General features: G+C 61.9%; 51 protein-coding genes and 1 tRNA gene (1 of these 52 only partly in view). 36 read left to right on the top strand and 16 right to left on the bottom strand.

The annotated features are described in order from the left end of the window. The 6 genes from lepA to pdxJ form a co-directional block, all read left to right on the top strand. Nucleotides 1-1588 carry the 3' portion of a translation elongation factor 4 gene (gene lepA, locus BN1132_RS09980; protein ID WP_042077214.1) on the top strand. The gene continues 206 nt to the left of window position 1, outside the view, so only the last 1588 of its 1794 coding nucleotides appear in the window; the start codon falls outside the window, past its left edge; the stop codon is at nucleotides 1586-1588. 3 nt (nucleotides 1589-1591) lie between these two features. Further along, nucleotides 1592-2530, top strand: coding sequence for a signal peptidase I (gene lepB / locus BN1132_RS09975; RefSeq protein WP_042077213.1), 939 nt, complete (start codon nucleotides 1592-1594; stop codon nucleotides 2528-2530). Continuing rightward, nucleotides 2531-3202, top strand: a complete 672-nt coding sequence (gene rnc / locus BN1132_RS09970; protein ID WP_042077212.1) for a ribonuclease III — start codon at nucleotides 2531-2533, stop codon at nucleotides 3200-3202. After that, on the top strand, nucleotides 3199-4104 hold the full coding sequence (gene era / locus BN1132_RS09965) for a GTPase Era (RefSeq protein ID WP_042077211.1): 906 nt from the start codon (nucleotides 3199-3201) through the stop codon (nucleotides 4102-4104). Before rnc ends, era begins: the two co-directional genes overlap by 4 nt. Then, complete coding sequence (gene recO / locus BN1132_RS09960; RefSeq protein ID WP_042077210.1) at nucleotides 4105-4812, top strand: DNA repair protein RecO; 708 nt, start codon at nucleotides 4105-4107, stop codon at nucleotides 4810-4812. A 72-nt stretch (nucleotides 4813-4884) separates the two neighbouring features. After that, complete coding sequence (pdxJ, locus tag BN1132_RS09955) at nucleotides 4885-5622, top strand: pyridoxine 5'-phosphate synthase (protein ID WP_042077208.1); 738 nt, start codon at nucleotides 4885-4887, stop codon at nucleotides 5620-5622. Nucleotides 5623-5774: 152 nt separating this feature from the next. Here the strand turns inward: pdxJ and BN1132_RS09950 are convergent, their stop codons facing one another. From BN1132_RS09950 to barA, 3 genes are all read right to left on the bottom strand, one after another. After that, nucleotides 5775-6671, bottom strand: coding sequence for an N-acetylmuramoyl-L-alanine amidase (locus BN1132_RS09950; protein ID WP_084202781.1), 897 nt, complete (start codon nucleotides 6669-6671; stop codon nucleotides 5775-5777). 32 nt (nucleotides 6672-6703) lie between these two features. Further along, nucleotides 6704-7189 (bottom strand): YehS family protein, encoded by a 486-nt coding sequence (locus BN1132_RS09945; protein ID WP_042077205.1) that lies wholly within the window; start codon nucleotides 7187-7189, stop codon nucleotides 6704-6706. A 63-nt stretch (nucleotides 7190-7252) separates the two neighbouring features. After that, nucleotides 7253-9988 (bottom strand): two-component sensor histidine kinase BarA, encoded by a 2736-nt coding sequence (gene barA, locus BN1132_RS09940; RefSeq protein ID WP_042077204.1) that lies wholly within the window; start codon nucleotides 9986-9988, stop codon nucleotides 7253-7255. 272 nt (nucleotides 9989-10260) lie between these two features. On the opposite strand from barA, the gene rlmD reads away from it, so the two are divergent. From rlmD to rpoS, 14 genes are all read left to right on the top strand, one after another. Further along, nucleotides 10261-11583 carry a 23S rRNA (uracil(1939)-C(5))-methyltransferase RlmD gene (rlmD, locus tag BN1132_RS09935; RefSeq protein ID WP_042077203.1) on the top strand — a complete coding sequence of 441 codons (1323 nt, stop codon included), beginning with the start codon at nucleotides 10261-10263 and terminating at the stop codon, nucleotides 11581-11583. Nucleotides 11584-11960: 377 nt separating this feature from the next. Further along, nucleotides 11961-14171 (top strand): GTP diphosphokinase, encoded by a 2211-nt coding sequence (gene relA / locus BN1132_RS09930; RefSeq protein WP_042077201.1) that lies wholly within the window; start codon nucleotides 11961-11963, stop codon nucleotides 14169-14171. Between the two features lie 171 nt (nucleotides 14172-14342). Continuing rightward, the gene (gene mazG, locus BN1132_RS09925) at nucleotides 14343-15140 is read left to right on the top strand and encodes a nucleoside triphosphate pyrophosphohydrolase (protein ID WP_042077199.1); all 798 of its coding nucleotides are present in this window, start codon (nucleotides 14343-14345) and stop codon (nucleotides 15138-15140) included. Between the two features lie 218 nt (nucleotides 15141-15358). Then, complete coding sequence (gene pyrG, locus BN1132_RS09920) at nucleotides 15359-16996, top strand: glutamine hydrolyzing CTP synthase (RefSeq protein ID WP_041211063.1); 1638 nt, start codon at nucleotides 15359-15361, stop codon at nucleotides 16994-16996. Between the two features lie 89 nt (nucleotides 16997-17085). Next, nucleotides 17086-18387, top strand: coding sequence for a phosphopyruvate hydratase (eno, locus tag BN1132_RS09915; protein WP_041211064.1), 1302 nt, complete (start codon nucleotides 17086-17088; stop codon nucleotides 18385-18387). 177 nt (nucleotides 18388-18564) lie between these two features. Beyond that, complete coding sequence (ftsB, locus tag BN1132_RS09910; protein ID WP_041211065.1) at nucleotides 18565-18882, top strand: cell division protein FtsB; 318 nt, start codon at nucleotides 18565-18567, stop codon at nucleotides 18880-18882. Then, a complete protein-coding gene (ispD, locus tag BN1132_RS09905) occupies nucleotides 18875-19606 on the top strand; it encodes a 2-C-methyl-D-erythritol 4-phosphate cytidylyltransferase (protein WP_042077197.1) in 732 nt (243 codons plus the stop codon). Before ftsB ends, ispD begins: the two co-directional genes overlap by 8 nt. A 73-nt stretch (nucleotides 19607-19679) precedes the next feature. Beyond that, entirely contained in the window at nucleotides 19680-20156 is a 477-nt protein-coding gene (gene ispF, locus BN1132_RS09900) for a 2-C-methyl-D-erythritol 2,4-cyclodiphosphate synthase (RefSeq protein ID WP_042077195.1), read from the top strand. Further along, a complete protein-coding gene (gene truD / locus BN1132_RS09895) occupies nucleotides 20156-21214 on the top strand; it encodes a tRNA pseudouridine(13) synthase TruD (RefSeq protein WP_042077253.1) in 1059 nt (352 codons plus the stop codon). The genes ispF and truD overlap by 1 nt, the downstream gene beginning before the upstream one ends. Next, entirely contained in the window at nucleotides 21195-21941 is a 747-nt protein-coding gene (surE, locus tag BN1132_RS09890) for a 5'/3'-nucleotidase SurE (protein WP_042077193.1), read from the top strand. Before truD ends, surE begins: the two co-directional genes overlap by 20 nt. A gap of 4 nt (nucleotides 21942-21945) precedes the next feature. Continuing rightward, the gene (locus BN1132_RS09885) at nucleotides 21946-22563 is read left to right on the top strand and encodes a protein-L-isoaspartate(D-aspartate) O-methyltransferase (RefSeq protein ID WP_042077192.1); all 618 of its coding nucleotides are present in this window, start codon (nucleotides 21946-21948) and stop codon (nucleotides 22561-22563) included. Continuing rightward, a complete protein-coding gene (locus BN1132_RS09880; RefSeq protein WP_042077190.1) occupies nucleotides 22560-23141 on the top strand; it encodes a YqaA family protein in 582 nt (193 codons plus the stop codon). The genes BN1132_RS09885 and BN1132_RS09880 overlap by 4 nt, the downstream gene beginning before the upstream one ends. 9 nt (nucleotides 23142-23150) lie before the next feature. Next, nucleotides 23151-24218, top strand: a complete 1068-nt coding sequence (locus tag BN1132_RS09875) for a LysM peptidoglycan-binding domain-containing protein (RefSeq protein ID WP_042077189.1) — start codon at nucleotides 23151-23153, stop codon at nucleotides 24216-24218. 46 nt (nucleotides 24219-24264) lie between these two features. Then, nucleotides 24265-25248, top strand: coding sequence for an RNA polymerase sigma factor RpoS (gene rpoS, locus BN1132_RS09870; protein WP_042077188.1), 984 nt, complete (start codon nucleotides 24265-24267; stop codon nucleotides 25246-25248). Nucleotides 25249-25327: 79 nt separating this feature from the next. On the opposite strand, the gene tsaD is transcribed toward rpoS, so the two are convergent. Beyond that, entirely contained in the window at nucleotides 25328-26341 is a 1014-nt protein-coding gene (tsaD, locus tag BN1132_RS09865) for a tRNA (adenosine(37)-N6)-threonylcarbamoyltransferase complex transferase subunit TsaD (RefSeq protein WP_042077186.1), read from the bottom strand. Between the two features lie 179 nt (nucleotides 26342-26520). Between tsaD and rpsU the strand changes: the two genes are divergently transcribed. The 5 genes from rpsU to BN1132_RS09840 all read left to right on the top strand — a co-directional run bounded on the left by rpsU (nucleotide 26521) and on the right by BN1132_RS09840 (nucleotide 31418). Then, on the top strand, nucleotides 26521-26736 hold the full coding sequence (gene rpsU, locus BN1132_RS09860; RefSeq protein WP_005309452.1) for a 30S ribosomal protein S21: 216 nt from the start codon (nucleotides 26521-26523) through the stop codon (nucleotides 26734-26736). 15 nt (nucleotides 26737-26751) lie between these two features. Further along, on the top strand, nucleotides 26752-27195 hold the full coding sequence (locus BN1132_RS09855; protein WP_042077185.1) for a GatB/YqeY domain-containing protein: 444 nt from the start codon (nucleotides 26752-26754) through the stop codon (nucleotides 27193-27195). 88 nt (nucleotides 27196-27283) lie between these two features. Further along, on the top strand, nucleotides 27284-29071 hold the full coding sequence (dnaG, locus tag BN1132_RS09850) for a DNA primase (protein WP_042077183.1): 1788 nt from the start codon (nucleotides 27284-27286) through the stop codon (nucleotides 29069-29071). 183 nt (nucleotides 29072-29254) lie between these two features. After that, a complete protein-coding gene (rpoD, locus tag BN1132_RS09845) occupies nucleotides 29255-31150 on the top strand; it encodes an RNA polymerase sigma factor RpoD (RefSeq protein WP_318163315.1) in 1896 nt (631 codons plus the stop codon). Between the two features lie 191 nt (nucleotides 31151-31341). Continuing rightward, nucleotides 31342-31418: transfer RNA gene (locus tag BN1132_RS09840), tRNA-Ile, on the top strand. 246 nt (nucleotides 31419-31664) lie between these two features. Here the strand turns inward: BN1132_RS09840 and BN1132_RS09835 are convergent. The 5 genes from BN1132_RS09835 to purH all read right to left on the bottom strand — a co-directional run bounded on the left by BN1132_RS09835 (nucleotide 31665) and on the right by purH (nucleotide 38662). Beyond that, nucleotides 31665-34241 (bottom strand): alpha amylase C-terminal domain-containing protein, encoded by a 2577-nt coding sequence (locus BN1132_RS09835; protein WP_042077179.1) that lies wholly within the window; start codon nucleotides 34239-34241, stop codon nucleotides 31665-31667. Between the two features lie 266 nt (nucleotides 34242-34507). Then, nucleotides 34508-35062 (bottom strand): cytochrome b/b6 domain-containing protein, encoded by a 555-nt coding sequence (locus BN1132_RS09830; RefSeq protein WP_042077178.1) that lies wholly within the window; start codon nucleotides 35060-35062, stop codon nucleotides 34508-34510. Next, complete coding sequence (locus BN1132_RS09825) at nucleotides 35043-35417, bottom strand: cytochrome b562 (RefSeq protein WP_042077177.1); 375 nt, start codon at nucleotides 35415-35417, stop codon at nucleotides 35043-35045. The genes BN1132_RS09830 and BN1132_RS09825 overlap by 20 nt, the downstream gene beginning before the upstream one ends. 254 nt (nucleotides 35418-35671) lie before the next feature. Continuing rightward, nucleotides 35672-36961, bottom strand: coding sequence for a phosphoribosylamine--glycine ligase (gene purD / locus BN1132_RS09820; protein ID WP_042077251.1), 1290 nt, complete (start codon nucleotides 36959-36961; stop codon nucleotides 35672-35674). A 108-nt stretch (nucleotides 36962-37069) separates the two neighbouring features. Continuing rightward, on the bottom strand, nucleotides 37070-38662 hold the full coding sequence (gene purH, locus BN1132_RS09815) for a bifunctional phosphoribosylaminoimidazolecarboxamide formyltransferase/IMP cyclohydrolase (protein ID WP_042077175.1): 1593 nt from the start codon (nucleotides 38660-38662) through the stop codon (nucleotides 37070-37072). Between the two features lie 432 nt (nucleotides 38663-39094). On the opposite strand from purH, the gene zntR reads away from it, so the two are divergent. From zntR to BN1132_RS09800, 3 genes are all read left to right on the top strand, one after another. After that, nucleotides 39095-39532, top strand: a complete 438-nt coding sequence (gene zntR, locus BN1132_RS09810; RefSeq protein ID WP_042077173.1) for a Zn(2+)-responsive transcriptional regulator — start codon at nucleotides 39095-39097, stop codon at nucleotides 39530-39532. Further along, complete coding sequence (locus BN1132_RS09805) at nucleotides 39522-40058, top strand: dihydrofolate reductase family protein (protein WP_042077171.1); 537 nt, start codon at nucleotides 39522-39524, stop codon at nucleotides 40056-40058. Before zntR ends, BN1132_RS09805 begins: the two co-directional genes overlap by 11 nt. 117 nt (nucleotides 40059-40175) lie before the next feature. After that, nucleotides 40176-40394 carry an alternative ribosome-rescue factor A gene (locus BN1132_RS09800; RefSeq protein WP_042077169.1) on the top strand — a complete coding sequence of 73 codons (219 nt, stop codon included), beginning with the start codon at nucleotides 40176-40178 and terminating at the stop codon, nucleotides 40392-40394. Nucleotides 40395-40619: 225 nt separating this feature from the next. On the opposite strand, the gene hemW is transcribed toward BN1132_RS09800, so the two are convergent. Continuing rightward, nucleotides 40620-41765, bottom strand: coding sequence for a radical SAM family heme chaperone HemW (hemW, locus tag BN1132_RS09795; RefSeq protein WP_042077167.1), 1146 nt, complete (start codon nucleotides 41763-41765; stop codon nucleotides 40620-40622). 133 nt (nucleotides 41766-41898) lie between these two features. Then, nucleotides 41899-42495 carry an RdgB/HAM1 family non-canonical purine NTP pyrophosphatase gene (gene rdgB, locus BN1132_RS09790; protein WP_042077165.1) on the bottom strand — a complete coding sequence of 199 codons (597 nt, stop codon included), beginning with the start codon at nucleotides 42493-42495 and terminating at the stop codon, nucleotides 41899-41901. A 233-nt stretch (nucleotides 42496-42728) separates the two neighbouring features. Between rdgB and BN1132_RS09785 the strand changes: the two genes are divergently transcribed. From BN1132_RS09785 to BN1132_RS09775, 3 genes are all read left to right on the top strand, one after another. Then, nucleotides 42729-43892 (top strand): multidrug effflux MFS transporter, encoded by a 1164-nt coding sequence (locus BN1132_RS09785; RefSeq protein ID WP_042077163.1) that lies wholly within the window; start codon nucleotides 42729-42731, stop codon nucleotides 43890-43892. Nucleotides 43893-44006: 114 nt separating this feature from the next. Further along, nucleotides 44007-45056: an oxidoreductase gene (locus BN1132_RS09780; RefSeq protein WP_042077161.1), complete on the top strand. Its 1050-nt coding sequence runs from the start codon at nucleotides 44007-44009 to the stop codon at nucleotides 45054-45056. Nucleotides 45057-45356: 300 nt separating this feature from the next. Next, a complete protein-coding gene (locus tag BN1132_RS09775) occupies nucleotides 45357-45590 on the top strand; it encodes a hypothetical protein (protein WP_033128959.1) in 234 nt (77 codons plus the stop codon). 79 nt (nucleotides 45591-45669) lie between these two features. Here BN1132_RS09775 and BN1132_RS09770 read toward each other — a convergent pair whose 3' ends face one another. Further along, complete coding sequence (locus tag BN1132_RS09770; protein ID WP_042077159.1) at nucleotides 45670-46125, bottom strand: NfeD family protein; 456 nt, start codon at nucleotides 46123-46125, stop codon at nucleotides 45670-45672. Then, entirely contained in the window at nucleotides 46122-47042 is a 921-nt protein-coding gene (locus tag BN1132_RS09765; protein ID WP_042077157.1) for an SPFH domain-containing protein, read from the bottom strand. Before BN1132_RS09765 ends, BN1132_RS09770 begins: the two co-directional genes overlap by 4 nt. Before the next feature lie 196 nt (nucleotides 47043-47238). On the opposite strand from BN1132_RS09765, the gene cysG reads away from it, so the two are divergent. The 5 genes from cysG (at nucleotide 47239) to cysC (ending at nucleotide 53555) form a co-directional block, all read left to right on the top strand. After that, complete coding sequence (gene cysG / locus BN1132_RS09760) at nucleotides 47239-48663, top strand: siroheme synthase CysG (RefSeq protein WP_042077155.1); 1425 nt, start codon at nucleotides 47239-47241, stop codon at nucleotides 48661-48663. Nucleotides 48664-48769: 106 nt separating this feature from the next. Further along, nucleotides 48770-49678 carry a sulfate adenylyltransferase subunit CysD gene (gene cysD / locus BN1132_RS09755; protein WP_042077153.1) on the top strand — a complete coding sequence of 303 codons (909 nt, stop codon included), beginning with the start codon at nucleotides 48770-48772 and terminating at the stop codon, nucleotides 49676-49678. A gap of 24 nt (nucleotides 49679-49702) precedes the next feature. Next, nucleotides 49703-51130: a sulfate adenylyltransferase subunit CysN gene (gene cysN, locus BN1132_RS09750; protein ID WP_042077151.1), complete on the top strand. Its 1428-nt coding sequence runs from the start codon at nucleotides 49703-49705 to the stop codon at nucleotides 51128-51130. A 4-nt stretch (nucleotides 51131-51134) separates the two neighbouring features. Continuing rightward, entirely contained in the window at nucleotides 51135-52859 is a 1725-nt protein-coding gene (locus BN1132_RS09745) for an SLC13 family permease (RefSeq protein WP_042077150.1), read from the top strand. A 102-nt stretch (nucleotides 52860-52961) separates the two neighbouring features. After that, nucleotides 52962-53555, top strand: a complete 594-nt coding sequence (gene cysC / locus BN1132_RS09740) for an adenylyl-sulfate kinase (RefSeq protein ID WP_042077148.1) — start codon at nucleotides 52962-52964, stop codon at nucleotides 53553-53555. A 288-nt stretch (nucleotides 53556-53843) separates the two neighbouring features. Here cysC and BN1132_RS19970 read toward each other — a convergent pair whose 3' ends face one another. The 3 genes from BN1132_RS19970 to BN1132_RS19565 form a co-directional block, all read right to left on the bottom strand. Then, nucleotides 53844-54455, bottom strand: coding sequence for a hypothetical protein (locus BN1132_RS19970; RefSeq protein WP_157005398.1), 612 nt, complete (start codon nucleotides 54453-54455; stop codon nucleotides 53844-53846). Nucleotides 54456-54574: 119 nt separating this feature from the next. Continuing rightward, on the bottom strand, nucleotides 54575-55147 hold the full coding sequence (locus BN1132_RS19570) for a YkgJ family cysteine cluster protein (RefSeq protein WP_157005395.1): 573 nt from the start codon (nucleotides 55145-55147) through the stop codon (nucleotides 54575-54577). 74 nt (nucleotides 55148-55221) lie between these two features. Then, complete coding sequence (locus BN1132_RS19565; protein WP_084202787.1) at nucleotides 55222-55899, bottom strand: hypothetical protein; 678 nt, start codon at nucleotides 55897-55899, stop codon at nucleotides 55222-55224. Between the last annotated feature and the right edge of the window lie 696 nt (nucleotides 55900-56595).

The following is a 56595-nucleotide window of genomic DNA, read 5'->3' as shown; positions in this document are numbered from 1 at the left end:
CACCTATCAGCTGAACTTTATCGACACCCCGGGCCACGTGGATTTCTCCTACGAGGTTTCTCGCTCCCTGGCTGCCTGTGAAGGGGCTCTGCTGGTGGTGGATGCCGGTCAGGGGGTTGAGGCACAGACTCTGGCCAACTGCTACACCGCCATGGAAATGGATCTGGAAGTGGTGCCGGTGCTGAACAAGATCGACCTGCCGGCCGCCGAGCCCGAACGGGTGGCCGAGGAGATCGAGGATATCGTCGGCATCGACGCGATCGACGCGGTGCGCTGCTCCGCCAAGACGGGCCTGGGGGTGGACCTGGTACTCGAAGAGATCGTCGCCCGCATCCCGGCCCCGGAGGGGGACCCCGATGCGCCGCTGCAGGCGCTGATCATCGACTCCTGGTTCGACTCCTACCTGGGGGTCGTGTCGCTCGTGCGGATCAAGAACGGTTCCCTCAAGAAGAATGACAAGATCAAGGTGATGAGCACAGGCCAGACCTGGGGGGTGGATCGCATCGGCATCTTCACGCCCAAGCAGGTGGATACCGACGGCCTGGGCTGTGGCGAGGTGGGTTGGGTCGTCTGCGGCATCAAGGACATACACGGCGCCCCTGTGGGCGATACCCTGACCCTGGCCAAGCACGGCGCCGACAAGCCGCTGGCGGGTTTCAAGAAGGTCAAGCCACAAGTCTACGCGGGCCTGTTCCCCATCTCCAGCGATGACTATGAAGCGTTCCGCGATGCGCTGGAGAAGCTCTCCCTCAACGACGCCTCCCTGTTCTACGAGCCGGAGAGTTCCACCGCCCTGGGCTTCGGCTTCCGCTGCGGCTTCCTCGGCATGCTGCACATGGAGATCATCCAGGAGCGTCTGGAGCGTGAGTACGATCTGGATCTGATCACCACGGCGCCGACCGTGGTCTACGAGATAGAGCAGACCGACGGCACCACCATCCACATCGACAGCCCGGCCCAGATGCCCGCCATCAACAGCATCAAGGAGATGCGCGAGCCCATCGCCGAGTGTCACATCCTGCTGCCGCAGGAGTACATGGGCAACGTCATCACCCTGTGCATCGAGAAGCGCGGCGTGCAGACCAACATGGTCTACCACGGCAACCAGGTGGCGCTGACCTACGAGATCCCCATGGCGGAAGTGGTGCTCGACTTCTTCGACCGCCTGAAGTCCACCAGCCGCGGCTACGCCTCCCTGGACTACGGCTTCAAGCGCTTCGAGACCTCCGACATGGTGCGTCTCGACATCATGATCAACGGCGAGCGGGTCGACGCCCTGGCCATCATCACCCACAAGGAGAACGCCCAGTATCGCGGTCGCCAGGTGGTGGAGAAGATGCGCGAGCTGATCCCGCGCCAGATGTTCGACATCGCCATCCAGGCCGCCATCGGCAACCAGATCATCGCCCGCAGCACGGTCAAGGCCCTGCGCAAGGACGTGACCGCCAAGTGCTACGGTGGCGACGTGAGCCGTAAGAAGAAGCTGCTGAACAAGCAGAAAGAAGGCAAGAAGCGGATGAAGTCCCTCGGCCGTGTCGACGTGCCGCAGGAAGCCTTCCTCGCGATCCTCCATGTCGGAAAGGACTAATCGATGGCAAGCACCTTTTCCCTGATCCTCGTCGTCGTCACCGTACTGACCGGCATCATCTGGACCGTGGACAAGCTGGTCTGGGCCAAGCAGCGGGCGGCAAAGATCGCGGCCGCCCGTGCCAGCGCCGGCCCGGGCGTGGACGAGAAGACCCTGGCCAAGGTGGCCCCCATGCCGGTCTGGATCGAACAGACCGGCGGGGTCTTCCCTGTCATCGCCCTGGTGCTGATCCTGCGCTCCTTCATCTTCGAGCCGTTCCAGATCCCGTCCGGCTCCATGATGCCCACCCTGCTGGTGGGCGACTTCATCCTGGTGGAGAAGTTCGCCTACGGTCTCAAGGATCCGGTGACCAACACCAAGTTCCTCGAGACCGGCGAGCCCAAGCGCGGCGACGTGGTGGTCTTCAAGTATCCGCTGGATGCCCGGGTGGACTACATCAAGCGGGTGGTCGGCATGCCGGGGGACAGGGTCATCTACCGCAACAAGGAGCTGATGATCCGGCCGCGCTGTGTGGAAGAGAGCCGCGATGAACAGGCAGGGAAGACGTGCCCGGGCTTCGAGAAGCTGGACGTCAAGTTCGAGCAGCGTGGCGAATTCAGCCAGATGGGGATCCCGCTGGATCGCTACACCGAGCAGCTGGGCGAGGTTTCTCACGAGACCCTTCGCAACCCGCTGATGCCGGACCTGGTGGATCGCTACTATCGCCAGCCCGGTACCTACCCGGATGAGTGGGTGGTGCCGGAAGGCCACTACTTCGTGATGGGCGACAACCGCGACAACAGCACCGACAGCCGTTTCTGGGGCTTCGTGCCCGAGCAGAACCTGGTGGGCAAGGCCGTCGCCATCTGGATCAGTTTCGAATTCGAGCGCGAGGAAGGCTCCAGCTTGCCGAGCTGGGTGCCGACCGGTGTGCGCTTCAACCGCATTGGCGGAATCAAGTAAATGAATATCAAGATGAACAGACTGCAGTCCCGTCTCGGGCATGTCTTTCAGGAACCTGAGCTGCTGACCCGGGCACTGACCCATCGCAGCGCCGGCTCCCGCCACAACGAGCGCCTGGAATTCCTGGGAGACTCCATCCTGAGCCTGGTGATTGCCGACGATCTCTTCCACCGCTTCCCGCAGGCGGCGGAGGGGGATCTCAGCCGGATGCGCGCCACCCTGGTGCGCGAGAAGACGCTGGCCGAACTGGGCCGGGAGTTCGACCTCGGGGATCACCTGATTCTGGGGCCTGGCGAGCTCAAGAGCGGCGGTTTTCGCCGCGAGTCGATCCTGGCCGACACGGTCGAGGCGGTGATCGGCGCCATCTATCTGGATACGGATCTGGAACGGGTGCGCAGCCTCCTGCTCGGCTGGTACGCCAGCCGCCTGGAGGAGATCAAGCCCGGCATCGAGCAGAAGGATCCCAAGACCCGGTTGCAGGAGATCCTGCAGGGCAGCCGCAAATCCCTGCCGACCTACACGGTGACCAACGTCAAGGGTGAGGCCCACAACCAGGAGTTCACCGTCCAGTGCGAAGTGGATGGTCTGGATGGTCCCCTGGTCGGGGTCGGCACCAGCCGCCGCAAGGCCGAACAGGCCGCCGCGCAGCAAGCATTGGAAAGATTGTCATGACGGATACAGATAGCACCTACTGCGGCTTTGTCGCCATCGTCGGCCGCCCCAACGTGGGCAAGTCCACCCTGCTGAACAAGCTGCTCGGTCAGAAGGTCAGCATCACCTCGAAGAAACCCCAGACCACCCGTCACCGGATCCTGGGGATCGACACCGAGGATAACTACCAGACCATCTACGTGGACACCCCGGGTCTGCACATCGAGGAGAAGCGGGCCATCAACCGCCTGATGAACCGCGCCGCCACCAGTTCCCTGGGGGACGTGGCCATGGTGGTGTTCGTGGTGGACGGCACCCACTGGACCAAGGACGACGAGATGGTGCTGGGCAAGTTGCGCCACCTCAAGTGCCCCGTGGTGCTGGCGGTCAACAAGATCGACAACGTCAAGGAGAAGGAGGATCTGCTGCCGCACCTCGAGTGGCTGGGCCAGCAGATGGCCTTCTCCCACATCCTGCCCATCAGCGCCGAGAAGGGCACCAACGTGGAGAAGATCCGCGAGTGGGCCAAGGATCTGCTGCCGGAGAACGTGCACTTCTTCCCGGAAGACTACGTGACCGACCGCTCCTCCCGCTTCATGGCCTCCGAGATCATCCGCGAGAAGCTGATGCGCTTCACCGGTGAGGAGCTGCCTTACTCGGTGACGGTGGAGATCGAACGCTTCAAGGTCGAGGAAAACGGCCTCTACCATATCCACGGCCTGATCCTGGTGGAGCGCGACGGCCAGAAGAAGATGGTCATCGGCAACAAGGGCGAGAAGATCAAGACCATAGGCACCGAGGCGCGCCTCGACATGGAGCGCCTGTTCCAGAACAAGGTGCACCTGGAGCTCTGGGTCAAGGTCAAGTCCGGCTGGGCCGACGACGAGCGCGCCCTGCGCAGCCTCGGGTATGGTGATGACTGATTGCTGACCCCGGCTTTCGTCATCCACAGTCGGCCCTATCGGGAGACCAGCCAGCTGGTCGAGGTCTTCACCCAGGATAGCGGCCGATTCACCCTGGTGGCTCGCGGTTCCCGCGGGCCACGCTCCTCTCTGAAGGGGCTGTTGCAGCCCTTCACCCTGCTCACCATCGCCTGGCGCGGCAAGGGGGATCTCAAGAATCTCACCCAGGTGGAGTGCCCGGATCACTCCCTGCGTCTCGGCGGCGATCGCCTCTTCTACGGCCTCTATCTCAACGAGCTGGTCTACTACCTGCTGGAAGCGCACACCCCCTTCCCCGAGGTGTTCGACGCCTATGCCCGCGCCATCATGGCCCTGGCGGATGGCGAGACCCCGGAGCTGCCGCTGCGCCGCTTCGAGTTTCTGCTGCTTCAGGCGCTGGGTTATGCGGTGGACTTTGAATATGCCGCCGACGACGAGTCGCCCATCGACCCCACCCTGCTCTACGGCTTCGAGCGGGAGCTCGGCTTTGTCGCTTGCGAGCGGGCGCCGGATCCCCGTACCCTGTTCCTCGGCGCCCACCTGCTGGCCTTCGCCGAGGGGCGTTTCGACACGCCCCCCCTGCTGCAGGCGGCCAAGCGATTCAGCCGGCTGGCACTGCAGCCCTATCTGGGAAAGCGGCAGTTGAAGAGCCGGGAGCTGTTTTTAAAACGCAGAGCCACGCAAGGCTGACATACGGATATCGAGGCTGGCGCCAGGGCGGCAGCCGCACAGTTAACAGAAGTATTTTCAAGGAGTTAAGCAATGAGCGAGATCTACCTGGGCGTGAACATCGACCATATCGCCACCCTGCGCAATGCCCGCGGCACCCAGTACCCGGATCCGGTGCAGGCCGCCTTCGTGGCCGAGCAGGCCGGGGCCGATGGCATTACTGTGCACCTGCGGGAAGATCGCCGCCACATCACAGACCGGGACGTGGAGATCCTGCGCCAGACTATCCAGACCAGGATGAACCTGGAGATGGCGGTGACCGAGGAGATGATCGGCATCGCCTGCCGCATCAAGCCCCACTTCGTCTGCCTGGTGCCGGAGAAGCGTACCGAGGTGACCACAGAGGGGGGCCTGGACGTGGCCGGCCAGCTGGACAAGGTGACCGATGCGGTGACCCGCCTCGCTGCAGTCGGTGCCCAGGTGTCGCTCTTCATCGATGCCGACCCCATCCAGATCGACGCGGCTGCCGAGAGCGGCGCCCCCTTCATCGAGATCCACACCGGCCGCTACGCCGATGCCACCACGGATGCCGAGCGCAACGCCGAGTTCAAGCGCATCGCCGCCGGGGCCTCCTATGCCGCCGGCAAGGGGCTAAAGGTCAATGCCGGCCACGGCCTGCACTACCACAACGTCAAGGCCATCGCCGCCATCCCCGAGCTCTATGAGCTCAACATCGGCCACGCCATCATAGGTCGCGCCGCCTTCGACGGCCTGGCCAAGGCGGTCAGCGACATGCGCCTGCTGATGCAGGAAGCCCGTCAGGGGATCTGACCTCAGCCCTGTTGCCGATGACAACCAACGAGGGACGCAGTGGCGTCCCTCGTCGTCTTTGGTGTGCAGGGGGCAGTCCGGCCCTGCCAGGTCGCTCAGGAGAGGGGTTGGCACCCAGCATCCCCATATCTGCGAAGACCGCAGGCCCTTGCCTATTGCTCGGGGAAGTAGCGCTCCAGCAACGCCATCAGGATGGCCTGGCACTCGGCATCCGACTCGCCGGTGATCAGGGTCGGGCGGAAATGGAGCTGGAAGGCGCGCATCGCGGCGCGGCTCTGCTCGTCCCACTCGCCGCTCGGCGCTATGCCATAGCCGTAGCGGGCCAGCTGTTGCTGCCATTGCAGGGCATCCCAGGCGGGGAGTGGCGTCTGGCGCAGCTCGGCCACCCTGGCCTCGTCGGGCCAGGCGCCGACCCCGTACTCCAGGGCCAGCGTGCGCCAGGGGAAGTGGGGGCCGGGATCCTGCTTGCGCTCGGGGGCGACGTCGCTGTGGGCCAGCACTTGGGTCGGCGGTATGTCGTAACGCCGGACCAGTTCACGGGCCAGGGCGCCGACGGCGGCGATCTGGGCCGGGGTATAGGGCTGCCAGCGTCTCAGATGGGCGGGCAGGGCCGCTTCTGTCTCGTCATACCCGAGATTCACTATCTCTATGCCCAGGGAGCTGGCGTTGAGCCCCGCATACTGATGCCAGCGGCTGCGACCGGCATGCCAGGCGCGCTGGCTGTCGGGCACCAGCTGGTAGACGGGCAGCGGACTCTGATCGGTATCGCGCGGCACCAGATAGTGGGCGCTCACCTTGTGCTCGGGTTCGGTCAGGAGGCGCAGGGAGCGGGTGTCGTCCTCATCCGTGTAGTGCAGGATCAGGAAGGCGATGCGGCCATTCTGGCTGGCGCTGGCATGCCGGGTATCGAGGCGGTAGGGGGCGGGCTGGCAGGCGCCGAGCAGCAGGATGAGGGGGAGCGACCAGAGCCAGCGCAGGCCGGCAGGGGGCCGGCACGCCCCGCCGCCCGCCGGTTGACGGGGGGGCAACGGCCTGCCGCGCCGGCTCATGGCTCAGCCTCGCGCCTTGCCAGGGGCGGTGATCACGGCTCGGACCTGTACTTGGCGGTCAGGCCGATGAGGAAGTTGCGCAGGATTTGATCCCCGCAATCCTGATAGTGCTTGTGATCCCTGGCGCGGAACAGGGCGCTCAGCTCGGACTTGGAGAGGTTGAAGTTCGCGAGCTTGAGGGTGCCCAGCATGTCCTCTTCCTTGTAGTTGAGGCCGATGCGCAGCTTGCGCAGGATCAGGTTGTTGTTGATCCGGTTCGGGATCACCTGGGGCGGCGCATCCTCCCGCACGCCGCGGCGCAGGGCGATGAAGCCGTCGAGAAACTGGCTCAGGGCCGAGTCCGGGCAGGCGGCGAAGCCCGCTTCCTGTGCCTCGCCCTCTTCCGCCTCCTTCATCAGCCAGCCGTGGAGCTGGGCGTGGGTGATGGCCAGATTGCCCTTGGCGAAGATCTCGACCATCTGGTCGTTGCTGATGCTGAGGGCATAGCGCAGGCGGCGCAGAATATCGTTGTTGGTCATGTTGACTCCTGTGGAAACGGCGCGATGTTACCACCTGCCGGCGTCGCCGTCAGAAAAAGCGCCTCAGTCGGCCAGGGCCAGGTAAGGGGGGGCCTCCCGCCTCACCTGCTCCAGGGCATCCTGCAGCTCCAGCAACTCGGGTTCGAGATCGCTCACGGCCACCCCGTCCCGCAGCTGCTGCTCGAGCTGGGAGAGCAGGCGTTGCAGGCCGGGCACTCCGGAGTAGGCGCAGCCGCCGTTGAGGCGGTGGAGCTGGGCCAGCACCTCGGCGTCGTCGGCCGTCCCTTCCAGGGCTGCCTCCAGCAGGGGCTCCACTTCGTCGAAGCTGGCCAGCAGCATGGTCAGCATCTCCTTGGCCAGCGCCTGCTTGCCGGCGGCCTGGCGCACGGCGAGGTCCCAGTCTATCTGTCGATCCCCGTGATTCTGGTGGCGCCGGTGGGCGAAGTCGGTGATGAGCTGCGCCAGCATCCCCTCGTCGATGGGCTTGGCCAGGTAGTCATCCATCCCCTGGCGGATCAACCGCTCCCGCTCGCCCGGGATGGCGTGGGCGGTCACCGCGACGATGGGGGTCTCGGTGTTGAGGGAGTGATGGCGGATCGCCTGGGTGGCGCTGATGCCGTCCATGACGGGCATCTGGATATCCATGAAGATGATGTCGAACGGCTGGCTCTGGGCCAGGTTGACCGCCTCCTTGCCGTTCTTGCACACCACCACCTCGGTCACCATCTCCTTGAGCATGGCGGCGATGAGCTTGAGGTTGGCGGCGTTGTCATCCACCGCCAGCACCTTGACCGCCTGCACCTTGATCTCCTGCCCGGTGCGCTGCGACGGCGCGGGCAGCGGCGCGCTCCTGGCCGCCTCGGGGGAGAGCAGGGCGTGCAGCAGCTTGCGATGGTTGATGGGTTTGGAGAGGCAGTGGACGGCACCATGGGCCAGCATGGCGTCATAGAGCGACGGCTCGTGGCTGCTGAGCATCACTATGGTGTTCTGCTGGCCGTCCAGGCCGTCGAGGCGGGCAATCACCTGCTGCGGGCTGTGCAGGGTGCTGCTGCCGATGAGCACCATGTCCTGGCTGCTCATCTGGGGCCACTCCTCGTCCACCGTCAGGGAGTGCACGTCCAGCTGCCACTCGGCCAGCAGGGCGAGCAGGGAGGCGTGGGTGAAGGGATCCGGCTCCAGCAGCCAGACCCGCTTGCCGAGGATGCGATCCAGCGGCAGCCGCTCGGTCTGAGGCAGGGGGGAGACATCCAGCTCCAGGTTGAAGGAGAAGACGGAACCCTTGCCAAGCTCGGATTCGAACCGGATCTGCCCCCCCATCTGCTGCACCAGCTTCTGGGTGATGACGAGCCCGAGGCCGGTGCCCCCATAACGGCGCGAGATCGACGAGTCGGCCTGGTTGAAGGCCTGGAACAGCTGGCGCTGCTGCTCTTCCGAGATGCCGATGCCGGTATCGCGAATGAGCACCCGCAGGCGCACCTTGTTGCCGCTCGATTCGCCGGTCTGCTCGACGCGCACGTCCACGTTGCCGCGCTCAGTGAACTTGATGGCGTTGCCGGTGAGGTTGGTGAGCACCTGCTGCAGGCGCATGGGGTCGCCGGTGAGGTAGTCCGGCACGGCGGCATCCACCTGCAGGGAGAGCTCGAGCTGCTTGTCGTGGGCGCTGGGGCCGAGCAGGTGCATGGTCTCGTTGAGGGTGTCCCGCAGGCTGAAGGGGATATGCTCCAGTTGCAGCTTGCCCGCCTCCAGCTTGGAGAAGTCGAGGATGTCGTTGATGATGCCGAGCAGGTTGCGCGCCGACTTCTCGATGGTCTGCATGTAGTCGGTCTGGCTCGGGGTCAGGCTGGTCTTGAGCAGCTGGCGGGTGAAGCCGATGACACCGTTCAAGGGCGTGCGCAGCTCGTGGGACATGTTGGCGAGGAACTCGGACTTGACCCTGGCCGCCTCCTGGGCGCGCTTCTTCGCCATGTCGAGCTCGACGTTCTGGATCTCGATCTGTTCCAGCGTCTCGCGCAGATCCGAGGTGGCCTGATCGATGTTCTGCTGCATCTCCTCATGGTATTCAGAGAGCGCCTTCGCCATGGCGTTGATGCCGTTTTTCAGCATGTCCAGCTCGCCGGTGAGTTGGCCGCTGACCCGGGTGTCGAGCCGCCCCTCCCGGATTCGGTGCACCGCCTGCACCATGTCGGTGATGGGCTGGGTCACGCTCTTGACCAGACGAAAGCCGAACAGGGTGCTGATGGCCAGACCGATGAGCACGATGACCACGGCGAAGAAGGCATCGCGATACTGCAGGACGATTGCCCTGTCCGTGGCGAGCTGCATGGAGATGTAGCCGATGACGGGCGGCTCCAGATCGCTTGGCAGCGGGAAGCCGTCCAGGCTGGTCTCGGCCTGGATGGGGGTGCGCAAGATGATGTCATCGCCATTGAAGGAGACGCTGGTCAGGGCCGGGATGACGCTGCCGTCCGGCAGGCGCAACTGGCTGAAGTCCCGATGGTAATTGGAGGTGACGAAGAGCTGGTTGTCCTGGGTGAAGACGGCGATGGACTTGATGAAGGGCGAGTTCTTGCGATGGGTGAGCCCGATCAACCGCTTGAGGGACTCGCGGCTGTGCTGGGTCATACCGTATTCGCTGGCGATGGCCAGCGGCTCTATGATGTTGATGCCCTGATCGATCAGGTTGTTTTCCAGCTGATGGTAGCGATGGAAGGTAAAGTAACCGGCGATCAGGCCGCCGATGATCAGGGTCGGCAAGATGGTAAAGGCCAGCACACGGGCTCTGAGGCCATACTTGGTCATGCTGGCAAACCGGCGGCAAGGGGGAACAAGGTCATCGCCCCGGGGGCGTGCCGGCGGAGGGGTCGGGCAGGCAATACAGTCGATGTCGCTGTACGGGGTCTCAGGCCGTATCCGGTCATATCAATGGGCCACTTTTGGTCAGAATGGGCGATGGGGCGGATGTCGCGGCTCGGGCACTCAGGCCGTATTTGGTCATACGATTATTCTTGTGGGACAATGGTCTGCCGCAGATTCCACAATCATGACATAGCCACCTATAGGCACCAAGTTTTATGGCCCAGTTTTTCAAGCCCCAAAAGAAATCCACCCAGCCCCAACGTATTGAATTTACGATAGACAGTCTGGATCACCACTGTGTCGGTGTCGGCCGTCATCAGGGCAAGGCGATCTTCGTCGAGGGGGCGCTGCCCGGCGAGCGGATCCAGGCCCGCATCATCGACGACAAGAAGCACTATGCCCACGGTGCCCTGCAGCAGGTGCTGACCCCGGCAGCCAATCGCATCGCCCCCTTCTGCGACCACTATCGCGAGTGTGGAGGTTGCAGCGCCCAGCACCTTGGGGAGGCGGATCAGCAGGCGGTCAAGGAGGCCGGTCTGGTCAGCCTGTTCGAGCGCCTCGGCAACATCCAGGCCCCGGCACTGGATCCCGTGCTGACGGGGGAGTCTCACGCCTACCGCCGGGTCTGCCGGCTGGCCATCAAGTTTGACAAGAACGGCCGCTGCACCCGGGTGGGTTTCCGCCGTCGTCAATCGAACGATCTGGTGGAGATTGCCGGCTGCCCGGTGCTGGCCGCGCCGCTCTCGGCCCTCATCGCGCCGCTGCGGGACTGCCTCAACCGTCTCAAGAGCCAGCGCGAGCTGGGTCACGCCGAGCTCATCCAGGCCGAGCAGGGCATCATGATGCTGCTGCGCCACACGGGCCGTCCCAACGAGGCGGATCGCGCCCTGCTGATCGAATTCGCGCAAGCGCAAGGGATCGACTTCTATCTGCAGGCGGCGGACGATCGCATCGAACCCCTGCGCCAGCAATTTGCACTCGATTACACACTGGATGGCCTGTCTCTTGCATTTGCCCCCGGTGACTTCATCCAGGTCAATGGCCCCATCAACCAGCGCATGGTCGAGCAGGCGCTGGCCTGGCTCGGGGCGACCCGGGACGACAAGGTGCTGGATCTCTTCTGCGGCATCGGCAACTTCACCCTGCCGCTTGCCCGTCAGGCCCGGGAAGTGGTGGGGGTCGAGGGGGAGCTGGCCATGGTGGCCCGCGCCGAGGAGAACGCCCGCCGCAACGGCATCACCAATGCCCGCTTCTACAAGGCGGACTTGAGTGGCGACATCGTCGGCATGTCCTGGGCGCGGGAGGGATTTGACCTGGTCCTGCTGGATCCGGCGAGGCCCGGCGCCCTGGAGGTGATGAGCCACGTGGTGGCACTTGCACCGAAACGGGTGGTCTATGTCTCCTGCAACCCCGTCACCCTGGCCCGGGACAGCCGGGTGCTGGTACAGGGGGGCTATCGGTTGACCCGGCTGGGGATGCTGGACATGTTCCCCCACACGGGGCATCTGGAATCCATGGCACTGTTAGAGCGAAAGTAAATGGATGTTCCCAAGCAGCGGCCATCTGGGGTCTGTGGCACTGTTCGAACGGAAGTAAATGGATGTTCCCATGCTGCGGCCACCTGGAGTCCATGGTGCTGTTTGGACTGGGGGGAACGGACGTTTGTGCCGTGCCCCGGGGCAGGAGGGAGAAGCGGTGGCATTGGTTTTCCGATGGCCGCGGCGCTGTTTGAGCGGGAGTGATTAGGGTAATCTAGATCTTCAAAAATGGACCGGATGTGGGGGAGAGCCCTGCTGCCTTGCACGGCGGCATGCCTTGAAAACTCACCCATGCATCCCCATTTGAGGCAGTCATCAGCTGATGAGGGGTAGGGAAGGCATCGGCTTTCGGCCCCACACTTTTAAGGATTGATACCATGGTTGCGGTGCGCGATATTCATTTGAAAGACAATTTCACCCTGGAGGAGTGGGTCAGTTCCCTCTCCTTAAGTGAAAGTGACAAGAATCAGCTGCGAACCGTTTACCAGTACTGTCTGACGCTGGGTGACGAGGCGCTCACCAACCGCTTGCTGGTGCGCGGCGTCGAGATGGTGGGCATACTGCTGATGCTCAGCATGGATCTCGCCACCCTCAAGGCCGCCATCCTCTACCCCTTCGTCGAAGCGGGCCTCATCGGCCAGGAAAAGGTGAACGAGGACTTCGGCGCCAAGATCGCCAAGCTGGTGGAAGGGGTGCTGGAGATGGAGGCCATCCGCTCCTTGCAGACCCTGCACCGCAGCGAAACCTCCCCGGAACAGGTCGACAACGTGCGCCGCATGCTGCTCGCCATGGTGGAGGATGTGCGCGCCGTGGTGATCAAGCTGGCGGAGCGCATCGCCTGCCTGCGGGAGGCGAAGAAGGCCGATGAAGAGACCCGGGTGCTGATGGCCCAGGAGATCACCAACATCTATGCGCCGCTCGCAAACCGCCTCGGCATCGGCCAGCTCAAGTGGGAGCTGGAGGATCTCGCCTTCCGCTACCTGCATCCGGACACCTACAAGCAGATCGCCAAGCAACTCGACGAGAAACGTCTCGATCGGGAGCGCTACATCCGCGACTTCGTACAAACCCTGCGGGATGCCCTGAAGGAGGCGGGGGTGGAGGCCGAGGTCTACGGCCGGCCGAAACACATCTACAGCATCTGGCGCAAGATGCAGAAGAAGCACCTCGAGTTCAACGAGCTGTTCGACGTGCGCGCGGTGCGGGTGATCACCAAGCGGCTGCAGGATTGCTACGCGGCGCTCGGCATAGTCCACACCCACTTCCACCACATTCCCCGCGAATTTGACGACTATGTCGCCAATCCCAAGCCCAACGGCTACCAGTCCATCCACACCGTGGTGGTGGGGGAAGAGGGCAAGACGGTGGAGATCCAGATCCGCACCGAGCAGATGCATCAGGATGCGGAGCTCGGCGTCGCCGCCCACTGGCGCTACAAGGAAGGGGCCCAGGCGGCTACCAAGACCAACACCTTCGAAGACAAGATCGAGTGGCTGCGCAAGCTTCTCGCCTGGCAGGAGGATCTCTCCGAGAGCGGCTCCCTGCTGGACGATCTGCGCAGTCAGGTGTTCGAGGACAGGGTCTATGTGTTCACCCCCAAGGGGGACGTCATCGACCTGCCGGCGGGCGCCACCCCGCTCGACTTCGCCTATCACGTGCACAGCATGATCGGCCACCGCTGCATCGGCACCAAGATAGACGGTCGCATCGTGCCCTTCACCTATACGCTGCAGACCGGCGATCAGGTGGAGGTGATCACCCAGAAGGAGCCGAACCCGAGCCGCGACTGGATGAACCCGAACGCCGGCTTCCTGCGCTCCAGCCGGGCGCGGGCCAAGGTGGCGACCTGGTTCAGGAAGCTGGATCGGGACAAGAACATCGCCGCCGGCAAGGAGTTGCTGGAGAAGGAGCTGGACAGGCACAACCTGACCCTCTCCAAGGTGGACAAGGTGGTGCTGGAACGCTTCCACGCCGAGGAGCTGGAGGACCTGCTGGCCGGCATCGGCAGCGGCGACATCCGCATCAACCAGCTGCTCAACTACCTGGACACCCGCTACAACAAGCCGACCGCCGAGGAAGAGGATCGCCGGCTGCTGGAGAAGCTGGAGCAGAAGGCCAACGTGCCGTTCCGTCCCAAGCCCAAGGACCACATCGTGGTAGAGGGGGTCGGCAATCTGATGACTCATATAGCCCGCTGCTGCCAGCCCATTCCGGGGGACGCCATCCAGGGCTTCATCACCATGGGCCGGGGTGTCTCCATCCACCGGGAGGATTGCGAGCAGCTGAAAGAGCTGTCGCGTCGCAACCCGGAGCGGCTGATCGATGCGGTCTGGGGGGAAAACTACTCCGGCGGCTACGGCCTCACCATCCGCATCCTCTCCAACGACAGATCCGGCCTGCTGCGCGACATCACGACCGTGCTCGCCAACGAGAAGATCAACGTGATGGGGGTGCGCTCGCGCTCCAACGTGCGCGAGCAGACCGCCGAGATCGACATGGAGCTGGAGATCTACAACATCAACGCCTTCAACCGGGCCCTGGCCAAGCTCAGCCAGCTCAACGACGTGATCAGCGCCAAGCGGCTGTAATGCCCAATCGACCGGCCCCAGTGGTCGGTCTGCATTTTCGCCCTCTTTGTAGCGCATTGAAGACGGATATCACGTGCCCCATCTCCTCCCGCAACTGCTCCACATCATGTGGAGCAGTTGCGGGACCTGACATTGATGAACCCCATTTACCGAATCGAAAGTGAGTTGCCCATGTCCCAACGCTACGACCTGCCCCAACTGCTCGACATCATGGCCCGCCTGCGCGACCGGGACGGGGGTTGTCCCTGGGATCTCAAGCAGAGCTTCCAGACCATAGTGCCCCACACTCTGGAGGAGGCCTATGAGGTGGCCGACGCCATCGAGACCCAGGACTGGCAGGGGTTACAGGGCGAGCTCGGGGATCTGCTGTTCCAGGTGGTGTTCTACGCCCAGCTCGGCAAGGAGCAGGGGCTGTTCGATTTCGCCGACATCGTCGACACCGTGAGCGAGAAGCTCATTCGCCGTCATCCTCACGTCTTCTCCGACGCCGACCTTGGCGACGAGCAGGCGGTGAAGGCGAACTGGGAGGCGGAAAAGGCCAAAGAGCGCGCCGCCCTCGACAAAGCGAGCGTGCTGGACGACATTCCCCTCTCGCTGCCGGCCCTGACTCGGGCCGCCAAGATCCAGAAGCGCTGCGCCACCGTCGGCTTCGACTGGAAGACCCTGGGCCCCGTGGTGGACAAGATCCACGAGGAGATCGACGAGGTGATGGAAGAGGCGCTGATGGCGGACGTGGACGAGGCGCGGGTGAGCGATGAGCTCGGCGACCTGCTGTTTGCCACCGTCAACCTGGTGCGCCATCTGGGCAAGGATCCCGAGCAGGTGCTGCGTGCTGCCAACGTCAAGTTCGAGCGTCGTTTTCGTCAGGTTGAGCAGTTTATTGCCGCGGAAGGGCTGAAAATGACGGATTGCTCCCTGGAGAAGCTGGACGCCGCCTGGTCCAAAGCCAAGGAAACCGAGCGGAGTTGAACCGTGAACATGGTGGATGGCGCCTGAGGAAACAGGCCGTCATCCGGGACGGAACCAAAGAATCCGAGCAAAGTTGATTTGGCGCAAGACGAGGTGGCGGGGAGCCTGATAGATTTTTGTTCATTGTTTGGGAGTGGGGGTTTTGGTATACTGTTTCCCCGTCCTGCTTCATCCCCGAAGCACCCCTTAAAATTCCCTAAACTTCTTTCAGGTTCAGCATGACGACCAAATATATTTTTGTGACTGGTGGCGTTGTTTCATCCCTCGGCAAAGGCATTGCCGCAGCTTCTCTGGCAGCCATTCTGGAAGCCCGTGGTCTGGATGTGACCATCATGAAACTGGACCCCTATATCAACGTGGATCCGGGCACCATGAGCCCGACCCAGCACGGTGAAGTGTTCGTGACCGAGGACGGGGCCGAGACCGATCTGGACTTGGGCCACTACGAGCGTTTCATCCGCACCAAGATGACCCGCCGCAACAACTTCACCACTGGCCGCATTTACGCTGACGTGCTGCGCAAGGAGCGTCGTGGCGACTATCTGGGCGCCACCATCCAGGTCATCCCGCACATCACCAACGCCATCAAGGAGCGGGTGATTGCCGGTGCCGAAGGCCACCAGGTCGCCATCGTCGAGGTGGGCGGCACAGTGGGCGACATCGAGTCCCTGCCGTTCCTCGAAGCCATTCGTCAGCTGGCGGCCATCGTGGGTCGCAACAACGCCATGTTCATGCACCTGACCCTGGTTCCCTACCTGGCCGCTGCCGGCGAGGTGAAGACCAAGCCGACCCAGCACTCCGTGAAGGAGCTGCTCTCCATCGGCATTCAGCCGGACGTGCTGATCTGCCGCTCCGATCGCGCCATTCCGGCCAACGAGCGCGCCAAGATCGCCCTGTTCTGCAACGTGCCCGAGCGCGCCGTCATCTCCATGAAGGACGTCGACTCCATCTACAAGATCCCGGCGCTGCTGAAATCCCAGGGGCTGGACGGCTACATCACCGAACGCTTCGGCATCGAGTGCAAAGAAGCCGACCTGGCCGAGTGGGAACAGGTCATCTATGAAGAGGCCAACCCGACTGCGGAAGTGACCATCGGCATGGTGGGCAAGTATGTCTCCCTGCCGGACGCCTACAAGTCCGTGAACGAGGCGCTCAAGCACGGTGGCCTGAAGACCCGTCTCTCCGTCAACATCAAGTACATCGATTCCCAGGACATCGAGACCCGTGGCGCCGAGCTGCTGGAAGGTCTGGATGCGATCCTGGTGCCGGGCGGCTTCGGCGAGCGCGGCGTGGAAGGCAAGATCCTGGCCGCCAAGTATGCCCGCGAGAACAAGATCCCCTACCTCGGCATCTGCCTCGGCATGCAGGTCGCCCTGATCGAATACGCCCGCAACGTGGCGGGCATGGAAGGGGCTCACTCCTCCGAATTCAAGAAAGATTGCGCCTATCCGGTCGTCGGCCTTATCACCGAGTGGGTGGATGATGAAGGCAACGTCGAGACCCGGACCGAGAAGTCCGATCTGGGTGGCACCATGCGTCTGGGTTCCCAGCTCTGCCACCTGGTGGAAGACTCCAAGGTGCGCCAGATGTACGGCAGCCCGACCATTTACGAGCGCCACCGTCATCGTTACGAAGTGAACAACAAGTTGCTGCCGCAGATTGAAGCGGCAGGCCTGAAGGTGACCGGTCTCTCCGCCGACAAGAAGCTGGTGGAAATCATCGAGATCCCGGATCACCCCTGGTTCGTGGCCGCGCAGTTCCACCCGGAGTTCACCTCGACTCCCCGTGATGGCCACGCCCTGTTCGCCGGTTTTGTGAAGGCGGCGGGCGAGTATCAGAAGCGTAATTTGAAGTAATTGAAAATAAATGCGGTTGGGGCTCTGTGCCACAGCCGCTTTTTTTGGCATATTTTTGTTGTTTTTTTACGAAACCTGAGGAAATACACATGTCCAAGATCGTTAAAGTGATCGGTCGTGAAATCATCGACTCCCGTGGTAACCCGACCGTTGAGGCCGAAGTTCACCTGGAAGGTGGTTTTGTTGGTATGGCAGCCGCTCCGTCTGGCGCGTCCACCGGTTCCCGCGAAGCGCTGGAACTGCGTGACGGCGACAAGAGCCGTTTCCTGGGTAAAGGCGTGCTGAAAGCCATCGAAGCCGTCAACGGCCCGATCGCCCAGGCTCTGCTGGGTAAAGATGCCAAGGACCAGGCCACTGTCGACCAGATCATGATCGACCTCGACGGTACTGAGAACAAATCCAAGTTCGGCGCCAACGCCATCCTGGCTGTTTCCCTGGCCAACGCCAAGGCTGCCGCTGCTGCCAAAGGCATGCCGCTGTACGCCCACATTGCCGAGCTGAACGGCACCCCGGGTGTCTACTCCATGCCGCTGCCCATGATGAACATCATCAACGGTGGTGAGCACGCCGACAACAACGTCGACATCCAGGAGTTCATGATCCAACCGGTTGGCGCCAAGACCCTGAAAGAAGCCGTCCGCATGGGCGCAGAAGTGTTCCACAACCTGGCCAAGGTGCTGAAGTCCAAGGGCTACAACACCGCCGTCGGTGACGAAGGTGGTTTCGCTCCGAACCTGAAATCCAACGCCGAAGCGCTGGAAGTGATCGCCGAAGCCGTTGCCGCTGCCGGTTACAAGCTGGGCACCGACGTGACCCTGGCCATGGACTGCGCCGCTTCCGAGTTCTACGACGCCGAGAAGAAAGAGTACAACCTGAAGGGCGAAGGTCGTGTCTTCACCTCCAACGGTTTCTCCGACTTCCTGGAAGAGCTGACTGCCAAGTTCCCGATCGTCTCCATCGAAGACGGCCTGGACGAATCTGACTGGGAAGGCTTCGCCTACCAGACCCAGAAACTGGGCAAGAAAATCCAGATCGTGGGTGACGACCTGTTCGTAACCAACACCAAGATCCTGAAGCGCGGCATCGACAACGGCATCGCCAACTCCATCCTGATCAAGTTCAACCAGATCGGTTCCCTGACCGAAACTCTGGCTGCTATCAAGATGGCCAAGGACGCTGGCTACACCGCCGTCATCTCCCACCGCTCCGGTGAGACCGAAGACGCCACCATCGCCGACCTGGCCGTGGGTACTGCTGCTGGCCAGATCAAAACCGGTTCCATGAGCCGTTCTGACCGTGTTGCCAAGTACAACCAGCTGATCCGCATCGAAGAAGCCCTGGGTGCCAAGGCTCCGTTCCGCGGTCTGAAAGAAGTGAAGAACCAGGCTTAATTTTCGCCAGCTTCCTAGCCTCCCAAAGCCCCGCCATCCGGCGGGGCTTTTTCGTATCCGCCTCGCCCATGGGCGGGCGCCATGTTTTTTATTCCGGGCACCCCATCCGCGATACAGGCTTTCTTTTGTCTTGCCTGCGAATATGGGAAACTAGGCCGCTTGAAGGAGACTCAGTGCATGCGGCTACTCACTCTTATCCTGCTCCTCCTGTTGGGAGGGCTGCAATATGACTTCTGGCTCGGGAAGAACGGCCTCTCCGACTATCGGGATCTCTCCAATGCCATCGAGCGGCAGCAGCAGGACAACCTGGTGCTCAAGGACCGCAACAACCTGATTTACCGGGAGATCGACGATCTGACCTCGGGCCTGGAGGCCATCGAGGAGCTGTCGCGCAACGATCTCGGCTATATCAAGCAGGGCGAGACCTTCTACCGCATCATTCCCAAAGAAAAAGATCAGGCCACCGAGCCTGACGGCGTACCCTACGATGACTGATCTCCACGGTGGCTTGACCGCGATAGTCCCGGCCGCGGGCATCGGCAGCCGAATGGGGGCTGAGTGCCCGAAACAGTATCTGTCGCTGGCGGGGAAGTGCATCCTGGAACACACCCTGGAGCGCCTGCTCTCCCATCCGGCCATAGCCCGGGTGATAGTGGCGCTGGCTCCCCACGACAGCTGGTTCGAGACGCTGGCCGTGGCCGCCGATCCGCGGGTGTGGCGGGTGGAAGGGGGAAGCGAGCGCGCCTGGTCGGTGCTCAACGGGTTGCATGTGGCGCAAGGGGAGTGGGTGCTGGTGCACGACGCCGCCCGTCCCTGCCTCACCCACGGCGATCTCGACCGGCTCATCGCCACCGCCATGGCGTGCGACGGCGCCATCCTCGGCAGCCGGGTGCGCGATACCATGAAGCGCACCGATGCCGCCGGCAACATCCTCGCCACCGTCGATCGCGAACAGCTCTGGCATGCCCTGACGCCCCAGATGTTCCCCACCGGCCCCCTCAGGCGGGCGCTGGAGGAGGGGCTGGCGCTGGGCGCGGCCATCACCGACGAGGCCTCCGCCATGGAGCGCGCCGGTTTCGCCGTCAGGATGGTGGAGGGGCGGGCCGACAACATCAAGGTGACCCGGCCGGAAGATCTCTCCCTGGCCGAGCTCTATTTACAGCAACAGCGTGCGCGCCAGCCGGCGCGACCCGATTCACCCACAGAGGAGCAGGCATGATCCGCTTGGAACATGGTCTTGAGGCATACCCATTCGATGGGGAAGGTTTGTGCATGATGGGGGAGCAGCAGGCATGATGCGGATCGGACATGGTTTTGACGTACACAAGTTTGGCGGTGAAGGTCCCTGCATGCTGGGCGGGGTGGCGGTGCCCTACGAACAGGGGCTGCTGGCCCACTCCGACGGTGACGTGGTGCTGCACGCGGTGAGCGATGCCCTGCTGGGGGCCATCGGCGCCGGCGACATCGGCCGCCACTTCCCCGATACCGCGGCCGAATTCAAGGGCATAGACAGCCGTATCCTGCTGCGGGACGTGTTTGCCCGGGTACGGCAGGCGGGCTATGCCATCGGCAACCTGGACGTGACCATCATCGCCCAGGCTCCCAAGATGGCGCCCCACATCGGCGCCATGTGCGCCGTGCTGGCCGCGGATCTGCAATGCGAATTGAACCGGGTGAACGTCAAGGCGACCACCACCGAACAACTGGGCTTCACGGGGCGCAAGGAAGGGATCGCCACCGAAGCCGTCGTCCTGCTGGTGAAACAATGATGCTGGAACAGCTTAGCTATCTGCACGGGGCGCCCACCGCCCGGGGCATCCTCAAGGCCGAGGCCGCCGACTTCGTGGTCAATGAAGATCTCGGGTTTGAGCCTTGTGGCGAGGGGGAGCATATCTTCGTCAGGGTGCGTAAAACCGGCGAGAACACCGCCTGGGTGGCGGGCCTGCTGGCGGATGCGGCCGGAGTCGCGCGCAACGCGGTGACCTGGGCCGGGCTGAAAGATCGCCACGCGGTGACCGAGCAGTGGTTCGGCATCCACCTGCCTGGCAAGGCAGAGCCGGATCTGTCGGTCATCGAGAGCGACAGCATCCGGATCCTGCAGGTGAAGCGCCACAACAAGAAGCTGCGAGTCGGCTACCTCAAGGGCAACCACTTCACCCTGCGTCTCACCGGACTGGAGCAGGCCGATGGCCTGGAATCCCGCCTGCAGGCCATCGCCACCCTGGGCGTGCCGAACTATTACGGCGAGCAGCGTTTCGGGCGCGAGGGCAACAACCTGGAAGCGGCCAGGGCGATGTTTGCCGGCAAGCGGATCAAGGATCGCAACAAGCGCTCCCTCTATCTCTCCGCGGCGCGCAGCATGCTGTTCAACGCCATCGTCAGCGCCCGCATCGAGCAGGGGTTGGCCCATCAGCTGTTGGCCGGTGATTGCGTGATGCTCAAGGGCAGCCACTCCATCTTCAGCGAAGAGAGCGTGACCCCCGAGCTGGAAGCGCGCCTCGCCTCCGGTGACGTGCAGCTCACCGCGCCCCAGTGGGGTCGTGGCCGACTGGCCAGCCAGGGCGTTGCCGCCGAGTTCGAGCAAGGGGTGCTGACACCCTATGCCGATTGGTGCGAGGGGCTGGAGAAGGCCGGGCTGGATCAGGACAGGCGCCCGCTGCTGCTCAAGCCGGAAGGCATGAGCTGGCAGTTGGCAGACGGGGCGCTGACCCTGTCGTTCTTCCTGCCGGCCGGCGCCTTTGCCACCAGCGTGGTACGCGAGTTAATGCAGGCCGACGAGGCCGATCACGGTTTCAGGAACTCAACCGATGCGAATTCTGGTCAGTAATGACGATGGAGTACATGCCGAGGGCATTCGCGCCCTCAGCGAGGCACTGACTGCCTGTGGCGAGGTCATCGTGGTGGCGCCGGATCGCAACCGCAGCGGCGCGAGTCACTCCCTGACGCTGGAGGTGCCGCTGCGGGTCACCCGCATCGCCGAGACCGGGTATCATGCGGTGAAGGGGACGCCGACCGACTGCGTCCACCTCGCGGTCAACGAGCTGGTGCGCCCGGAACCCGACATGGTGGTGGCCGGCATCAACCACGGCGCCAACCTGGGGGATGACGTCATCTACTCCGGCACGGTGGCGGCCGCGACCGAAGGACGTCACCTGGGGTTCCCGTCGCTGGCCATCTCCCTGGTGGGCAAGACCCATTTCGCCACGGCGGCCCACTATGCGGCCCAGCTGGTGAGGGGGATGATGGTGCATCCGCTGCCCGCCGATCAGATCCTCAACGTCAATGTGCCGGACCTGCCCCTCGATCAGATCAAGGGGATCAGGGTGACGCGTCTTGGCAACCGCCATCGCGCCGAGTCGGTGATCTGCACCGAGGATCCCCGTGGTCAGCCGGTCTACTGGATTGGTCCCCCCGGCAACCAGCAGGATGCGGGAGAGGGAACGGACTTTGCCGCCATCGAGCAGGGTTATGTCTCCATCACTCCCCTGACCATCGACATGACGGCCTACGGCAGTCTGTCGACCCTGGGCGCGTGGCTGGATCTGCAGGGATGACGTTGTGATAGTACAGCGCCTGTTGAATCAACTGATTGCCCAGGATGTGCGAGATTTCCGCGTGCTGGCGGCGATCGCGAAAGTGCCGCGCCAGCTGTTCGTGGACGAGGCCATGGCCCACAAGGCCTGGGACAATACGGCCCTGCCCATCGGTCATGGCCAGACCATCTCCCAGCCCTACATAGTGGCGCGCATGACGGAACTGCTGATCCAGAACGATCCGGCCCACGTGCTGGAGATCGGGACGGGCTCAGGCTACCAGACGGCGGTGCTGGCCCATCTGGTGGAGCATGTGTATACCGTCGAGCGGATCAAGTCCCTGCAGTTCCAGGCCAGACGCCGGCTGCGCCAGCTCGATCTGCACAATGTCTCGGCCAAGCACGGCAACGGCTGGCTGGGCTGGCCGAACAAGGGCCCCTTCGACGCCATCCTGGTGACGGCGGCGGCGAGCGAGGTGCCCAAGGCCCTGACCGATCAGCTGGCCGACGGAGGCCGTCTGGTGTTGCCGGTGGGGGATAGCCAGCAGACCCTGCAGCTGATCGAACGCTCGGGTTCCCAGCTGACCAGCCGGATCCTGGAGCCGGTGCGTTTCGTTCCCCTGATTGACGGAGATGTCGAGTGAAGTTGTTTTCCCGCCTCTATGTGCTGGTGATGCAGTGGGCACGCCACAAGTATGCCCCCTGGTATCTGGCCATCACCGCCTTCATCGAGTCCGTATTCTGGCCCATTCCGGTGGATGTGATGCTGGCTCCCATGGCCTTGGCCAAGCCCCGTCGGGCCTGGCACTATGCCGCGCTAGCGACTCTGTTTTCGGTGCTGGGCGCCCTGTTTGGTTATCTGCTCGGCTATGCCCTCTGGGAGCCCGTGGTCCAGCCGCTGGTGGCCTCGGTCGGTTATGAAGACAAGATCGCCCTGGCCGAACAGTGGTTCGAGCAGTGGGGCATCTGGGTGATTTTTATTGCCAGTTTCACGCCGATCCCCTACAAGGTGTTTACCGTCACGGCGGGCTTGCTCCATATGGCGCTATTGCCCTTCATCGTCACCTCCCTGATCGGTCGCGGCATGCGCTTTTTCCTGGTGGCAGGCCTGATGCGCTGGGGTGGGGAGAAGATGGAGCGCAAACTGATGCACTACGTGGATGTGCTCGGTTGGCTCTGTATTGGTTTGGCCGTTGCGGCCTATTTCTGGTTTAGTCGTTAAGGATCCACTATGTGTTCGCGTGTTTGGCAAGGTAGCGGTGTCGTCGTGTTGTCATGGCTGCTGCTTGCCTGCTCCTCCAGCAAGACTGCTGCCCCGGTACATAGCCTGGGCAATGATCAGATCGCCTCGACCATACCGGTCCGCCAAGGGGGGGCCAAGCCTGCTGCCCAGAGCGGGGGCTATACCGTGGTCAAAGGGGATACCCTGTACTCCATCGCGTTCCGTTCGGGCATGGACGTGGCTTCGCTCATCAGCATCAACGGCATCAGCCCTCCCTACAACATCTATCCCGGTCAGCAGCTCAGGCTGGATGGCTCGGCATCCAGCTCGGTGGTGAGCGTCGGCAGCCCGGTCAGCCGTGGCAGCGTGACGGGATCGGGCACCTATGAGGTGCGCCGTGGCGATACTCTGAGCAGCATCGGTCGCCAGTTCGGTCTCTCCAACCAGACGCTGGCACAGCGCAACAACCTCCAGGCGCCCTATGCCCTGCACGTGGGCCAGGTGCTCAACGTGGGGACTGCGGGGTCGGCCAGCGGCCAGATGGTTGTTGCCGCGACCCCGGTCGTGACCAGCACAGGCCCCAAACCACTGGCGACGGCGCCGGCAGGTACGACCACCCCGTTTATCGCTCAGAAAACGATTGCTCCTGCCTCGTCAACAGCATACGCTCAGGCGACAGAACAAAAAAACATCAGCACCAAGTCAACACTCTCCTGGCATTGGCCGACCAAAGGGCGGATCGTCGAAGGCTTCTCCGTTGCCGAACAGGGCAACAAGGGCATCGACATCTCGGGTCAAAAGGGTCAACCCATTTACGCCGCAAGTGGCGGCAAAGTGGTCTACGCGGGCAGCGCACTCAGGGGTTACGGCAAGCTGATTATTCTCAAGCACAACGATGACTACCTCTCCGCCTACGCTCACAACGACGAGCTGAGGGTCAAGGAGGGAGACAGCGTCAAGGGCGGAGCAGTTATCGCCAATATGGGTAGCACGGATGCGCCGGATGTGCGCTTGCACTTTGAAATCCGGTACAAAGGCAAGTCGATCAACCCGATGGGCTATTTGCCAAAGCGTTAACTCAGAGAGCTAGGTCTTACTCTGGTGCAGGTCAGGGAGACATATCATGAGCCAAGAACAACTGGTAATGCAGGATGCAGAGTTAGAGTTCGACGAAGAGCTGGAGGTTCAGGGGGAAGAAGAGGTTCAGGAGGTGGCGGCCGAGGCCGAAGAGACCATCTCCGATGAACTGATGGCGCCCGAGCTGAACAAGGTGATGGACGCCACCCAGCTCTATCTGGGGGAGATCGGCTTCTCCCCCCTGCTCACGGCCGAAGAGGAAGTCTACTACGCTCGCCGTGCCCTGCGCGGCGACAAAGCGGCGCGCAAGCGCATGATCGAATCCAACCTGCGCCTGGTGGTCAAGATTGCCCGGCGCTACAACAACCGCGGCCTGGTGCTGCTGGATCTTATCGAAGAGGGCAACCTCGGCCTCATCCGGGCAGTCGAAAAGTTCGACCCCGAACGGGGCTTCCGCTTCTCCACCTATGCCACCTGGTGGATCCGCCAGACCATAGAGCGGGCCATCATGAACCAGACCCGCACCATCCGTCTGCCCATCCATGTGGTCAAGGAGTTGAACGTCTACCTGCGCACCGCCCGCGAGCTCTCCCATCGTCTCGATCATGAACCGACCGCCGAGGATATCGCCTTCGCGCTGGATCGCTCCGTCGACGACGTGAATCGCATGCTCAAGCTCAACGAGAAGATCACCTCGGTGGATACCCCCATCGGTGGCGATCGCGACAAGGCGCTGCTGGACGTGCTCTCCGACGAGCGCGGCATGGGCCCTGAGCTGGAGTCCCAGGAAGATGACATGCGCAGCAGCATAGTGCACTGGCTGGAAGAGCTGAATCCCAAGCAGCGCGAGGTGCTGGCCCGCCGTTTCGGCCTGCTCGGTTATGAGCCGGCGACCCTGGAAGACGTGGGTGCCGAGATAGGGTTGACCCGGGAGCGGGTGCGCCAGATCCAGGTGGAAGGACTGCGCCGCCTGCGGGAGATCCTGCTGGGGCAGGGGCTCTCCATCGAGGCCTTGTTCAGAACCAATTAGCCTTGGACAGTGCGAATACCGTCATCAGAGACAACAAAGGGGCCATGGGCCCCTTTCTTCTAGCAATGGATCCTTTGGATCACACCGGATCCAGGGTGTCCAGCGGCCAGCGTGGCACGGCCTTGACGACCAGCGGCTCGAACACGCCCGCCTTCAGGCGCTGCATGCCGGCATAGGCGATCATGGCGCCGTTGTCGGTGCAATATTCGGTGCGTGGATAGAACACTTCTCCCTTGAGACTCTCCATCAGCTCGGCCAGCTGGGCGCGCAGATGACGGTTGGCACTGACGCCGCCGGCCACCACCAGACGGTTGAGGCCGGTCTCCTTCAGCGCGCGGCGGCACTTGATGGCCAGCGTATCGACCACCGCATCTTCAAATGCACGGGCGATATCGGCACGGGTCTGTTCGTCGTCACCGTTGGCGGCGATGGTATTGGCGGCGAAGGTCTTGAGGCCGGAGAAGCTCATGTCGAGCCCGGGACGGTCGGTCATGGGGCGCGGGAAGGTGAAGCGTCCCTTCACGCCCTTCTCCGCCAGACGGGAGAGCAGGGGGCCACCCGGGTAGTCCAGTCCCATCAGCTTGGCGGTTTTGTCGAACGCCTCGCCGGCGGCATCGTCGATGGATTCCCCCAGCAGCTGATAGCTGCCGATGCCGTCGACCCGTACCAGCATGGAGTGACCACCGGAGACCAGTAGGGCGACGAAGGGGAACTCGGGGGCCTTCTCCTCCAGCATGGGGGCCAGCAGGTGGCCTTCCATATGGTGCACCGCCACTGCCGGTTTGCCCCAGGCCATGGCCTGGGAGCGGCCTATGGTAGCCCCCACCAGGATAGCGCCAACCAGGCCAGGACCTGCGGTGTAGGCGATGCCGTCGATCTCATCCTTGCCGAGCCCAGCCTCCTTCAGGGCGGCCTGGATCAAGGGGATCGTCTTGCGGACATGATCCCGGCTGGCCAGCTCGGGAACGACGCCGCCGTAGTCCGCATGCAGCTTGACCTGGCTGTATAACTGGTGGGAAAGGATCCCTTTTTGATCATCGAAGATCGCGATCCCGGTTTCGTCACAGGATGTCTCTATGCCCAATACACGCATTGCTAAAAAATTTCACTGCTAAAATGAGACGGCTATGGTAACCTTCGCGGGTTTTTTAAACCAGAGCGATCTCTGCGGGTTTACTTTCATTCCCTGTCCAGAGTATAATTTCGCACCATTTTAAGACATGCTGATCGATTGAAGGTCAGCTAACAATTTATCACTGAGGTGAAAGGCACATGCCAGTAATCAAAGTCCGTGAAAATGAGCCGTTTGACGTTGCTCTGCGTCGCTTCAAGCGTTCTTGCGAAAAGGCCGGTATCCTGTCCGAAGTTCGTAGCCGTGAGTTCTACGAGAAGCCGACTACCATTCGCAAGCGTGCCAAAGCGTCCGCCGTCAAGCGTCACGCCAAGAAGCTGTCCCGCGAGAACGCACGTCGTATCCGCCTGTACTAATCAAGGGATCATGTCGTGTCTCTGAAGGATCAACTCAAGGATCAGCAAAAGCTCGCCATGCTTGCCAAAGACAAGGCTCGCCTGGGAGCGATCCGTTTGTTGATGGCCGAGATCAAGCAGCGTGAAGTCGATACCCGTGTCGAGCTCGATGATCAGGAGATCCTCGCTGTCGTGACCAAGATGGTCAAACAGCGCCGCGATTCCATCAGCCAGTTCGAAGCAGCCGGTCGCCAGGATCTCGCCGACAAAGAGTCCGCAGAGATCGTTGTGCTGCAGGAGTTCCTGCCGCAGCAGCTGACCGCAGCCGAGATTGCCGCCCTGATTGAGCAAGCCATCGCGCAAAGCGGGGCTGCCGTCATGGCTGACATGGGCAAGGTCATGGCTGTCTTGAAGCCGAAAATTCAGGGGCGTGCCGATGTCGGCGCCGTCAGTGCGCAGGTGAAAACCCGCTTGGCGTAACAGGCAACTCTCTTGTTTGGTCAAAGAAGCCGTGCTTCCCCGGGAATGCGCGGCTTTTTTATTTTCTATGCAATGAAACAGGACGGTTATGGCAGGCAGGATCCCGCAATCCTTTATCGATGATCTGCTCGTACGCACCGATATAGTCGAGTTGATCGACTCCCGTGTGCGGTTGAAGAAAGCCGGTAAGAACTACCAGGCTTGCTGCCCTTTTCATAACGAAAAAAGCCCCTCCTTTACCGTCAGTCAGGAGAAGCAGTTCTATCACTGCTTCGGTTGTGGCGCCCACGGCAATGCCATCGGCTTTGTCATGGAGTACGACGGGCTCGAATTTCCCGATGCCATCGAGGAGCTCGCCAGCCTGCACGGCATGCAGGTGCCCCGCGAGCAAACCTCTGGCGGGTCTGGCAATAGCCAGCCGGCCGTCAGCAAGGATCTGTTCGAGCTGATGAACCAGATCGCCCGCTTCTATGAGAGCAATCTCAAGAGTGCGCCGCAGGCGGTGGAGTATCTGAAGGGACGTGGTCTGACCGGGGAAGTGGTCAAACGCTTCAATATCGGGTATGCCCCGGGCGACTGGGACCAGGTGAGGCGGCGGTTTGGTGCCAGCCGGGATCACGAGCAACTGCTTATCTCGGGTGGCATGTTGATCCCCCGCGACAGCGGCCCCGGCAGCTATGATCGCTTCCGCGATCGCATCATGTTCCCGATCCGGGACAAACGCGGCCGGGTCATCGGCTTTGGCGGCCGGGTGCTGGGTGACGGCACCCCCAAGTACCTGAACTCGCCGGAAACCCCCATCTTCCACAAGGGGCGGGAGCTGTTCGGCCTCTATGAGGTCAAACAGGCACACAAGGATCCGCGCCGGATCCTGGTGGTGGAAGGCTATATGGACGTGGTGGCGCTCGGCCAGTACGACATCGATTATGCGGTGGCGGCGCTGGGGACTGCGACCACCAGCGATCATATCCACACCCTGTTTCGTACTACGGCCGAGGTGGTCTGCTGTTACGACGGTGACAACGCCGGTCGTGAGGCGGCCTGGCGGGCGCTGGACAACGCCCTCTCCCATCTGCAGGATGGCCGCGAGCTCAAATTCGTGTTCCTGCCAGATGGCGAAGATCCCGACTCCCTGGTGCGCCAGATTGGCAAGGGGGGATTTGAGGCCCTGCTCGACAAGGCCCAGCCCTTCGCCGACTTCATGTTTGAGCGCCTCGGGCGTGACGCAGCCCTCTCCGGTGAGGCTGGCAAGTTCGAGGTGGCCAACAAGGCTGCTGAACTGATACGCCGCGTACCGGAGGGCTTCACCCGCGAGGGGTTGATCACCCGTCTCTCCAGCATGATGCGCTGGGGGGAGAACAAGCAGCGGATCGCCGAGCTGTTTGCCAGAGGCAGTCAGCCGAAGGCCGAGGTCAACAAGCCCAAGGCTGCCAAGCTGACACCGCTGCGCCGTGCGCTGGCCCTGATGGTGCAGTATCCGGCGATCACTGCCGAGTTGCCGGCCATGCCGGAACTGGCCGGATTGCGCCTGCAGGGGATCACCTTCCTGCTGCAGCTGCATCAGCAGATCCTGACTCAGCCCGGGGTAACGACGGGTATCCTGTTGGAGCACTGGCGTGGCACCAAGGAAGGAGAAATCCTGGCCCAACTGGCGATGCACGACCTGTTTGAAGAGGTAAAACTCGACCAGGAGCCCGATATTCTGGGAGAATTACAGGATACCTTCGTCGGTTTCATCAACCTGTTTCTGAAGCAACGCATCGAGGAATTGCAGGCCAAGGTGGTGCAGGAGGGGCTAAGCTCTGAGGAAACACAGGAGCTGATGATGCTGATCAGAGAGGTGCAGATTGAGAAAAGAAATGAGAATGGGGCTTGATATTTGAGTGAGTCACCCCAATATGAACATCGTTGCCCGAATCGACGGGATGAAAAGCAAACATTTCATAACCGCCTGGCCCCGACAATACTGCGGGCAGGGGTTTCTCATGACCGACGCCGCAACCAGACATAGCATGTCTGGCGGTTTTCTATTAGAATTGGCTATTTGCGCAGCAGCGCACTGTACGCGCAACCTAGCAACACCAACCGGATGAGTTCTATGGAGCAAACCCCGCAGTCTCAGCTTAAACTCCTCGTTGCCAAAGGTAAAGAACAGGGCTACCTGACCTATGCCGAGGTGAACGATCACCTCCCGCAAGACATCGTCGATTCCGACCAGATCGAAGACATCATCCAGATGATCAACGATATGGGCATTCAAGTGGTTGAAAACGCTCCGGATGCCGATGACCTTATCATGGCTGAAGGTGGTACCGCCGATGAGGACGCTGCCGAAGCAGCGGCCCAGGCTCTGGCATCTGTTGAATCCGAGATTGGTCGCACGACCGATCCCGTCCGCATGTACATGCGGGAAATGGGTACCGTCGAACTGCTGACCCGCGAGGGCGAGATCGACATCGCCAAGCGGATCGAAGACGGTATCAATCAGGTACAAAGCTCCGTCGCCGAGTACCCGGAAGCGATCACCTATCTGCTCGAACAGTACGACAAGTACGAAGCCGAACAACTGCGCCTCTCCGACATCATCTCCGGCTTCATCGACCCGAACGAAGTGGACGATATGGCGCCGACCGCCACCCACATTGGTTCTGAGCTCAGTGAAGACGACCTCGCTGACGAAGACGAAGACGAGGACGAAGACGAGGACGAAGACGGCGATAATTCAGACGACGACGGCGACGGCGGTCCGGATCCGGAAGTCGCTCGCGAGAAGTTCGGTGAACTGCGTGCCCAGTACGAAGTCACCCGTCTCTCCATTCAGAAGAATGGCCGCGCCCACGACGACACCCAGAACGCTATCGCCCAGCTGGCCGATGTATTCCGTCAATTCCGCCTGATGCCCAAGCAGTTCGATCGCCTGGTCAACAACATGCGGGAGATGATGGAACGTGTCCGCGTGCAGGAACGCATCATCATGAAGCTCTGCGTCGAGCAGGCCAAGATGCCGAAGAAGACCTTCGTTGCTGCCTTCACCAACAACGAGTGCGAGACTGCTTGGTTCGAATACCAGAAGCAGGCCGGCAAGGCCTGGTCCCCCCGTCTGCTCGAGATGGACGAAGAGATCCTGCGCTCCATCGGCAAGCTGCAGCAGATCGAGGAAGAGACCGGTCTGTCCATCGCCCAGATCAAGGACATCAACCGCCGCATGAGCATCGGTGAGGCCAAGGCCCGCCGCGCCAAGAAAGAGATGGTCGAGGCCAACCTGCGTCTGGTTATCTCCATCGCCAAGAAGTACACCAACCGCGGTCTGCAGTTCCTGGATCTGATCCAGGAGGGCAACATCGGTCTGATGAAGGCGGTCGACAAGTTCGAATACCGTCGTGGCTACAAGTTCTCGACCTATGCGACCTGGTGGATCCGTCAGGCCATTACCCGTTCCATCGCGGATCAGGCCCGTACCATCCGTATCCCGGTGCACATGATCGAGACCATCAACAAGCTCAACCGTATCTCCCGTCAGATGCTGCAGGAGATGGGTCGCGAACCGAACCCGGAAGAGCTGGCCATGCGCATGGGCATGCCGGAAGACAAGATCCGCAAGGTACTGAAGATCGCCAAGGAGCCCATCTCCATGGAGACGCCCATCGGTGACGATGAAGACTCCCACTTGGGCGATTTCATCGAAGATACCACCCTGGCTCTGCCGGCTGATGCCGCGACCAGCGAGAGCCTGCGCAACGCCACCCGCGAAGTGCTGGCCGGCCTGACCGCTCGTGAGGCCAAGGTACTGCGGATGCGCTTCGGTATCGACATGAACACTGACCACACCCTCGAGGAAGTGGGCAAGCAGTTCGACGTCACCCGTGAGCGTATTCGTCAGATCGAGGCCAAGGCGCTGCGCAAGCTGCGCCACCCGAGCCGCTCGGAAGTGCTGCGCAGCTTCCTGGACGAGTAGTCCGAAAGCCGCATGCGTTTCCCCTCTCGAAAGCCCCGCCATGCGGGGCTTTGTTTTATCAGCACCAGCCGATGGATGACGGTGAGCAAGGGATGTGTTTGAAGATGGATAAAATCTCGCCAAGTGGTTGATCTGACTATGGACGGGTCATCCCGCATCCCCTATAATCCACGCCGCAAAACCAACATCATGGCCCCTTAGCTCAGTTGGTTAGAGCAGTCGACTCATAATCGATTGGTCGCCCGTTCAAGTCGGGCAGGGGCCACCACATTCAGACAAGGCCGCTCTTCGTGAGCGGCTTTGTCGTTTCTGGCGCTCATCAGCGCCTCGGCATAGTGCCCATTGGTATGAGAGGCGCAGGCCAGGGTGGGCCGCCCCCGCTCTGCGATGTCTTCCAGAGCCCCAGCGCGATGGTCTTGGCACGCGGGACCCACCATACGAAAAAGGCCTCCCGCCGATATGGCGGGAGGCCTGGTTCTGTACTCTGGGGCCTAGTGACCGAGCGTATTGAGCTTTACTGGGCGCTCAGGCTGTAGGCCAGGGTCTGGTCGTTGAAGCGCACCACATAGGCTCCGACCACTGCCGTGGTGATGTCTGCCCCGGCGAGCTCGGCCACGCCATCCCTGTTGGTGTCGCCGTAGTTCTGGGTCCAGTCCCCCTTGACGTCGAACTTGAAGCGCTGGCCGCCGTTGCCGTCGCCGCTGCCGGTGAAGGTGACGCTGGCCTGCCAGAGATGATCCCCGACAAGGGACATGGGGGTGGTGCCCCAGTTGTTGGTGGTGCCGCGAATGTTGAGGCTGGCGACATTCTTGGCATAGGTGACGCTCACCGGGGTCAGGCTGTATTGCAGGGTCTGATCGTTGAAGCGTACCCGGTACTGGCCGATGACCGGGGTGAGGATGTCACTGCCGGTCAGTTCGGCCACGCCGTCCTTGTTGGTGTCGCCATAGTTCTGGGTCCAGTCCCCCTTGACGTCGAACTTGAAGCGCTGGTTGGTCTGACCGTCGAAGGTGACCAGGGCTTCCCACTGATTGTCGGCGACCAGCGTCATGGCAAGGGTGCCCCAGGCATTGGGGGTGCCGCGGAAGTTCAGGGTGGGCAGTACGCTGGCGTAGGTGCCGTTGTCGTCGGTGACGGTCACGGTGGCGCTGGCACTGGTGGTCAACCCTTCCGCATCGGTCACGGTGACCGTCACGGTATGGGTACCCAGGGTATCGAACCGGACCGTCTCAGTGGCGGCGGTGCCCCCGCTGGACCAGCTGTAGCTCACCACGCCGCCGTCATCGCTGGAAGCGGAGGCGTCGAACACCACGCTCTCGCCCGTCTTGACGCTGAGGGTCTTGGGGGAGAGGGCGGCGACCGGTGCCTGGTTGCTGGTGAGGGGGGTGACCGTGTAGCGCAGATCGCTCTCGCTCAGGGTGATGCGGTAGGTGCCCGCCCCGCTGACCAGGATATCCTTGCTGCTGCCCTTGTCGGCGATGCCATCCCCTTCGTTGTCGCCGTAGTTCTCGGCCCAGTTGCCGAAGACGTCGAACTTGAAGCGCTGGGCACCGGTGGCATCACCGTTGCCGGTCAGGGTGAGGGTGGCGGACCAGACACGGTTGGCATCGACGGTCATGGGGGTGTTGCCCCAGGCGTTGTGGGTGCCGCGCAGGTTCATGCTGCTGAACTTGTTGCCCGGCAGGGCGGAGCCGCCGCAGGGGCTGGCCTTGGTGCAACCGGCGATGATGGCTGCTGCCTTCATGCCGGGGACGTTCAGGCTGGCCTTGCCGCTGCCGTCGACGGTGACATAACCCCCGCTGCAGTAGTCATTGCCCCCCAGGAGGTTGCAGTACTCGCCGGCCGGCAGGCCGGTCTGCACCGAGGCCACCAGGCTGCCGCTCTCGTTGTTGATGGCGACGAAGCCCTTGTCACCGCGGCCGAAGGCTATCTGGTTGTTGCCGTTGTCCCACCAGTGGCTGACGGGCTGGCCTTCGGTTCTGTTGTGGAACAGGGCCATGTTCATGATGGTCGGGCGACGCTGTTCGCAGTTCCACTGGCTGTCCGTGCACGGCGTGCTGCCCGGCGCCCCCTTGTCGGTTTCATAGGTGCCCATGTTCTCGAAGCGATAGCCCGACATCACCTGCTTCCAGCCATAGGGCCAGGCCATCATAAAGGTGTTGGCCAGATCGTAGCGGGCGCCGGTCATGAAGGTGAGCATGCCGCCACCGCCGTGGCCCCGCTCGCGGTCGTGGTTGACCACGAAGACGAAGGCCTTAGCGGAGGGGAGCAGGCCCCAGCTCTCGCCGAGCGTCTTGAGGTTCTTGATCTGGCCGTTGAAGTTGGCGGCGAGATCGGTGCCGTATTTGAAGTCGGTGACGGTGTCGATATGGGTGTAGCGACCCGGCTGGATGTCGGGGGACTCCCCGCCTGCGCCGATCACCTCCAGATAGGCCCTGGGGCTGCCCGCCTTGTCGAGGATGGCCTTCACGTCGGCCGGCGCCATGTGCTTGGCCGCATCGATGCGAAAGCCCGCCACGCCCCAGCCGAGCAGGGTCTTCATGTAGGTGGCGATCTGATCCTGCACGTAGGAGGAGCCGGTGTTGAGGTCCGGCATGCCGTAGAGGGCGCCGTTCCAGACGTTGTTGCTGTCGCCGTAGTTGGTGATGTCACCGCTGTGGTGGAAGTCGTTGTAGCCGAACTGGGGATACTGGTACTGCCCCGAGTTGTAGCTGCCGCCGCCGGTGGCGGTCCCGGTGCCCGACGCCAGCTGGTTGAAGACGGCGTCGGCATAGACCTTGACCCCGGCTGCATTGCAGCGGGCGATCATGCTCCTGAGCTGTGCCTCGCTGCCGCCGAAGCTGTTGAAGTTCTTGAAGCTGACCGGTTGATAGACGGTCCACCAGACCTGGCTGCCCTGCTTGTGCTCGGCGGGCGGGGTGATCTGGACGCCGCCGAATCCCTTGGGACCGAGCACGGTCTCGCACTCGTTGGCGATGTCGTTGAACTTCCATTGGAACAGGTGAACCATGACCCCTTCGGCGGTCGCGGTGTGGCTGAAAGAGCCGAGTGCCGCCGCCAGCAGGGCGGTTCGAAGCAGTGTGCTGTGCATGACGATTTTCCCTTCGATCTTGTTATTGACGTATCACTGTCGTTGAGTCGAACGGACAACGAACAACCTCGTTCGGCTCTGTAGCATTCATGAAATCGGAGTGGTTGAAAATCGAACAAGCTGAATTAATTAAGAAATGTGAATGAAAATGCTTTCATGATCCCCTGGGGGAACCAGCTTCCGATCGGAGGCGCGGGCGGGATAGGAGGGGAGAGAGGCGCGAGCGACTAGGGGAAACACAGGGGCCCCGAAGGGCCCGCAAGCATTCAGGCGTTAGGTTCCTGCTGCCGGACCCGGGCATGGCCCCGGCGCCGGGGCAGCATGCGGGTCACCAGGTTGCTGCGCTGGCGCCAGGAGGTGTAGACGATGGCGCACAGGTGCAGGGCGATCATGGCCTGCAGGGCCCAGGTGCACCACTCGTGCCAGTCATCCGCCCCCAGCTCGAAGCCGGTCTCGGTGTTCTGGAACCAGCCGCTACCGGCGGTGGCCAGCACCAGCAGCCAGAGGGCCCAGACCGCCAGCTTGCCGCTGCCGTGATGGCCGGGGGCCGCGGGGGCGCGCGTACGCAGCGCCTCGGCCTGCTGGCGAAAATCGTCCCGGCTCGGGATCAGGGCGCGCAGGCGGGCGTGGCCGCGTGCGAAGGTGAGCCCCCACAGCAGGCGCAGGCCTATCAGCACCATGACGGCGTATCCCAGCCGCTCGTGCCACTCTTCCCCTGCCTCGTTGAGCCAGAGGTTGCCGATGCAGATGGCCGCCACCCCCCAGTGGGTGAGGCGGACCAGGCCATCCCAGTGGAAGGGATCAGCCTTTCTGCTTGGCATAGTTGTGATACTCCTTCTTCAGGTCGTTGACCTTGGCCAGGTGGGCCTGGGCCTTCTCCTGATCACCGGCCTGCAGGGCCGCCAGGCTGGCATCCAGCTCGGTCTGTACCTTGTTCATGCCTTCGAGGAACTTCTCCTTCTTGGCGGCCGGCATGTTTCTCTCCTTGGCCACATCCAGCTGCGCCTTCATCTCCTTGATGTGTTTCTCCATGGTGGCCGCATCGTCGGCCTTCACGGCCTGCTTGTAGTTGAAGCCGATCTTCTTCATCGGCTGCTCCAGATCACCGGCCATGGCGGGCAGGGTCATCAGGCCGAACATCAGGGGCAGCAGCAGGGGACGCACAGTTTTCAGCATGGGATTTCCTCTTGAGACGACGACATTGCGGGTTCTAATGGCACTTATTTGAGTGCGGTGTCACGCAGCATGATGCCACGAAAGCGGGGTAATTGTATGGGGAAAGTGCGACCAATTGTGACTAAATGTGTGCATTGTGCTGGCGTTATGTAACCAGAACGCGGATGGCGCCAGGGGAAAGGGGGGCCCTCATGGGGGGAAGAGAGGCAGAGAAAAGGGCCCGCAGGCCCTTGTAAACGGTGAGCGGAGGCGCCTTACTCGGCCTGTTCGCGCTCGATGGCACGCCAGCCGATGTCCTTGCGGTAGAAGATGCCGTCCCAGTGGATGCGGCCAGCCAGGGCATAGGCCCGCTGCTGGGCTTCCTGCACCGTGTGGCCGAGGGCGGTGGCGCACAGCACGCGGCCACCCTGGGTCAGGCTGGTGTGGCCCTCCAGGCGGGTGCCTGCATGGAACACCTTCTCCCCTGCCACTTCGTCCACCGGCAGACCGCTGATGGGGTGGTTGCTACTGTAGTCGCCGGGATAGCCACCCGCTGCCAGCACCACGCCGATGGCGGCGCGGGGGTCATAGACGGCTTCCTTCTGATCCAGCTGGCCGGCGCAGGCGGCGAGGCAGAGATCCACCAGATCGGATTGCATCCGCAGCATGATGGGCTGGGTTTCGGGGTCGCCGAAGCGGCAGTTGAACTCGATCACCTTGGGGTTGCCCTCGGCATCGATCATCAGACCGGCGTAGAGGAAGCCGGTGTAGACGTTGCCCTCGGCCGCCATGCCGCGCACCGTCGGCATGATCACCCGCTCCATCACGCGCTGGTGCACCTCGTCGGTCACCACGGGGGCCGGGGAGTAGGCCCCCATGCCGCCGGTGTTGGGGCCGGTATCGCCGTCGAAGGCGCGCTTGTGATCCTGGCTGGTGGCCATGGGCAGCACGTGCTCGCCGTCCACCATGACGATGAAGCTCGCCTCTTCCCCGTCCAGGAACTCCTCGATCACCACCCGGGCACCGGCGTCGCCGAAGGCATTGCCGGAGAGCATGTCACGCACCGCCGCTTCCGCCTCGTCGAGGGTCATGGCGACGATCACCCCCTTGCCGGCGGCCAGACCGTCGGCCTTGATGACGATGGGGGCGCCCTTCTCGCGCAGGTAGGCCAGCGCCGGCTCCACCTCGGTGAAGTTCTGGTAGTCGGCGGTGGGGATGGCGTGGCGGGCCAGGAAGTCCTTGGTGAAGGCCTTGGAGCCTTCCAGCTGGGCGGCGGCGGCGGTCGGGCCGAAGATGGTCTGATCGGCGGCGCGGAAGGCGTCGACCACCCCTTTCACCAGCGGCGCTTCCGGCCCGACTATGGTGAGGCCGATCTGGTTCGCCTTGGCGAAGGCCAGCAGGCCGTCGATGTCGGTGGCCTGGATGGCGACGTTCTCGATGCCCGGCTCAAGCTGGGTGCCCGCATTGCCCGGTGCCACGAAGACCTGGGTCACCAGGGGGGAGTGTTTGGCCTTCCAGGCCAGGGCGTGTTCACGGCCGCCGTTGCCAATGATCAGTACTTTCATCATCTCGCTCGCTTCTGTCTGAGGTCACTGGCGCGGTGCGGTGGCGGTGCGCCAGCGGAAAGGATCCGGTGCTAAAGAGGCAGGGCCGCCATCGGCGGCCCTGGGCTGTCAGTGACGGAAATGACGCATGTTGGTGAACACCATGCACATGCCGTGTTCGTTGGCGGCGTCGATCACCTCCTGGTCGCGCATCGAGCCACCGGGCTGGATGACGCAGGAGATGCCCGCGGCGGCGGCGGCATCGATGCCGTCGCGGAACGGGAAGAAGGCGTCGGAGGCCATGACGGAGCCCGCGACTGTCAGCCCTTCATCCTCGGCCTTGATGCCGGCGATCTTGGCGGAGTAGACCCGGCTCATCTGGCCGGCGCCCACGCCTATGGTCTGGCCGTTCTTGGCGTAGACGATGGCGTTGGATTTGACGAACTTGGCGACCTTCCAGCAGAACAGCAGATCCTGCAGCTCGGCCTCGGTGGGCTGACGCTGGCTGACCACGGTCAGATCTCCCAGGGTCACCATGCCGAGATCGCGCTCCTGCACCAGCAGGCCGCCGTTGACGCGCTTGAAGTCAAAGCCTTGCGCCGGGGCAGTCCACTGGCCGCACTCCAGCAGGCGCACGTTCTGCTTGGCGGCGACCGCTTCGCGGGCTGCCTGGCTGACGGTGGGGGCGATGATCACTTCCACGAACTGGCGGGCAACGATGGCCGCGGCGGTGGCGCCGTCCAGTTCACGGTTGAAGGCGATGATGCCGCCAAAGGCCGAGGTGGGGTCGGTCTGGTAGGCGCGATCATAGGCAGCCAGCAGATCGTCACCGATGGCGACGCCGCAGGGGTTGGCATGCTTGACGATGACGCAGGCCGGTTCGCTGAACTCCTTCACGCACTCCAGCGCCGCGTCGGTGTCGGCGATGTTGTTGTAGGAGAGGGCCTTGCCCTGCAGCTGGATAGCGCTTGCCACCGAGCCCGGTGCGGCCTGCTCTTCGGCGTAGAAGGCGGCAGCCTGGTGGCTGTTCTCGCCGTAGCGCATGTCCTGCTTCTTGATGAACTGGGCGTTGAAGGTGCGCGGGAAGCGGGACTCCTCGTCACCTTCCTTGTTCTCGCCGTAGGAGGGCACCAGGGTGCCGAAGTAGTTGGCGATCATGCCGTCGTAGGCGGCGGTGTGCTCGAAGGCGGCGATGGCGAGATCGAAGCGGGTGGAGAGGGTCAGGCTGTTGCCGTTGCCATCCATCTCGGCGATGACGCGGTCGTAGTCGGAGGCCTTGACGACTATGGTGACGTCCTTGTGGTTCTTGGCGGCGGAGCGCACCATGGTCGGGCCGCCGATGTCGATGTTCTCGACGGCGTCTTCCAGGGTGCAGCCGGGTTTGGCCACGGTGGCGGCGAAGGGATAGAGGTTGACGACGACCATGTCGATGGGGGAGATAGCGTGCTGGGCCATGATGGCGTCATCCCGGTCGCGGCGGCCGAGGATGCCGCCGTGCACCTTGGGATGCAGGGTCTTGACCCGGCCGTCCATCATCTCGGGGAATCCGGTGTAGTCGGACACCTCGGTCACCGGCAGGCCGGCGTCGGCCAGAAGCTTGGCGGTACCACCGGTGGAGAGCAGGGCCACACCACGCGCGTCGAGTGCCTTGGCAAATTCCAGGATGCCAGTCTTGTCAGACACACTCAGCAGTGCACGGCGAATGGGTCGAGCTTGTTCCATCACACTATCGTCCTCAGCATAACGGGGACCGTTCCATGGGAGGCGAGGCTCAACACAGAGAGTCCCCAAATAAATGGAAGTGGGGGATTTCGCAAACCACTCTCGCCGGGGCTGGCCGTTGGCAAAAGCGTTTTAGGAAATGCCCGCTTGACGCGACGCTCTCTTGTGGGCGCGTATTCTACACAAAAAATGTGAGCCGTGGTGGATTTTTTAAAGAGGCAAACCCTTGTGTGGTGCGGTGTTAAACGTTTTCTGGTGATTTTTTGTGAAACGTTTGTCTTTTCAGTGTTTTGAGGATAAAGCGCAGGGAAGACAGGGGTTGGCTGCCGCTTTCCTGCCTTTGGCTGGCAATCGCCGGGCAAAGGGGTGATAGTGGAGGCCGGTTTATATTGAGTACCATTTTGGGCGCTATGCCATGTCGGGGAGAGGGTTATGTATCGGATAGGGGAACTGGCCAGGGCGTGCGGGGTGAAGGCGGACACCCTGCGCTTTTACGAGAAGAACGGCCTCATCTCGCCGGGGATCCGCAACGAGTCGGGCTATCGCCTCTACGGGGAGCAGGACAGGCGGCGGCTGGAATTCATCATCCGCGCCAAGTCGGTGGGCTTCTCCCTGGCGGACATAGGCGAGCTGCTCGCCCTCGACACCAACAAGGCCAGGGTCACCTGTCAGGAGGTGAAGGCGGTGGCCGACACCAAGCTCGAACAGGTGGAGCAGAAGATCCTGGAGCTGACCCGTTTTCGCGAGAACCTGAAGGCCCTCTCCGACATCTGCTGCGGTGGCCCGCGCTCGGCGGAGCACTGCGCCATCCTGGAGACCCTGGAGTCCGGTGCCCCCTCCCGTCATGAGCATCACGACCATGAACACTGAGCACCATCGCCCTCGGGTCTCCGCCTTTCTCGCCCTTTCCCTCGACGGCTTTATCGCCGGGGAGGGGGGCGATCTGGCCTGGCTTGAGCCCTACAACGGCGACTCCCAGGAGGAGACCGGCTACTGCGCCCTGATGGCCAGTGCGGATACCCTGCTGATGGGGCGCAACACCTACGACATAGTGAGCGCCTTTCCCGAGTGGTTTTATGGCGACAAACCTGTGGTGGTACTGACCCACAGACCCGCCGCTCCCCGTGAGCACGTCTCCTTCCGGCAGGGGGCGCTGGCGCAGGTGCTCAGGGAGCTTTGGCAGGCGGGGAGCCGCCACCTCTACCTGGACGGCGGCGATCTGGTGCGCCAGGGGTTGCAGGCCGGGGTCGTCGACGAGCTGACCCTGTTCTGGGTGCCGGTCACCCTGGGGGGCGGGGTGTCGCTCTTTGCAGGGCCGCTGCCCGGCGCACTGGTGCCGGTGTCGAGCACTGTGCTGCCGAGCGGGTTGGTACGGGTCGTCTATCACCCCGCCTGATCCCTTGCGCGGGGGAGACAAGAGGCGCACAATCGGCGCGTTTTTTCACCGCCAGGCCACGGAGATGTCGTGTTGTGGCCGGCGCGGCAAACACGACAACAACTTGAAGGAGCCAACATGGCCAAGAAGAAGGTGACTTCCGTCACCACCGAACCCGCCTGCGAACATCAGCGCGGCATCATTCAGGACAACCACCTCAAGGCACTGGTGACCTCTCCCCTGTTCCAGGCCAGGGTCGAGCCGAGCAAGAAGGGCAAGGGCAGCTATCAGCGCAAGGCCAAGCACGGCAAGCGGTGGGAGCCCGGCCAGCAGCAGACGGTATGCGTCTGGTGCTGAGCGGGTTTCTGCTTTGGAACCTGTCCACGATCTTGCTGCGAGGCCGTGATCAAGGCTCACGTGCTGCTCGGAATCCTCATGTGTACTTACACACTCCGGTTCTTGCGCTGCTCTTCACCTTGCTGACAGCCTCTCGCGACAGACCGTGAACAGGTTCTTGGAACCAAACCAAGCGGGGCGCTCATGGCGCCCCGCTTGTGTTCCATCTGGTTAAAGGCGGTTACCTCATTCGTCCATAAAGAGTTCGAGCAGCACGTTGAGATAGCGATGCCCCAAAGGGGTGAGCTGCCAGCTGTCGCCGAGATCCTCGATAAGCTCCTTGGTCCGGGCGATGGCGAGCACAGCCTCCACCCGCTCCAGCGCCAGCCCGGTATAGGCCTCGAACTCCGCCTTGGGGGCCGGTTCAAACAATCTGAAGCGGTTCATGAAGTACTCCAGGGGCAGATCGTCCGCCGCTACCTGCCACTGCTGGTCCAGATAGGGACGGCTCGGGTCCAGATAGCCTTTCGGGTGCTTCACCTTGGCAGTGCGCAGGATCTGCTGGCTCGCGAGATCCGTCACCTTGCCGTGGGCGCCGCAGCCGATCCCCAGATAGTCGCCAAAGCGCCAGTAGTTGAGGTTGTGGCGGCACTGATACCCCTCTTTGGCATAGGCCGAGATCTCGTACTGCTGATAGCCCTGGGCGGTGAGCATGGCGTGGCCCTGCTCGTAGATGTCCCACAGGGTGTCATCTTCCGGCAGTGTGGGCGGCTTGGAGGCAAACGCCGTGTTCGGCTCTATGGTGAGCTGATACCAGGAGAGGTGCGGCGGCGCGCAGTCGATGGCCTGTTGCAGATCATAGAGGGCGTCCTCCAGGCTCTGATCCGGCAGGCCGTGCATCAGATCCAGGTTGAAGGTGGGCAGCGCGATGGCATGGGCCAGGGCGGCGGCCTTGCGCGCCTCTTCCGGGCCGTGGATGCGCCCGAGCCGGGTCAATTTTTCCTGCTGGAAGCTCTGTACCCCGATGGAGATGCGGTTGATGCCGGCCCGCTGGAAGCCGGCGAACTTGTCCGCCTCCACCGTGCCCGGGTTGGCCTCCATGGTGATCTCGCAGTCCGCAGTGAGTGCGATGCGTGCGCGCACCCCGTCCAGCAGCGCTTGCATGGCCTCCACGGAGAGCAGGCTCGGGGTACCACCGCCGATAAAGATGGAGGAGAGAGGGCGCCCCTGGGCCCAGTGCAGATCCTGCTCCAGATCCTCCAGCAGGGCCGCCACGTACTCGAGGTGGGGCAGCTCCCCCTTCTGGGCGTGGGAGTTGAAGTCGCAATAGGGGCACTTCTGGACGCACCAGGGCACGTGGATATAGAGGGAGAGGGGCGGCAGTTGCAGCATGGGGTTTCCAGTATTCAAAAAATCAAAAGGGGTCGGGTTGCCCTGGTTGCCGGTGACAACGGACGGGGCGCCGCGAACGAAACGGGGGCCGACGGCCCCCATTGTAGATGACAACGCGGCGGGAGACAGCGCCTTAGTTGACCGCCGCCAGTGCCGCCTTCAGCTTGGCCAGGGCCTGGCCCCGGTGGCTGAGCTGGTTCTTGAGCTCCGCCGGCATCTGGGCCGAGGTGCAGTCGTGGTCGGGGACGAAGAACACGGGGTCATAGCCGAAGCCGTGCTGGCCGCGGGGTTCGTCGATGATCATCCCCTCCCAGCTCGCCTGGCAGATGATGGGGGTGGGGTCGTCGGCGTGGCGCATGTAGACCAGCACGCACCAGAAGCGGGCGCTTTTCAGGTAGTCGGGGGCCCCTTGCAGTTCGGCCAGCAGCTTGTCGATGTTCTCCTTGTCGCTGGCTCCGGCGCCGGCGAAGCGGGCGGAGTAGACGCCGGGGCGGCCGTGCAGCAGATCCACTTCCAGGCCGGAGTCGTCGGCGACGGCGGGCAGGCCCGTGACGCGGGCGGCATGGCGGGCCTTGATGATGGCATTCTCGACGAAGGTGGTGCCGGTCTCGTCGGCATCGGAGACTGCAAACTCGCTCTGCGGGATCACCTGGATCTTCATATCGGCCAGCATGGCGGCCAATTCCTTCACCTTTTTCTGGTTCCCTGTTGCCAGGACAAGCTTGTTCATCACGCACCTCCGCAAAAATAATCTGCGCATTCTATGCGGGGCCGGGGCTGAGTAAAAGCGCAATTGTCCGAGGACCTATGCCGTGGGCTGGCTGCCGACCAGCCTCAAGAGAGGTGGATAAAATACATGTTTCCATGGGGGAATAACCGAAGTGATTAAATACCATTTCAATTCATTACTCTGAGTCAGTAGACTCGCGGCCCAATCGATATTCCTAGGGCTTGAGGTGACTGATGCCATTGATTCTTCTGCTTGTACTCCTGGTGCTGTTCAGCCCGCTGGCCATCGACATCTATCTGCCCGCCATCCCGCAGATGGCCGAGCAGTTGGGGGCCGAGGTGACCTTGATGCAGGGCACCATCACCTGGTTCCTGTTCAGCATGGGGCTGGGGCAGTTGCTGGTGGGGCCGCTGGCGGATCGCTACGGCCGCAAGCCCGTCGCCCTGGGCGGCGTGCTGCTCTACGGCCTGAGCGCCCTGGGCGCCGGCTTTGCCGCCAGCCTGGGCGAGCTGATGCTGGCCCGGGTGCTGCAAGGCTTCGGTGCCTGCGCCACCTCGGTGGCCGCCTTCTCCGTGGTGCGTGACAGCTATGGCCCCAAGAAGAGCGGCCAGATGATCTCCTACCTCAACGGCGCCATCTGCTTCATTCCGGCGCTGGCGCCCCTGCTCGGCGGCTGGCTCACCGCCAGGGCGGGCTGGTCGGCCAACTTCTGGTTTATGGCCGGGTACGCCCTGCTCGTCGGGAGCTGGCTGCTGTGGCGGATGCCGGAGACCCGCCCGGAGGAAACCAGCAGCAGCGGCCCGCTCATCAGCTGGTCCCGCTACAGCCCGGTGCTGCGCTCCCCGAGCTTCCTGTTCAACGCGGCGCTGTGCATGCTGGCGATGGCGGTGATCCTCGCCTATGTCACCGCGGCGCCGGTGCAGCTGATGGTGACCCTGGGTCTGGACATGAACGGGTTCAGCCACTGGTTCACCGCCAATGCGGCGCTCAACATCCTGGCCTGCTTCCTGGCACCGCGTTTCATCGCCAGGGTGGGGGCGAGACGGACCCTGCGCATCGGCCTGCTGGTGCTGCTGTTCTCCGCCATCTCCCTGACGCTGGCCATGCACATCCCGCATCCGCTGGCCATGATGGGCCCGGTGTTCCTCTCCAGCATCGGCTTTGCCATGATACTGGGTGCCGCAGCCGGCATGGCGCTGGCCCCCTTCGGTCACTGTGCGGGTACGGCGGCGGCCCTGCTCGGCCTGTTCCAGATGAGCGGCTCCGGCGCCCTGGTGGGGATCACCGGATGGCTGCTGCCGGATCCCCTGAGCCAGCTGGCCCTGCACATGTGGCTGCTGCTGCCCCCCCTGCTGATGCTGATGACCCGCCAGGGCCGGCGCTTGTGTTTGCAATAAATCCTGTGCTCTGATGGGCACACTCAGGGGGCCTTGAGCCCCCTTCTCTATATTTGCATTTGCGGGCGGCGCCTCGCCCGCTCCCCATGACCTCGATACCGTGGAGACAACCGGATGAGTCACACAATCAACGCCGCCCTGGTGGGTTACGGCTTCGCAGGGCAGACCTTTCACGCCCCCTTCCTCACCACGACCCCGGGGCTTGCCCTGCGCTGGGTGGTGAGCCGGGATGCCGCCAGGGTGCAGGCCGAGCTGCCCGGTTGTCTCGTCGGCACCCTGGAGCAGGTGCTGGCCGACCCGTCGGTGGATCTGGTGGTGATTGCCACGCCGAACGACACCCATGCCCCCATCGCCCGCGAGGCGCTGCTGGCGGGCAAGCACGTGGTGATCGACAAGCCCTTCGCCCTGGATCTGGCCGAGGCGAAGGCGCTGGTCGAGCTGGCCGAGAAGCAGCAGCGGCTGCTCAGCATCTTCCACAACCGGCGCTGGGACGGGGACTTCCTCACCGTGCGCCGCCTGCTGGCAGACGGGGTGCTGGGTCAGATCGCCCAGTTCGAATCCCATTTCGATCGCTATCGCCCCGAGGTGCGTCAGCGCTGGCGCGAGGCGGGTGGCCCGGGCTCCGGCCTCTGGTTCGATCTCGGCCCACATATCCTGGATCAGTCCCTGCAGCTGTTCGGCCAGCCTGACTGGATCCAGGCCGATCTCGCCGGACAGCGTCCGGGGGCCCTGAGCGACGATTACTTCCACGTGGTGCTGGGGTATGGGGAGCGCCGGGTGATCCTGCACGGCAGCTGCCTGGTGTCGGCCGTGATGCCCCGCTTCGTCGTCCATGGCAGCCAGGGCTCCTTCGTCAAGTTCGGCATGGACGTGCAGGAGGAGCAGCTCAAGCAGGGCAAGCGGCCACCGGCGGCCGACTGGGGCGTGGATCCCGTGCCCGGCCAGCTCAGCCAGATCCGGGACGGCGAGCTTGTGCAGCAGACCGTGGCCGGCGAGGCGGGGGATTACGGCGCCTACTACCGCGCGGTCTGCGCCGCCATCAAGGGGGAGGGGGCCAACCCTGTGCCCGCCCCCGAGGCGCTGGCGGTGATGGCGCTGCTGGATCTTGCCAGGGAGAGCCACAGCCAGGGTCGGCGACTGGTTTGTCAGAAGTTGTCTGACTGAGTCGGCGCTGCCGTTTGCTCAAAATGGCAGCGTTTGACTGATAAAGATCATTTATGCGGCTTTTTATTTTGATGTATCGCGTAAAGAGTGGTTTTTTGTATTAATATCAGGCGCTGTAGTAGTTCTTTTCATCCAGCCAACGAGAAAATATCATTGTGATACGCGTTTTCATTGGCTCGGTATGGCGTTATATTTCGCGCGTCTCTTGGCTCCCGTCCTGATGGACTCTTCACGGGGGCAAGGCGCACAGTAGTGATGGTCGTGCAGACCGTCTCTCCATTCTTATTTGAGGATATGTACATGAACAAAGTACTGGTAGCCGGTATCCTGGGTCTGATGTTGACCGCCTGTGGTCAGAAAGAAGAAGCTGCCGCTCCGGCTGCTACTCCGGCCGCCGAGGTTGCTGCAACTGTTAGCGAAGCTGCCTCTACCGTAGAGAAGGCTGCTTCCGAAGCTTCCGCAACTGTCGAGAAGGCTGCCGCTGACGTGGCCACCAAGGCAGAAGCCGCAGTGAGCGATGCCAAGGCCAACTAAGCCCGCACCTCATTGAAGAACGGGCCCGGCGCACTCGCGTCGGGCCCGTTTTTTTATGGCCATTGGTGGTATCGCCCGCTCAGGGCAGCGGCTCCACCAGCAGGATATGGGAGTCGTATCCCGTCACCCTGACCCTGGTGCCTGCGGGGAGCGGCTGGTTGCAGCGCACCGTCCAGACGGTGTCGTCCAGGTGGACCCGGCTCATGCCCTGGCTGACGTCGTCCAGCAGGGTCAGCTCCCGCCCCAGATAGCTCTGCATCCGCTCGTTGATGGGGGCGGCGGCATCCTGCCCGGAGCGATCCCGGCGGTGCTGCCAGCGCCACCAGGCCCAAGTGGTGAGCAGGGACTGCACCGCAAACAGCAGCAACTGCGCCTGCCAGCCGAAGGGCCAGACCAGCAGCAGGAGCCCCACCTCCAGGGCGGCGATGCCGGTCCAGAGCAGGAAACCCACCGAGCCCAGCACCTCGATGGCCAGCAGCACGAAGCCGAGCCCCAGCCAGTGCCAGTGGGTCAGCCCCTCGAACAGGGCTGTCATGACTTGCCGCCCTTGCCATCCTTGAACAGCTCGGCCATGCCGGCCACGGCACCGATCAGGCTGCCCGCCTCCAGGGGCATCATCACCACCTTGCTGTTGGGACCTTCCCCGATGCGGGCCAGGGCCTCGGTATACTTCTGGGCCACGAAGTAGTTGATGGCCTGCAGATCCCCCTCCGCTATAGCTTTCGAGACCATGTGGGTCGCCTTGGCTTCCGCCTCGGCGGCCCGCTCCCGCGCCTCGGCGGCGAGGAAGGCGGCCTGGCGCTCACCCTCGGCCTTGAGGATCTGGGACTGCTTCTCCCCCTCCGCTTTCAGGATCTTGGACTGGCGCACCCCTTCGGCTTCCAGCACCTCGGCCCGCTTCTGGCGCTCGGCCTTCATCTGGGCGTTCATCGCTTCGACCAGCGCCAGCGGCGGACGCACGTCCTTGATCTCGATCCGCGTCACCTTGATGCCCCAGGGGGCGGTGGCGGCATCCATGGTGCGCAGCAGCTTCTCGTTGATGGTGTCGCGCTGGGAGAGCATCTCGTCCAGCTCCATGGCGCCCAGCACGGTCCGCATGTTGGTCATGGTCAGGTTGCGGATGGCGCTGGTGAGATCGTTGACCTCGTAGCCCGCCTTGCGGGCATCCACCACCTGCACGAAGCTGATGGCGTCTATGGTGACGTTGGCGTTGTCCCGGGAGATCACCTCCTGGGCCGGGATGTCCAGCACCTGCTCCATCATGATGATCTTGTGGCCGATGCGGTCGATGTAGGGGATCAGCAGGTTGAGGCCGGGGGAGAGGGTGCGGGTGTAGCGGCCGAAGCGCTCCACCGTCCAGTTGTAGCCCTGGGGCACTATCTTGATGCCGGCGCTCAGGGTGGCGAGCACCAGGAATATGAAGATCCCCAATACAATCAATGACTCATTCATTATTAAGCTCCTTATGAAACACTTTCACTAGCCTAGGGGCTGGTGCCATCCACCACAAGGGGATTCGCTTTCCTTTGCCGCGATGCGGTTTTACTAATTACCAAAACGCATTAAAGAGCATTTTTTATTATTTTGAGGGATAAGCGCTCCTGCCTATAGTCGCCCCAGATGTCGCGATGCCGAGGAGCGGGCCCTGATGGATTATTTACCTATGTTTGCCAGGTTGGAAGGCCGCCCGGTACTGCTGGTGGGCGGGGGCGAGGTCGCCCTGCGCAAGGCGCGCCTGCTGCTGGCGGCAGGGGCCCGGCTGACCCTGGTCTCTCCCGCCATTGACCCCGATTTCCATGAATTTGCCGGTCGCTTCACCCATCTGGCGGTGCGCTTCGACCCGGCCCATCTGGCGGGCCAGATCCTGGTGGTGGCCGCCACCGACGATCTCGAGGTGAATGCCCTGGTCTACCAGAGCGCCACCGAGCGCGGCCTCTTCGTCAACCTGGTGGATGACCCCGAGCGCTCCAGCTTTATCTTCCCCTCCATCATTGATCGCAGCCCCATCGTGGTGGCCGTCTCCAGCGGCGGCAAGGCCCCCGTGCTGGTGCGTCTGCTGCGGGAGCGGCTGGAAAGCCTGCTGCCCCGCCATCTCGGCGGCCTGGCCGAGCTCTCCGGCCGGGTGCGCAGCCGGGCCAAGCAGGTGCTGGCCTCCCTCTCGGATCGCCGCCGTTTCTGGGAGCGGGCCTTTGCCTCCAACACTCTGGCGGGTCTGATTGAGAAAGCCGATTGGCAGGGGGCCGAGCAGTGGCTGAACGAGGGGCTGGACAAGGCCCAGACCGAGGTGGGGGAAGTGGTGCTGGTGGGGGCAGGCCCCGGCGATCCGGGCCTCCTGACCCTCAAGGCGCTGCAACAGATCCAGCAGGCCGAAGTGGTGCTCTATGACCAGTTGGTCTCGCCCGAGATCCTGGACCTGGTGCGCCGCGACGCCACCCTGGTGTCGGTCGGCAAGAAGGCCGGCGCCCACAGCGTGCCGCAGGAGGAGACCAACCGCCTGCTGGTTACGTTCGCCAAGGCGGGCAACCGGGTGGTGCGGCTCAAGGGGGGGGATCCCTTCATGTTCGGCCGTGGCGGCGAGGAGCTGGAAGTGCTGGCAGCCGAAGGCATCCCCTTCTCGGTGGTGCCCGGCATCACGGCGGCGGCCGGTGCCACCGCCTACGCCGGCATCCCGCTTACTCATCGTGACTATGCGCAAAGTGCGGTCTTTATCACGGGCCACTGCCAGAAGGAGGGCAAGGAGCCCGACTGGCAGCAACTCGCCGCCACCAACCAGACCCTGGTCATCTACATGGGGCTGATGCGCTCCGAGCACATCCAGCAACAGCTGGTGAGCCATGGCCGTGGCCAGAGCACCCCCATCGCCATCATAGAGCGGGGCACCACCGCCCGTCAGCGCGTGCTGACCGGCACCCTCGCTGACCTGGCCGAGCTGGCCGAGCAGGCGGTGAGCCCTTCCCTCATCGTCATCGGCGAGGTGGTGGCCCTGCGCAAGCGGCTCGCCTGGTTTGGCGAGGCGGCGCAAGGGCGGGAGGCCGAAAGCGGCCACGAGCTCAAGCTGGTGAGCCTGGCCTGAGGGCCGGCACGACGTGAATCGATTTGACGGTGCGGCCCAGGCGGCACCGAACTGAACCAAGACCGCGCCCGAGCCGGCGCGATAGCAATGAACCGAGGACCCAGACATGGACCGTGAAAGACTGACACACCTGCAACAGCTGGAGGCCGAGAGCATCCACATCATCCGCGAGGTGGCCGCCGAATTTGAAAACCCGGTGATGATGTACTCCATCGGCAAGGACTCCTCCGTCATGCTGCACCTGGCCCGCAAGGCCTTCTATCCGGGCAAGATCCCCTTCCCCCTGCTGCACGTGGACACCAACTGGAAGTTCAAGGAGATGATCAAGTTCCGGGACGAGACCGCCAGGAAGTACGGGCTGGATCTCATCGTCCACAAGAACCCGGACGGGCTCGCCATGAACATCAACCCCTTCGTGCACGGCAGTGGCAAGCACACCGACATCATGAAGACCGAGGGGCTCAAACAGGCGCTGAACAAGTACGGTTTCGACGCCGCCTTCGGTGGCGCGCGCCGCGACGAGGAGAAGTCCCGGGCCAAGGAGCGGGTCTACTCCTTCCGTGACAAGTCCCACCGCTGGGACCCGAAGAACCAGAGACCCGAGCTGTGGCGTGTCTACAACGGCCAGGTCAACAAGGGGGAGAGCATCCGGGTGTTCCCGCTCTCCAACTGGACCGAGCTGGACATCTGGCAATACATCTACCTCGAGAACATCGACATTGTGCCGCTCTATTTCGCGGCCATGCGCCCCGTGGTGGAGCGCGGCGGCATCAAGATCATGGTGGATGACGATCGCATGCCCATAGGTCCGGAGGACGAGGTGAAGCAGGAGCTGGTGCGCTTCCGTACTCTCGGCTGCTACCCGCTGACCGGCGCCATCGAATCCAACGCCACCACCCTGCCGGAGATCATCGAAGAGATGCTGATCACCACCTCCAGCGAGCGGCAGGGGCGGCTCATCGACCACGATCAGGCCGGCTCCATGGAGCAGAAGAAGCGTCAGGGCTATTTCTAAAAAAATGTTCTAAGGAATCGCAACATGAACAACCACATTCAGACCGCCATCAGCGAACAGGGCATCGAAGCCTACCTGCACGCCCAGCAGCACAAGAGCCTGCTGCGCTTTCTCACCTGCGGCAGCGTGGACGACGGCAAGAGCACCCTCATCGGCCGCCTGCTGCACGACTCCCAGCAGATCTATGAAGATCAGTTGAAAGCGCTGGAGTCCGACAGCCAGAAGCTCGGCACCACGGGCGAGAAGCTGGATCTGGCGCTCTTGGTGGACGGCCTGCAGGCCGAGCGCGAGCAGGGCATCACCATAGACGTGGCCTACCGCTATTTCTCCACCGCCAAGCGCAAATTCATCATCTCGGATACCCCGGGCCACGAGCAGTACACCCGCAACATGGCCACCGGCGCCTCCACCTGCGATCTGGCCATCATATTGATCGACGCCCGCAAGGGCGTGCTGGATCAGACCCGTCGCCACAGCTTTATCGCCAGTCTGCTGGGGATAAAACAGTTTGTGGTGGCGGTGAACAAGATGGACCTGGTGGGGTTCAGCCAGGAGGTGTTCGAGCGCATCAGCGCCGATTACCGCGAATTCGCCAGGAAGCTCAGCGTCGACACCATCCACATAGTGCCAGTCTCGGCCCTGGACGGTGACAACGTGGTGAACCCGAGCGACAAGCTGGCCTGGTATCAGGGCGAGACCCTGCTCTCATTGCTGGAGAGCGCCGAGGTGGAGCGCGAGCTGGAGCGCCACCCGGTGCGCCTGCCGGTGCAGTACGTCAACCGCCCGAACCTCGATTTTCGCGGCTTCGCAGGGACGCTCGCCTCCGGCATCCTGCGGGTCGGCGACCGGCTTGCCGTGCTGCCGTCCGGCAAAGAGAGCACGGTGACCCGCATCGTCACCTTCGACGGGGATCTGGAGTACGCCCTGCCGGGTCAGGCCATCACGGTCACCTTCGCGGACGAGATCGACATCAGCCGCGGCGACCTGCTGGTGGATGCGGCGAAAAAGCCCCAGGTGACCCAGAACGTGCTGGCTCACATCGTCTGGATGGGGGAAGAGTCCCTGCAACCGGGCCGGGTCTATGACGTCAAGCTGGCCACCAAGAAGAGCCGTGGCCAGGTGGAGGCCATCCGCCACCGCATCGAGATCAACAAGCTCGACGAGCTGCCCGCCTCCGAGCTCAAGCTCAACGAGATCGGCCTGTGCGAATTCAGCCTGACCGACCCGGTGGCGTTCGACCCGTACAAGGAGATCCGCGACACCGGCAGCTTCATCCTCATCGACCGGCTGACCAACGTCACCGTGGGTGCCGGCATGATAGTGGAAGGGCTGGCGGCCAAGGTGATGGCAGGGCAATACAGCGAGTTCGAAGTGGAACTCAACGCCCTGGTGCGCAAGCACTTCCCCCACTGGCAGGCGCTGACCATCAGCAACGATTCCGGCAAGGAGTAAGCCCATGACCTGGCAACAATCCCTGGTGCTGGGTCTGCTGGCTGCCCTCGTCGCCCTGCTGATCCAGGGCAAACTCCGGCCGGCGCTGCTCTTCTCGGGCGCCGTGCTCATCACCTACCTGAGCGGCCTGGCGGACATCAACGCCGTGGTGGCGGGCTACACCAACAGCGCCCTGCTGACCCTGGTGTTGCTGCTGCTGGTGTCGCTCGCGGTGGAGAAGACCCGGGTCATGAGCTGGTTTGCCAACCTGGTAGGAACCGGCTCCTTCAACAAGGTGCTGGTGAAGGTGTGGTTTTCCACCGCCTTCCTGTCGGCGTTCGTCAACAACACCGCTGTGGTGGCCTCCATGCTGGGGGCGGTCAAACGCAACCCCAACCATGCGCCCTCCCGGCTGCTGTTGCCCATGTGCTTCGCGGCGACCTTTGGCGGCGTGCTGACCCTGATCGGCACCTCCACCAACCTCATCGTCAACAGCTTCCTCATCAAGATGGGGGCCAAGCCGCTCGGCATGTTCGACTTCTTCATGGTGGGGGCGGGGACCCTGCTGACCGGCCTGGTCGCCGTGCTGCTGTTTGCCCGCCACCTGCCGGAGCAGGACACCGAGATGAGCCGGGAATCCGGCTATTTTCTCGAGGCCAAGGTGGGCCCCGGCTCGCCGATGGCCGGGCGCAGCGTCAAGGAGAACGGCCTGCGCAGCCTCAAAAGCCTCTATCTTGCCGAGATCATTCGCGGCAACCAGGTGATCTGCCCGGTGCAGCCGGAGCACGAGCTGCACGAGGGGGACATGCTGCTGTTTTGCGGCGACGTGGAGAGCGTCGGCGTGCTGCAGGAGCTCAAAGGGCTGGATCTCTACGGCCAGCACAGGCTTAACGGCCAGCATCTGGTGGAGGTGATCGTCAGCCACAGCTCGCGCCTGGTGGGGCAGACCATCAAGGATGCGGAGTTTCGCACCCACTTCGATGCTGTGGTGCTGGCGGTGCGCCGGGGCGAGACCCAGCTCACCGGCGGCCTCGGCCAGATTGAGCTGCACGCGGGCGACACCCTGCTGCTGGCGCCGGGCCCCAAGTTTGCGGGCAACAAGTCCCTCTCCCGGGAGTTCGTGGTGGTGAGCGGGCTGGAGGCCTCCACCCGGCTCGATGGCAAGCGCAGCGCCGCCGTGGTGGCGGGCTTTCTCGGGGTGCTGACCCTGTCTGTGCTCGATCTGGTGCCGCTGTTCAAGGGGCTGCTGGTGATGCTGGTGGCGTTGCTGCTGACCCGCATCCTGACCCTGGACGAGATCCGTCGCCGCTTTCCCCTGGACATCTGGCTGGTGGTGGGCGGGGCGCTCGCCATCGCCGATCAGCTGGAGAAGAGCGGCCTGGCGCGCCTGATCGCCGACTGGTTGATGGGGGAGTTCAACGGTTCCAGCCCCATAGTGGCGTTTATCGGGCTCTATTTCTTCACCCTGATCCTGACCGAGCTGATGAGCAACAATGCCGCCGCGGCCCTGGCCTTCCCCATGGGTTACCAGCTGGCGCTCAGCATGGACGTTGCCACCATGCCGTTCATTCTGGCGGTGCTGTTCGGGGCGAGCTCCAGCTTTATCCTGCCCTACGGTTATCAGACCAATCTGATGGTCTATGCGGCGGGCAACTACAAGATGCCGGACTACCTCAAGCTGGCCCTGCCGGTCTCCCTGGCCTACAGCATCGGGGTGATCGTCATGGTGCCCCTGCTGTTTCCGTTTTAAGGGCCGATATCGGGGCCATGTTAAGGTCGCTAAGGCCGCTTATGTTAAGGCAGAAAGCCAAGGCGCTGGCGTAAAGGCGTGAACGCCTATCAAGGAGTGTGAATGAGCAATATCGTGTGGCACGACCATGCCGTGGACAAACAAAGCCGGGCCGAATTGAAAGGGCAAAAACCGCTGGTGATCTGGTTCACCGGGCTCTCGGGGGCGGGCAAGTCCACCCTGGCGGGAGCACTGGAGCAGGCGCTGGCCGCCTCGGGCAAGCACACCTATCTGCTGGATGGAGACAATGTGCGCCACGGCCTGTGCGGCGATCTGGGCTTCGATGACGCCGCCCGCCAGGAGAATATCCGCCGGGTCGGCGAGGTGGCCAAACTCATGGTGGATGCGGGCCTGATCGTCCTCACCGCCTTTATCTCGCCGTTCCGTGCCGAGCGGGCGCTGGTGCGAAACCTCCTGGGCGCCGACGAATTCGTCGAGGTGTTTGTCGATGCGCCGCTCGCCGTCTGTGAAGAGCGAGACCCCAAGGGGCTCTACAAGAAGGCGCGGGCAGGGGAAATTCGCAACTTTACCGGTATCGACTCCGCCTATGAGGCCCCGGAAAATCCAGAAATCCACCTGTTAAACGCCGGCAAGCCGGTGGAAGCGCTGGTGGATGAGTTGCTGACCGCCCTGAGGCAACGGGGGTTGATCGATTAAGGTAGATTGTCCGCACTGAATATTTATATCGGAGGGGGTGTTTGTCCCCTCTCTACGCTATGAGGAGCCAAGCCCATGGCATATGGATCTCATTACAATCACAGCGGGCTGTGGTGGGCTACTTATCTTTACGTGGCTAAAGAAAAGTCGCCAATCGAGCAGTACAACCCCCGTCAATCCGACCGCTGCGCGGTTTCCCTCGGCTGATTAGAGGGGGTGGCCAAAGGCTGCTCTCTAATTTAGTGAATGAACTAAAAATTCCAAGCGTTTGGAGTTACTCTTAAACTTTTATGTAACAGACATCCGCAGCAAAGACTTAATTGCCTTCAATGCTCGTGGGCCATGACTTAATAGGATTTTTGTTAATCCATGAACGCTAACGCAAGATGCTGACGCCCAATAACTATATCCTGCCTGAATACCTAAATTTGAAAAGTCTACATGTTTATCAAAGTCATACTTTGACATTGTCTCATCGAACGAGTCCAGTACAGATATCTGGATATGCTCTTTAATCTGAGAGTTTACATGCTTTGCATATCTTAACTCATGTTCGGCGATGTGGGGGAATACGTCCTCTCCAAATTCTTTAAGAAGGGTTCCGCCAATATTCGCGCCTCTCACAACACTTCTGGTCGCATAAAGTGTAGTAATGACGGCAATAATAGAGCATATAGTTTCTTTATCACGAGCAATTGATGTCTCAATTGCTAGTTGTATACTTTCTTCAGTATTTGGTTTATTGATGCAACCTAACTTTTCCTGAAGCCAATCATCAATACTCTTGGCTTTATCCAAAATATCCGCCATTAGCTCTGGATCTTTTGCTAAATTATTTAATGCATTTTCCATAATCGATATAATAAGAATGATCAGTTCTTTTTTTGCTATAGAGTTCATCGGCTACATCCAATTGTTGTAATACATGCGTAACGGTTTGACTCACATGCTGAGGTATAAGTTTCAATTTTTAGGCTGCGTGACTGTTTAACACCAATGACTTGTTGTGTTGTAAGATGTCAAAATATTTCTCGTATATCAAAAAATATATTTTTACCCGACTCGTAAATTAAATATTCAAAGCTTTTCTGGGTTTCAGTGAAATTTAATAGTGGCATTGTTTCTTGGTTGCAACGCTCAAGTTCGCACCAATAGGATGTTTTTGTTAACACAACATGCCTTCTACAAACGAATGGTCGCACATTGTATATGCTACAACCGTTGTCCTTTAGGAAGGGGCATGGTTTATTCTGCGTTATGTCATATGCAGAGAATGCTTTTCTCTTGATCTTTAAGGATTTCTCTATGTACTCCGCTTCTAGCTCGGAAACTGATGCTGGAATATGGCAACAATGAGAGCAACCTTTTTTGCAAGGTGTGAATTTATCTACATAAGCATAAATCTCATTCATTTCTGAGAACAAGGAAGATAACTTATTTAGGTAATTAGTCTTGCTTTTTGTTATTCTAAGATATAAGCCTTCTTCTTTTTTAGACAGGGAGGAAGGGAACAGCCTAATCATTTTTTCACGATTAGAGTTCGAGAACTCAACGGCCATTTTGGGATTTTTCTCATCGAACTCATGATCCATAAAAAGCCCTAAATTGCTATAGATAAAGAACAAGTAATCTAATGCTCAAAGCAGAGGCGCGTTTACGCGTCCGACTACCTTTGCTTGTTAGTTGACGACCGCTCACGATGCGCTCGCTGCAAGTCTAGTTTCTGTTTATTTTGCAATTTCGCTAAATCTCGTGCGCGCCGATACACTGAGGCAAGTATTTTTAAAACCGCAAGTTCATTGTTTTCATTGCGAAAATAAAGTGTAGCTAGAGTTTCTTTTTTTACACCCATTAAATTAGATATTTCCACAACTGAATTATGAATAAATGTCTTTTCCTTCTCTAAAAGACTGAGCTCTTCACTTCGAAGATTAAGTCTCATTAGTTTTCTTTCGCTCATTCCTTTGTGAATAACACTGTAGGTTTTGTTTCCTGCAAGGAGAGCGGCCGAGACATACCCAACAATTTGAGCAACATCTTTCGCTACTTCTACTATCTGGGATAGCTCTATAAATCCGGGAGAAGCATACTGAATTGATTTAATACTAGGCTTGTATTCACGTGGCATTTTGGCGAATAAGTTTTGATAGAAGTTAACTGCGCTAAACCCACCACGCCAAGGATATTTCCCATAAATGTACTGAATCTCGTCATCTAGATAGTCATCAGCCACATCAAGGGAATAGAGCAAGCCGTAGAGCTGAATATAGACTCTCGTAAGAACATTCAGGTCAGTGAGTTCCCAACGTCCATCTATGTATAGCTTTATATTATCTACTTCCATGCGATTCCCTATGGCCATCTAACTCCGCTCCGTCCAGATACAGATAATAAATATAACATTAAAAATCAATGAGTTATGTTTCTGCCTCTGAAGCTTGACGCATTCGCTTGATTTCCCCTTTGAGCACAATCATTACCAGCGAAAAAAGAAACAGTGAGGGAGTGGGCCGAGGAAAGCACCGGCAAGGCTACCGCCCCTGAATCTCAGCCTCCAGCCTGCTGCGCTTTCCCTGCGGTGTGGCTCTGGTCTGGCTCATGGCTGACTCCGACGAGAGGGTTTCCAAACGACCATGTTACCGAACGGGGCCGGGTAGGGAAGGGGAAGTTGGTCGTTTCTCGGGCAAGATCAATAAATTGAGTGGCATGGCGGGTGATGGGGCGTCTCCGCGCCCAGGGTGCATGGGAATGGGGCGGTTGCTATCTGGAGTGAGAATCCTGGAGTGAGAATCTGGTCGGGTATTGATGGGGCGGCCGACGTGCTCGGTGATGCGCCCCTCGACCCTGCGAGGGCACTATGCCATGGCCGGTACGCCAGGGCGCTGGGACAAGGGCTGCTGTCGGCGCTATCAGGGGACTTTCGCGCAAGGGGCCCGGTATCGGTCACGATGCCGGGCCCCTTCGTCTTCTAGGGTGCAGGTCAGCGGGCGGCGAGGGCCGCGGGGGCTTTTATGGTCAGCTCGGGGCCTGTCTCTTATAC

Source organism: Aeromonas sanarellii (assembly GCF_000820085.1).
Taxonomy (GTDB): Bacteria; Pseudomonadota; Gammaproteobacteria; order Enterobacterales; family Aeromonadaceae; genus Aeromonas; species Aeromonas sanarellii.
The sequence above is the reverse complement of the archived record's forward strand: the minus strand, read 5'-3'. Positions and strand labels throughout refer to the sequence as shown.

What these genes read in the sequence shown, in the direction of transcription:
- surE (WP_042077193.1), top strand. Translation starts at nt 21,195, where the DNA reads ATGCGAATTCTGGTCAGTAATGACGATGGAGTACATGCCGAGGGCATT.
- BN1132_RS09945 (WP_042077205.1), bottom strand. Translation starts at nt 7,189, where the DNA reads ATGACCAACAACGATATTCTGCGCCGCCTGCGCTATGCCCTCAGCATC.
- rdgB (WP_042077165.1), bottom strand. Translation starts at nt 42,495, where the DNA reads ATGAACAAGCTTGTCCTGGCAACAGGGAACCAGAAAAAGGTGAAGGAA.
- relA (WP_042077201.1), top strand. Translation starts at nt 11,961, where the DNA reads ATGGTTGCGGTGCGCGATATTCATTTGAAAGACAATTTCACCCTGGAG.
- BN1132_RS09830 (WP_042077178.1), bottom strand. Translation starts at nt 35,062, where the DNA reads ATGCCAAGCAGAAAGGCTGATCCCTTCCACTGGGATGGCCTGGTCCGC.
- purH (WP_042077175.1), bottom strand. Translation starts at nt 38,662, where the DNA reads ATGGAACAAGCTCGACCCATTCGCCGTGCACTGCTGAGTGTGTCTGAC.
- rlmD (WP_042077203.1), top strand. Translation starts at nt 10,261, where the DNA reads ATGGCCCAGTTTTTCAAGCCCCAAAAGAAATCCACCCAGCCCCAACGT.
- cysD (WP_042077153.1), top strand. Translation starts at nt 48,770, where the DNA reads ATGGACCGTGAAAGACTGACACACCTGCAACAGCTGGAGGCCGAGAGC.
- BN1132_RS09770 (WP_042077159.1), bottom strand. Translation starts at nt 46,125, where the DNA reads ATGACAGCCCTGTTCGAGGGGCTGACCCACTGGCACTGGCTGGGGCTC.
- BN1132_RS09825 (WP_042077177.1), bottom strand. Translation starts at nt 35,417, where the DNA reads ATGCTGAAAACTGTGCGTCCCCTGCTGCTGCCCCTGATGTTCGGCCTG.
- BN1132_RS09775 (WP_033128959.1), top strand. Translation starts at nt 45,357, where the DNA reads ATGAACAAAGTACTGGTAGCCGGTATCCTGGGTCTGATGTTGACCGCC.
- ispF (WP_042077195.1), top strand. Translation starts at nt 19,680, where the DNA reads ATGATGCGGATCGGACATGGTTTTGACGTACACAAGTTTGGCGGTGAA.
- BN1132_RS09875 (WP_042077189.1), top strand. Translation starts at nt 23,151, where the DNA reads ATGTGTTCGCGTGTTTGGCAAGGTAGCGGTGTCGTCGTGTTGTCATGG.
- BN1132_RS09835 (WP_042077179.1), bottom strand. Translation starts at nt 34,241, where the DNA reads ATGCACAGCACACTGCTTCGAACCGCCCTGCTGGCGGCGGCACTCGGC.
- truD (WP_042077253.1), top strand. Translation starts at nt 20,156, where the DNA reads ATGCTGGAACAGCTTAGCTATCTGCACGGGGCGCCCACCGCCCGGGGC.
- pdxJ (WP_042077208.1), top strand. Translation starts at nt 4,885, where the DNA reads ATGAGCGAGATCTACCTGGGCGTGAACATCGACCATATCGCCACCCTG.
- dnaG (WP_042077183.1), top strand. Translation starts at nt 27,284, where the DNA reads ATGGCAGGCAGGATCCCGCAATCCTTTATCGATGATCTGCTCGTACGC.
- BN1132_RS19565 (WP_084202787.1), bottom strand. Translation starts at nt 55,899, where the DNA reads ATGGAAGTAGATAATATAAAGCTATACATAGATGGACGTTGGGAACTC.
- zntR (WP_042077173.1), top strand. Translation starts at nt 39,095, where the DNA reads ATGTATCGGATAGGGGAACTGGCCAGGGCGTGCGGGGTGAAGGCGGAC.
- BN1132_RS09785 (WP_042077163.1), top strand. Translation starts at nt 42,729, where the DNA reads ATGCCATTGATTCTTCTGCTTGTACTCCTGGTGCTGTTCAGCCCGCTG.
- cysN (WP_042077151.1), top strand. Translation starts at nt 49,703, where the DNA reads ATGAACAACCACATTCAGACCGCCATCAGCGAACAGGGCATCGAAGCC.
- pyrG (WP_041211063.1), top strand. Translation starts at nt 15,359, where the DNA reads ATGACGACCAAATATATTTTTGTGACTGGTGGCGTTGTTTCATCCCTC.
- ispD (WP_042077197.1), top strand. Translation starts at nt 18,875, where the DNA reads ATGACTGATCTCCACGGTGGCTTGACCGCGATAGTCCCGGCCGCGGGC.
- rnc (WP_042077212.1), top strand. Translation starts at nt 2,531, where the DNA reads ATGAATATCAAGATGAACAGACTGCAGTCCCGTCTCGGGCATGTCTTT.
- BN1132_RS09745 (WP_042077150.1), top strand. Translation starts at nt 51,135, where the DNA reads ATGACCTGGCAACAATCCCTGGTGCTGGGTCTGCTGGCTGCCCTCGTC.
- hemW (WP_042077167.1), bottom strand. Translation starts at nt 41,765, where the DNA reads ATGCTGCAACTGCCGCCCCTCTCCCTCTATATCCACGTGCCCTGGTGC.
- cysC (WP_042077148.1), top strand. Translation starts at nt 52,962, where the DNA reads ATGAGCAATATCGTGTGGCACGACCATGCCGTGGACAAACAAAGCCGG.
- tsaD (WP_042077186.1), bottom strand. Translation starts at nt 26,341, where the DNA reads ATGCGTGTATTGGGCATAGAGACATCCTGTGACGAAACCGGGATCGCG.
- eno (WP_041211064.1), top strand. Translation starts at nt 17,086, where the DNA reads ATGTCCAAGATCGTTAAAGTGATCGGTCGTGAAATCATCGACTCCCGT.
- rpsU (WP_005309452.1), top strand. Translation starts at nt 26,521, where the DNA reads ATGCCAGTAATCAAAGTCCGTGAAAATGAGCCGTTTGACGTTGCTCTG.
- BN1132_RS09765 (WP_042077157.1), bottom strand. Translation starts at nt 47,042, where the DNA reads ATGAATGAGTCATTGATTGTATTGGGGATCTTCATATTCCTGGTGCTC.
- BN1132_RS19970 (WP_157005398.1), bottom strand. Translation starts at nt 54,455, where the DNA reads ATGAACTCTATAGCAAAAAAAGAACTGATCATTCTTATTATATCGATT.
- barA (WP_042077204.1), bottom strand. Translation starts at nt 9,988, where the DNA reads ATGACCAAGTATGGCCTCAGAGCCCGTGTGCTGGCCTTTACCATCTTG.
- rpoS (WP_042077188.1), top strand. Translation starts at nt 24,265, where the DNA reads ATGAGCCAAGAACAACTGGTAATGCAGGATGCAGAGTTAGAGTTCGAC.
- cysG (WP_042077155.1), top strand. Translation starts at nt 47,239, where the DNA reads ATGGATTATTTACCTATGTTTGCCAGGTTGGAAGGCCGCCCGGTACTG.
- BN1132_RS19570 (WP_157005395.1), bottom strand. Translation starts at nt 55,147, where the DNA reads ATGGATCATGAGTTCGATGAGAAAAATCCCAAAATGGCCGTTGAGTTC.
- BN1132_RS09805 (WP_042077171.1), top strand. Translation starts at nt 39,522, where the DNA reads ATGAACACTGAGCACCATCGCCCTCGGGTCTCCGCCTTTCTCGCCCTT.
- BN1132_RS09780 (WP_042077161.1), top strand. Translation starts at nt 44,007, where the DNA reads ATGAGTCACACAATCAACGCCGCCCTGGTGGGTTACGGCTTCGCAGGG.
- BN1132_RS09950 (WP_084202781.1), bottom strand. Translation starts at nt 6,671, where the DNA reads ATGAGCCGGCGCGGCAGGCCGTTGCCCCCCCGTCAACCGGCGGGCGGC.
- era (WP_042077211.1), top strand. Translation starts at nt 3,199, where the DNA reads ATGACGGATACAGATAGCACCTACTGCGGCTTTGTCGCCATCGTCGGC.
- BN1132_RS09800 (WP_042077169.1), top strand. Translation starts at nt 40,176, where the DNA reads ATGGCCAAGAAGAAGGTGACTTCCGTCACCACCGAACCCGCCTGCGAA.
- lepB (WP_042077213.1), top strand. Translation starts at nt 1,592, where the DNA reads ATGGCAAGCACCTTTTCCCTGATCCTCGTCGTCGTCACCGTACTGACC.
- ftsB (WP_041211065.1), top strand. Translation starts at nt 18,565, where the DNA reads ATGCGGCTACTCACTCTTATCCTGCTCCTCCTGTTGGGAGGGCTGCAA.
- purD (WP_042077251.1), bottom strand. Translation starts at nt 36,961, where the DNA reads ATGAAAGTACTGATCATTGGCAACGGCGGCCGTGAACACGCCCTGGCC.
- mazG (WP_042077199.1), top strand. Translation starts at nt 14,343, where the DNA reads ATGTCCCAACGCTACGACCTGCCCCAACTGCTCGACATCATGGCCCGC.